Origin of the sequence: Sphingobacterium alkalisoli, assembly GCF_005049105.1 — a bacterium.
In the GTDB taxonomy this organism is placed as follows: Bacteria; Bacteroidota; Bacteroidia; order Sphingobacteriales; family Sphingobacteriaceae; genus Sphingobacterium; species Sphingobacterium alkalisoli.
Genome location: NZ_SUKA01000009.1, coordinates 115344 through 173014, shown reverse-complemented (window position 1 = coordinate 173014; position 57671 = coordinate 115344). Strand labels below are relative to the sequence as shown.

Genomic DNA, 57671 nt, shown 5'->3' with positions numbered 1-57671 from the left:
CGACGTTTTTTTACTCAGCCGCATTGATCAATTATCAAACCAGGATATAGCTTATAAACTGGGCATATCGCTCTCGATGGTTCGGAAACACATTACAAAGTCTATGAATATCATGCGCGCGCAGTTCAAGGGCTACCCCATCAACCTAATTTTGGCCTGTATGCTATTCTTTTAATGAGTTGCTGTATGTGGTATCGTGTTGATAAATAGCAGGTTGTCATTGGGCTGAAAATTTTCTTAAAAAAACGTTCCCGCTTTTGTTCCGCAGAGGTACTCCACTATATAAAGCGATAACAATGGACGACAAAAATGCCCGTATCCTATCATTAATAGATAAATTTGATAAGGGCCTGGCTACAGACGAAGATGTGCAGGAACTGGAAACCTGGTTCCAGTCATTTGAAGACCATCCAAATATTACCGATAAATTGACGACCGGACAGCAGCAAAAGGCGAAGGCTAGGTTGTTCCAACGCATCGATAAGACTATTGAGACCAGATTGGCAGAAGAATACCATTCGCCCTTGCAATCAAATAAGTCGGTATCGCTATGGACAAAAGCCATGGTAGCAGCAAGCGTATTAATCATTTCAACGTTAGGTGGCTATCTTCTTCTAAATAAAAGTTTCGAGAAGAAGCAGGCGATCGCTACCACCATTACAGATTTTGCCCCAGGCGGCAACAAAGCGATACTGACCTTGGGAAATGGTAAACAAATTATACTAAACGATGTCCAGCACGGGGAACTTGCCAGTCAAGGCAATACAATCGTCCGCAAGGCAACGGACGGCACAGTATCATACGACCAGCAGGGCGACGGGAAGTCTAACATTCGGAATACCCTCAGCACGCCACGGGGCGGCCAATACGGCCTTGTACTCTCCGATGGAACAAAAGTATTCTTGAATGCGGCGTCATCAATCAGCTACCCCGCCTCGTTTACCGAAAATTACCGGGAGGTCGAAGTGACTGGAGAAGCTTATTTTGAGGTTGCCCACGATGTTCGTAAACCATTTCGGGTAAAAATGAGTACACAAATGGTAGAGGTATTGGGTACGCATTTCAACGTGAACACTTATCAGAACACGGGTGCCAGTAGGACAACGCTGTTGGAAGGTTCGGTGGCTATTACCACTGCGGGCCAAGCGAAAATTCTTAAACCAGGGCAACAGGCGGTCGTTACTAAGACCGGCATTGCGGTTAGCGAGGTTGATGTTGCGGAGGTTACGGCATGGAAAGACGGATTTTTTGACTTTACCGATGCGGATATTCAGACCGTGATGCGGGAGTTGTCGCGTTGGTACGACCTAGACGTCGTATTTGAGGGCCCCCAAACCAAAGAAACTTTTACGGGGCGCATTCCCCGTTCCTGGTCTTTTGCTAAGGTTATGAAAATTATGGAGACTTTTAAATCTAGCCACGTAAGGTTAGAAGGAAGGAGGATAATGATAAGACAATAATTCTACGTTTAATCAAAATGGATACCATATACAACGAAAAAGCCAGAAGTGCTTGCAACACAACTGGCCCATGTCTGCATATGGTCAAATGAATTTCGAGATACAAATAACTTTTTCACAGACAAACAAATGTATAAAAAATATACGCAAAAAAAGGGCGGGTGGAACAGCCATGTCCGAAAATTACTACGCATGACGAAGCTAACGTCTTTCTTTTTACTGGTGGGAATGCTACAGGTCAATGCAGCTGCAATTGCACAAAAGATCAGTCTTTCTGAAAAAAATGCCTCCCTTGCCAAGGTCTTCAAAAAGATCAGCCGACAGACTGGCTATGGATTTATGATCGAGGGAGCCATTCTGAAAGCCGCAAAACCAGTCAGCCTTACTGTTGAAAATGGTGAACTGGAAGCCGTGTTGACAACGATCTTTAAAGACCAGCCCTTAAAATTCACCATCGGCGAGCAAGCGGTGATCGTATCAAAAAAAGCAAATTTAACGCCCTTGAATACGATCCGCAATAACGGGAAATCGCCAAATATGATCCTGCAACAGCTCGGTCGTATCTCCGGAAAGATTGTGGACGACCGAGGCGAACCGTTGGCCGGTGCAAGTGTAAAAATCATGCAAACCAATAATCAGCGACAGAGCAGCGTAGATGGGAGCTATAACTTCAGTATTGCACCCGGTAGCTACACCATCGAAGTTAGCTATATCTCTTTCCAGACCAAACGCATTACTGAAGTGCTGGTGAAAGAAGGGGAACTAACCCAACTCACGATAGCTCTGAGTGCTGCCATAAATGAGGTCAGCGGGGTTGTCGTAACCGGTAGTTTCAAAAAGGAAAGTGTAGCCGGATTATACGCACGACAGAAAAATGCGGCAACGGTGACCGATGGGATTTCGGCAGAACAAATTGCCGCAACACCGGACAGAAATATAGGCGAGAGCTTAAAACGAATAACCGGATTAAGTACCACCGATGATAAAAACGTCGTGGTGCGTGGTGCTGCAGAACGATATAACATGGCGCAGCTGGATGGTATATTGCTGCCCAGCACTACGGTAATGAGCCGGAATTTTGACTTTTCCATCGTACCTACTAATCTGGTAGAGAGTGTAGTAGTGAGCAAATCTGCTACCCCCGATATGAACGCTGGTTTTGCAGGGGGCCTCGTTCAGGTTAATACCATTTCTATTCCCCAAAGTAATTTCCTAAGCTTCAGTCTGGGTAGCTCCTATAATTCCAGGTCTACCGGTAAAGACTTTTATGGTTACCAGCGTGGAAAATATGATTATTTGGGTTTTGACGACGGTAGCAGGAATCACTTTCCCGAAGGACTTAACGATATGTCTAATTTTAGGCCTGGTAATGCGCCCAACAGCACACCTGTTGCAGAGGTAATCGAACAGAATCGCAGAATCGGCGGGACAGAGCGTCTGGGAAGTAGGGTATTTAAGGCGGCACCTTCTCAAAATTACCAGTTCAGCATTGGCAGAATTTACGACCTGTCGCAGCAAAGAGGGAATAAATTCGGGTTTGTCGGTTCGGTAAGCTACCGCAATACACAAAGCATTGACGATATCACCAATATTCGCCGGGGAAACTGGAGCGTTGTCGAAAATCCGGAGGATCCGAACGATCTCAACACCGGTGGAATATATAGTTTCAATACCACGCTTGGCACCATGCTGAACGCAGGGTACAGAGATGGCAAGCATCAGATTACATCTAACAATTTCTACTCACGCGTCTTTAGCGAGCAAATGGAACGGATCACCGGTTGGACGTTTTCGGAACCGAAAGATGAAAGCACATATCGACACCCAGTTATCCGCGAAGATGACCGCCCGGTATTTACTAATTTATTGCAAAATAAGCTTAGCGGCGAACATGTGCTGGGTAGGGTAAAATTGGACTGGAATGTGGCCAGAGTTACGAGCCATTCGGAGGAACTTGATGCGGTTACGGCGCTCTTGATGCCTGAGGAGTTGGCCAATGAAGTACGGTACAACTATATCCCTGGACAGGCTACTACTTCTGGCGGAGGAGGTGTCGCTCAACGCGATAAGTACGTCTACAGCGAGCGAAACCTCACAGCAGGATTAAATGCGACTTTTGATTTTAATATTTATAACCAAAAGCAGTCCCTTAAAGCCGGACTCTACCATTTAGACCGACATGCAAGCTATGAGTGGACGATACTGCCTATCGTGAGTTTTGCGACATTAGCCGACCCTTACAAAGACAGGCCGCTACAAGAATGGGGAAATGATATGGGTATGGAAAATCCCAGCAAAGATCCCTTTTACATGCCCAGTAGTTACCACCAGGACAAGTACGAAGGTAAAGATGTGAACAGGGCAGGCTACCTGATGATGGACAATAAAATTGCAGGCAAACTGCGGATGGTTTGGGGAGCCCGATATGAATACCTCAGGTATGACAGTCTGCAGAATAGCATGAATATGCAATGGACACCCGAAGTTACCCTTCGTGATAGTGTAAGATGGCGTTTGCTTCCTTCTGCACATTTAACTTATACACCTATAGATGACTTCAATATTCGTGTTTCCTATGCCAAAACGGTAGTGAGGCCGTCGCTGATGGACAACTCCCGCTTCTCGCGTTACAATGCCTATTTGGGAAGAATGCAGGTCAATCTGGGACTGGAGTCGACGGCTATTGACAACTTTGATGTCAAGCTGGAATGGTTCCCCAACCCGGGAGACATCCTCTCTATTGGTGCATTCTATAAATATTTTGACAAGCCTGCAGAGTTTTATGGTACCAACTCGATTTCAGGAACAGATAGGTTATATGTCTTCACCAATAACTCCGACTGGGGAAAGATCAGGGGAATGGAAATGGAATTTAGAAAGTCCCTTGGCTTTATAGCGCCCGAGGTCGGCGTCTTACGAAATACTACATTAAGCGGTAATATCACCCTGCTCAAATCAGAAGTGCGGTCCAGGGAATTGCGGTATGAGCAGGACGATGCCGGCAATCAAGTATCGTACTATATCTATCTGAGAAATAAGCGTCCGCTTTATGGACAGGTGCCTCTTACATTGAACGGCGGACTAAACTATACAGGCAAACACTTAGGGTTTAATGTAACATTTAACCATATGGGTTATAAAACTTTTATCACTGGTGTGAGTCCGAATCTGGTAGAGTATGAAAGGCCAAGGAGCCAGCTGGACGCACAGGTAACTTACAGGTTCTTTCATGACAAAGCTCAGTTTAAGCTTAATATGAGCAATCTTACGGACGCCCCTTACCGCTTTTTTGTAAATAGTGGAAAAACTTATGAATTGAAGACAGACGAGTTTAAGGTTGACCAGGAATGGCATGACATGTATAAATACAAATTTGGGTTTACAGACAAGTTTGAAGAAGGCTATAGTACCAAAGAGAACGGCTATCCAGAGCAGATAGGCGATGACCAGAGTTTTACGCGTTACATAGGCCGTAGTTTTAGCCTTTCTCTTTCTTATAATTTTTAATACATTGCAGATGAAAAATAGATATAAAATACTACTTATTTCGATAGCCGTACTTGCGGTTTTTGCCACTTCCTGTGAAAAGGAGGGCGAATTGGTCGTGAAACCTGTAAAGGAGTTTATTCCCATCGAGTTCAAAGGTTTTGTGATGCGTGATACGCTGGAACAATATTTCAACGGTATAAAAATGCGTGATCTCTACGGAAGGATTATGTATAATGGACGAATCGCATTTGAAGATGATGCCCCGATTGCAATGGACCTGCGGAAAAAAAGTTCGGGTGAAGTGCTTTACAGCACGACGATAGAACAGGATGACCCCGCAGATGAAAGCTTTACTTTCTTCTATGATGGTACAAAGGTGACCAATACCTTTGCGTATCCGGATGCGATACCCGGTGTGGATCAAATAGCATTTTATTTTGACTTTCCGGACGATATGCCAGTAGATATTGTTTATGGAGACGGTTCGGACATCAATTCGGTTACCTATCTCGCAAGAGATGTAAAACCAAAGCAGCGAACAGAATACTTCCAGATAGCACCATTGGATGGAGAAATGTATGTGCTTCTTTTGAAGGCTGGTACAAAAGAATATCTGCTAAATAATGATGTTAATTACAGTTATATGTCAAGCATTCAATTACCATCTAAATTGTGGGGAAGCCAGGGCGGCGGAGTGAAAAGCATGTACGTAGCTTTGCAAGCGGCAAATGGCATCGATCATTTGGTGCTGGCCGAATCAGACCTTGTACAGTCGTTTGGGAAATAGTGATGTACTTATCGTAACACACTTAAATGTTTAATTGTGATTGCAGCATAAATGTGAAAACTTTATGCTGCAATTCTCGAATAGTATTGTTTGAAGGCTACTTTTCCATGTGACACTTAAAAAAGCTATGGTATTAAATTCCGTGCTTGCTAATGCTAATTATTAATCTCCAATAAGCGATCGCGTACGAGTAAGTACTGACCAACTTCAGTGAATATTTGTAATTGTACTTTGTGGGCTATAAAGCGATGTATTTCCTTGTCTTGCAAAGTTTGCAAGACTTTTGATAACTATTTTATCTGCTGTTACCATCTTTTGTGCTGATTTAATATATTTGCGAAAACTTGATTAATTATGGCTTTAAGTTTACCTTAAAGTGATCGTAGCTTCGTGATGTCGTAATGAGTAGTAAAAGAGTTGGAAATCGAAGTCTATGCTAAAAAAAACGACTAATAATGGCACAGGAACAAGATTATGCGATGAGCAGAAGAATGTGGTTCAAACAGATCACAAAAGAAAAAAAGGATGTAGCAGCCATATACATTTACGCTATTCTTAGCGGTCTTGTCCAATTAAGTATTCCCCTAGGTATACAAGCGATCGTCAGTTTCGTGATGGGTGCTACGATGGTGACGTCTTTGTATTTGTTGATTGGTTTTGTGGTTTTAGGTACCTTCTTGACCGGACTCTTTCGCATCAAAGTGATGCAGATTATTGAAAAAATACAACAGAAAATTTTCGTGGAATATACGTTCGCATTCGCCAAAAAATTACCCAAAATTGATCTGCCTGCAGCCAAAAAATATTACCTGCCCGAGTTAGTAAACCGCTTTTTTGATATATTGAATCTCGAAAAAGGTATTTCTAAAATCCTGCTTGAAATACCTACGGCACTGATACAGATATTTTTCGGGATCTTGCTCTTGTCCTTTTATCACCCTTGGTTTTTGGTTTTCGGCGCGGTGGTCGTTATCATTGTTGTCGCTATTTTTTATTTCACGATGGATTCGGGCATCCGCTCGATCGTGGAGGAAAGTAATAGAAAATATGAGGTCGCTTCTTGGATCGAAGATATTGCCGGTGCCATTAAAACATTTAAGATTACTTCCAAAACTGATCTACATCTCGCTGGTACGGATAAACGTGTGGTGCAATATTTGGAAAACCGAACTACGCATTTTAAGGTCCTATTGTTTCAATATAAGGCGATCATTGGTTTTAACGTCATTATTACATTGGTCATGCTAGCTATCGGTACGTATTTAATGGTGAATCAAAAACTGAACATTGGTGCATTCGTGGCGACGGAGATCGTGGTACTAACGATAATGGCCGCAGTGGGTAAGCTGATCCGAAGCTTGGAACATTACTATAATATGATCGCTTCTATCGTTAAGCTCAATAAAGTTACCGGGCTTCTCGAGGAGGATAATGGAGAGATTGCACTTGAGAATCACACAGGCGGAATGGAGGTAGTTTTTAAAGATGTGAGTTTGACGTTTGGCGATCGTGCGCCAATTTTTAAACAGCTTGATTTTCACGTCGAGGCGAATACGCTGACGGCGGTTTCGGGAAAGCTGGGGGCCGGTAAAACCTTATTGTTAAATATGCTGGCAGGATTTTATCCGCCTACAGCGGGATCCATATTGATTGATAAAATTCCGATGAAAAACATCGACAAGATTGCGATGCGTAACCGGATAGGGCTTTATATGGATGATATGACCATCATTAAGGGTACGCTGCACGAGAATATCGTGCTGGGTAGAGCGGATATCAGCACCGAAGATATATTGGCACTGGCCGAGGAAATTGGTATAGTCCAACTGTCCGATCAATTTAGCAATGGCTTCTTTACCTTACTGAGTGAGACGGATACGGAAATATCATTTAGCTCTAGAAAGATCATTCTATTGCTGCGTGCGCTCTTGGGCAATAATAGACTACTGTTGTTGGAAGATCCTTTTGATGGAATGGATGAGGTGTTTAGATCAAAGTTGATGCAATACCTTAATAAAATAAAACAGTATACGACCATCATCGTTGTATCCCAAGAGAAAGAAGTTATTGAACTTGCAGATAAGCATCTCTATCTTAATAACCGTACGATCGAAACTAAGTGAAGACTTCGAAAAACATGAAACTGGAATCATTTGATAAAATATACCATGTTCACCGGAAATCCAACGTAAAAAGGTGGTTTGTCGTGGTAATAGTACTCTGCTTGGCAGCGCTTTTTCTGCCTTGGACCCAGAATATAAAGGTTAAAGGCTCTGTGACGACGCTTTATCAGGACCAGCGGCCGCAGCAGCTTAACTCGCTTATACCTGGAAAGATCATCAAATGGCATGTGAAGAACGGGGACTTCGTCAATAAGGGTGATACGATATTGGAACTGTCTGAGGTGAAAGAAGATTATTTGGATCCGCTTTTGATTGAACGAACGGAGCAGCAGGTACGTGCTAAACAGGGGGTGCGCGATTATTACGAAGCAAAGGTAGGTACGACACATAGCCAGCTTAAGGCGTTAGATGCTGCGCGAGAATTAAAGCTCTCGCAGCTCAAGGTAAAAATAAGCCAGTTGAACAGTAAGCTAGCTGCGGAGGAGGCTGAACTTCTGGCTGCAACCAATGAGCTAGCGTTAAATGAAGATCAGTTTAACCGTCAGAAAAAAATGTATGATGAGGGACTGGTATCGCTTACCCAATTTCAGCAGCGAAGTGTTACTTACCAAAACGCTTTAGCCAAAAAGACCGCAATAGACAATAAATTGGCGCAAACACGACAGGAAATTGTTGCGGTAGAAATAGAACAAAACTCGACCATCCAAGATTATGCGGAAAAGCTCAGTAAGACCGAGGGAGATAGGCTGCAAAGTATGGGACTGATCGAAGGTAGCATGGGTGATATTGCCAAGCTGGAGAACCAAGTTGCAAATTACCGGGCCAGGCAGGGACTGTATGCTGTACTGGCTTCGCAGAGTGGACAGGTGGTACAGCTTAGTAAGGCAGGTATTGGCGAAATATTGAAAGACACGGAGAGCATCGGAACCATTGTGCCTAATCAGGTGGATTACGCCGTGGAAATCTATGTCAGACCGGTAGACCTGCCTTTGCTTAAGGAAGGGCAGCGTGTGATGTGTGTATTTGATGGTTTTCCGGCTATCGTGTTTTCAGGATGGCCAAATACCAGCTATGGTACATTTGCGGCAAAGGTCATTGCGGTAGAGAGCAACATCGGTGCGAATGGTCTCTTTAGAGCTTTGCTCGCAGAGGATAAAAGCGAGAAGCCATGGCCCCCGCAGATTAAGGTGGGCGCAGGTGTACAGGGAATTGCAATTCTTAACGATGTGCCGATCTGGTATGAATTATGGCGAAATATCAATGGATTTCCTCCGGATTATTATGTCGTGGATAATCAAAAAGCAGCACCAACGGATGGAAAGAAATAAATATGTACTTATTGTGCTGATGTGGTGCTGTTCTCATCTTTGCTACGGGCAGGATACCTTACGCCTATCGCACGATGAATTTCTAGCTATTGTTAAAAGCTATCATCCGATGGCCTTCAAGTACCGTTTGCAGAATCGGATGGCAGACGAAAATATTCGACGTGAACGGGGTAATTTTGATCCGGTGCTGGATGGGAAAAGCGGCGCTAAAACAATAGACGGTATAGATTACTATCAGCAACAAGGTGTTGGCTTAAATATCCCAACTTGGTATGGGGTAGCGGTAAGTGGAAGTTATAGCTACCTGGATGGTGAAAAGTTGAATAATAGCGATACGCGGGGTGGCTTATATCAAGTGGGGTTGACTGTACCGTTGGCGAAAAATCTGCTTTACGATAAACGGAGGGCTCTGTTGGAACAGGCACATATTGCCAGACGTATGACCGAAGCGGAGCAGACTTTACTGACGAATGAACTCCTATTGGAAGCGGAAAACAGCTACTGGGAATGGGTAAAACAGTATGAGAGCTATCGAATCCAAAGGCAAGCTGTGCATATTAATAGACGACGTATGGATTTGGTAGTTAAAACGTTGTCTTATGGTGAGCAGGCCGCGATAGACACGACCGAAGCGCGTGCGCAACTGCAGCGTTTTGAGCTTCAGGAGCGAGATGCTTACTTCCAATATTTGAACGCTACCCAAGAGCTCTCCTTATTCATGTGGAAGGAAAACCGAGAGCCTTACGACGTGACCCAATGGATAATACCTTCCGAGGATCTGGATGATAATGTGCCTCACCATAGCTATCCTGAATTGCTTGACAGATTAGATGCCCAATCGCTTAGCCGTCACGCGGCATTACGCTACTACGATGAAAAAGGAAATATACTGGATAGTGACCGAAGACTGAAACTGCAGAGTCTATTGCCGAAGGTGGATTTCACCTATAATTTCTTTAAGAAGGAGGGCTACGCCCACAACTTCTTTCCGTTTTTTGATAACAATTACCAATACGGCGTAAAACTGGAAATACCCATTTTCCTAAGACAGGCAAGGGCCGATTATAACATGGCAAAATTGAAGATCGGCCAAAATGAAATGGATTTCAATTTCAAAAGGCAGGAATTGGCAACTAAAATGAACAGATACAGAAATGAAGTGATAAATTATGCCGGACAGATCGATATGGCTAAGCAAAATGCCAACAGCTACGAAAAGCTTTTGATCGCGGAAGAAACGAAATATGCGAGTGGTGAAAGTTCTCTTTTCCTGATTAACAGTAGGGAAAATAAGCTGATAGAAGCACAGGAAAAAATTATTGAATTGTACCTTAAATTTCTAAAAAGCTATAATAGCCTAAAGTGGATGAATGAGAGTTTCAGCAACTAAGATAGTTGCCACAAGGACATTAACACGAGTAGGCATTGCTTGCAGCTGAACGTATGTCGATACGTGGTAAGCGTACAAAGACATAAAAAAATAAAACGGATGAAACCTGGCGGGTGCACATGTGTTGAACTGGACTTCTGGTGGAGTAAAAAAGCGGATGCATATCCGCATTTCTTGTGCGGTAACATGGGTGTTAGCCACATTCGGAACGCACTACGCGAGCAATGTGCTTTTTGGAATAACATAGGACTTTTCTTACATTTAACCTATGAATACGACATTCCTAAAGATATTTTGCCTCCTGCTTTTTGCTGCATGCACGATGGTATTAAGCCCCGCTTTTGCACAGTATATACCCAAAGCTAGCCAGCAGAATATCTCCTATCAGGAGATGCGCGAACACCTGAATAAGTTGTACGAAGAGAAAGCGGACCTTGCGGTACAACAGCAGTTGAAGGACGAGGCCGATGTGTTAGCCAACCATCCGAATGAAGCCCTGGTTAGTTTGGCCATTCTTACCTATGGACAGCTCCTTGGTGATCAACAAAAAGCCGATAGCATCCGAAATGCCACTGAAGAGAAGTATCCGCTTGGTCTTTACGCTGCTAGTAAGGTGTACGATGCCTTGTTTCAGGAAGCAGCGAATGCCACCGACTTAGAAGAGAAATACAACGCATTCAACCAGAAATACAATGTGTCGAGCTACGATGAGATGTTTCAGCCTAAATTTCAGGAAGGGCAGCTCATGGTCATCAATGCCTATCTGGAAGAAGGAAATCAAGACAGAGCAATCGAATTGGTACCAATGCTAAAGGACGGGCCTTTCTTTGTCTATGGTGTATATTTGTTGGATAAGCATGTCGAGGGGGAAGACAAGCACCAAGCGCTGCTCCCCCTGGCTAAAGATGCCTATGCAGACGCCAATACGATCTTGAGATCCGCCGCTGACAACGATCCGATGCTGGGTTTCTACGAAAGGGAACTCCGGACCATATCTTCTATATATGCAAGTATGCTTTACCATACCGGCGATTACCAACAGGCCAGCGAACTCGCCCTAAAGCTCCTCTCGGATACCAACTATGATAACGATACAACGCCGACAGATGCAAACACGTTAGCGGGTGCGTATGTCGCATTAGATCGTAAAATGGACGCCTTAGCGGTGTATGAAACCTTTATCCGTAAACACGGTATAGAAGGAAGTATGGGGCAGGCCATCAAGGAGCTATACCTCGAACTGTACCCTACAGAAGATTTTGAGAGGCATCTGCACGCACTCGACGAAGAGGCGACTGCACAACGTATGGCGAAATACGAGCAGGAAATGTTGAAAAAGCAGGCCCCTGCATTTACCTTAATGGATCGCAACGGTAAAGCAGTTTCTCTGGCTGATTATAGAGGGAAAGTCGTTATCCTGGATTTCTGGGCTACCTGGTGTGGTCCTTGTCTTGCTTCTTTTCCGGGGATGCAGGCTGCGGTAAATAAGTATGCGGATGATTCGGATGTCGTCTTTCTGTTTATCGACACCCGCCAGAATGAGGATAATTACAAGGAATTAGTAGAGGATTTTATGACAAAGAGCAAGTATAGCTTCTACGTGCTTTTCGATGAGATGAAAGATCCTGCTAACGCTGTCGTGAACGCTTATGGTATCAACGGTATCCCGACCAAAGTCGTTATCGATAAAGAAGGGTTTATCCGTTTTCAGAACGCAGGTGGCGAGCCAAATGTCGAAAAACTCGTGAAAGAGCTGGATACGAAAATCGAGCTGGCAAAACGCCATAGCGGTTCGTGATAGCGTGGTACTTATGAATCTAATGGCGTATTCGCTGTATTATCCAAATATACTTGCACGCGGTAAAATTAAGGGACCTAAACCTACCACCAAGAACTTACCGTATCATCGGAAGAAGATGAATTTTCATCTCCTTTTTGATCATGCTTGTTCTTTTTTTCTGTTTTTTTGAAAGCGGTCATTATATTGTTTTTCGGAGGATCGGACTCTACTAAAATCTCTACCTCAGGGATATATCCCTTGTTCAATAATCGTTGAGCCAGGTTTATTTTTTCAGATAGCAGTGATTCTGCCCTAGCACTTGTCTGCCCGGAGATCATCAAATTGCCATTGAAAATGGCATGAGGAGATATGACCACTGTGCTGGCTTTCAAATTTCCTTCTACAATCGCAGATGCAGCTAACACAACTTCACCGGTACATATAACTTCTCCGTCTACGCGTCCTGTTATAATCGCGTTGGTGGATACGATAGTACCGGTGATAAAGCTATTCTTTTCTACAATGGCTTCCCCTTGGATAAAAAAATTACCCTTTCTGATATCGGATAGCACCATAGTTGACAGGCTTATAGTGTCTTCTTCGTGAATGATAATCTCATTCCTCCCAGCGGGTTGTGGCTGTGTTCTTGACGTGTCGGTATCTCTTTTTTTTAGAAAACGGATCAAATCTAATAATTTTTTACTTCTTCATCATCAAAATTGGTAACGATAGTGGTCGCATTACCAATGTCTATTCCCAGAGCAGATTTCTTTTTTCCGTGTGCGATACGCAGCGAGTTTAATGCATACCCTTTGCTGGCCATGGTTTCGGGGTTTTCAACTACTTCTAGCTGTGCAATGCCTTCAAATTCTTCCCGGAAGCATTCCACCAGATCTTGGTAATACATGGCTCCTCCGCATAGATAGATGTGGTTGGTTTTCATGAGGTTCTTATCTGTGATAATGTTTCGTAAGACGGGTGATACAATGTCTTCATAGTATGTTCGGATTGCATTCCGACGGATTTCTCGTAAGTCAATATTCTGCCGATTGAGATAAACGTATCCGCGTTGGAACGCGTCGTCAAACTGATGTGCATTCCGGAATTCAAGGTAATATTTGCTTTTTAGCTCATTGATCATGATGTTAACGGCATAGCGGATACCGTGTGCACTCACCATACTTTGTTCGATGATGCCAGAATCGGTACTGAGAATGGACTCGAATGTGCCAAAACCACAGCTTAATACAAAAAAACTACCTGTTGCCTGGAGTTCTCCTCTCCTGATGCCTATGGTGCAGCCCACGATTTCTGGTATTACTTCAACCTGTTGCACTTCAAGGACATTTTTCTTTTTGCCGCCTGTGCCGTAGGTGGAACTATCGAAATCCAATATGTGTGTCCGTTTGAAAAAATTGATCGCTTTCTCCTTGTGGATATGGTAGGTAGCATAAGGGAAGCCAGTGGTAATGCAAATAGGCTGCTCCAGGTTTTCCTGGGATACAATCAGAGCCGCTTTGGCGAGCAACTGATAGTCTGTGTCGTCCGGTGATGAATTAATGAGTTTATGGGGTGACTGCCCTTCGTTTAGGGCTAGGTCTCCACAAATATACCATTTGTCATTGTGCAGAATCTTAAGCCCGTGGAGCAAATCTTTTGAAGTATTGATGAGAACTGTATTGTTGTTCTCTACTAAACTGGAGAAAGATTGTATTAAATACATATGTTAATAATTTTAAATGATACTATTTTTTCTGTTTGCCCATGATGATACTTCCATCATAGGTGGCTCCCCGTTCTATCGTTAGGCTTGTGGTGTTTACTGTGCCGGTTACCTTGCCCGAATTCCTTATTTCAACGGATTCTGTGGCGACAACATCTCCATTAATCTCTCCAAAAATAGTGATCGTCTTTGCAGTGATATTGCCATTTACGGTGCCCGATTCGCCGATTACCAAATTTCCAACTTCTAGAATGTCGCCCTCCAGTACGCCCTCTATCCGGATAAAGGGCGTACCGGAAATATTTCCTGTTATCAAGCAGTTTCTGTCAATTAATGTGGGGATGATCGTAGCATTCATTTTCTTCCCCTTGCTGCTTGCTTTTTTGTTTATGTTTGATACGGTCACAGCAGCCTAATCTAAATTCATGAAATCGACCGGGTTAATAGGTCTGCCGTTTTTTCGTACTTCGTAATGGAGATGGGTTCCTGTAGAGCGTCCGGTGGAGCCCATTTCGCCAATAACTTGATTAGCTGTTATCTTATCACCTTTTTTGACCAAAGCCTTGGATAAATGTCCATAGAGTGTTTCGAAGTTGTTTTGATGCCGGATGATTACATAGATGCCATATCCACTGTTCCTCCCGGAAAAAACGACTTTACCGTTAGCTGTACTGCGAATTTTATCACCTTTTTCGCCCCGAAAGTCCATTCCTGAATGAAATTCTATCGTTTTTCCGTGGAAAGGGTTGCGGCGATATCCGAAATTGGAGGTCAGTTTAGGTTTGGCCGGAGAACCGGTAGGCGTATACACCAAGCCTTCAAAAAGCTGTTCCATATACTCATCATACATACTGTAATACTCTATCGGAGCTAACTTAAGGTTTTTATATTCCGGACCACCGGCATCCTCTAGTGCAAAACTCTTTACGCCTCTTTTTTCGAGGTATTCGCTGATTTTTGAAAGCTTGGATTCTATACGCTCCACATAATTCCGTGCATTCAGTGTGTCGTTTGCCGCCGGTATCTGCTGCTGCAGTGTACTGATTTCCGATAGGAGCTTCTCCCGCTCTTGGTCCTTCTGCCCCACGGATGTATAAAGCATGCTACAGGCTGTGATCAAAACAGCGGTAACGACGGCTATAATGAGGATATAATAGCGCATATTATACAAATGCAATGAAGGGATACTAATCGAACGGCTACTCCCTTTCTCAGGGTCTACAATGATGATAGTACACTTGGTTAAGTTTTTTGGTAATGGCATTCTGGTAGATTATTATCAAAGTGGTAAATATACAGATGTACCTCCTTAGTATAACTAAATTAGTTAAAAACTACCCTTTTGGGTAGGTAATATTCTCTCAGGAAAACCACATGTTTTTTGATGACATAGAAGATCCCGCTAACGCTGTCGTAACGGCTTATGGTATCAATGGTATCCCGACCAAAGTCGTATCGATAAAGAAGGGTTTATCCGTTTTCAGAACGCAGGTGGCGAGCCAAATGTCGAAAAACTCGTGAAAGAGCTGGATACGAAAATCGAGCTGGCAAAACGCCATAGCGGTTCGGGATAGCGCCTGTTTTTTGGCATTGTTTGTCTTTGTTTGTTAGATTTTCCTTATATTAGTATGGATGTCATTTAATTAAATTACCCGTTATGAAGTTTGCTAATTCGTCTTTTTTCACGCTGATCACCCTCTGTATCCTTACATTTTCTACGATTACTGCGTCGGCACAACAGGCAAGTCGATCGAAAGTTATTGACCTCGCTGCAGATTCTGCCTTTGATCAGATCGCTTCTTCGCTCCATAAGAATGGTTATTTTCTTGCCAACCTCGACCGCGCATCGGGATTTATACAGGTGCAGATCGTAACGAAGTATACAAAAAAGATGTTATCTGCCAAAAGTGGTGCGCGACGGACACTCAATTTCTTGGTGAAGCCGAATGGAAAGGCAAAGGCCCAAATTAACTTAAATATTTTTCTTGAAGAAAGATTCTTTGGAGGTGATATACATAACCGATCCTATTATTACGCAGAGAAAGAACTTTTGGAAGACCCTACGGAATATCAACGAGTCTGGGAAGAATTGGCGAAGAGTATGGATGACCCAACCAGCGAAGAGACCTAGAAGTGAAATATGCGTTTTTAGAAGACACACTGTTCAATAATTTTGAATTCATTTATAAAAATACGACGACTTCTCATTGGACTTTTTGTTCGGTCTTTATCGAATTTTCGCAGAGTACTCCCCTAATGTAATCCGATCCTTTGTGTGCTGTGAATATAAGTGAAAATTGTAGTTTTGAAACTGCAAATTAGCTACAGCAAAACCAAACTCGGGCGAGCATTAGATTAGTAGTGCCCATGCTTAATAAAAAGATTAGTGCATTAAAATAATTAGTGTAGACGACTAAATATATATAGTTGTGTGTAATGCGGGGAAGAAGCTTATTTGTAATGACCACGTACGGACTGTATCTCAAGAATCACTATTTTATTGTTTTCGTATAATTCGTAGATTATACGATGTTCTTGATTAATGCGACGAGACCAGGATCCTGACAATTCAAATTTCAATTGTTCAGGTTTGCCTATACCTTCAAAAGGATTTTCCACTATTGCAGTAATAAGCTGTTGTATTTTCTTTTGAACAACTTTATTGCCAGATTTTTTCCAGTACTTAAGATCTTCAACGGCTTGTGGAGTATAAATTACTTCCATAGATCTTCAATGGCAATTTTTACTCCTTTGCCATTTTTTACATCTTCCCGTCCCTGAAGGATTTTGTCAACAAATTCAGGGAGATAGGTGTTTTCGACCTCCTTTGTTTCAAATGGGATCTTTAATGCTTTGGCGAAAGCTTTTATGGCCGCCAGTTGTTCTTTGCTTGCAGGGTGTATTAGTATAGCTTCCATAGGGACAAAAATACAAAATCTATTTCAATTATGAGAGATTGCATTTTAGTTTAACATCTTCTGCGCTGATTAACAGTTTTTTGTAACGGAGGCCCTATCGTGAGCGTACCGGTGATCTGTTCCACTATATTATCATACCCCTCTCTCCGTGATGTATGAACGAAAAAAAGCGCGCTAGGATAAAAAGTCTCTACTCAAAGGTAGAACTCCATTCTTGTTCGCTGACTTTATCAAATTATAAGGATTTAGCACGCAATTTGAGACGAATGTAGCTTTTTTTGAGATGATTTGTATCTATTTGGTTTTTGACACCGACTATATTTGTGGTATATAAACCTTTAGATTCTTATGAAGTATTTCGCAATTGTATCCGCTCTGCTTTCTGCCATTTTTGTTTTGCAGTCGTTCTCTCAGGCGAATGGTTTGCTCCCCAAGGCATTCGAGGGAGGTGGCCGAAACACGATAAGTCTTAAAAAAGTACAGGAGTCAATCCCGATTGAAGGGATTGTGACCAACCAAAACGGAGGCCCGGTTGGCGGAGTCTCTGTGCAGGAAAAAGGCACAAATAACAGCACGGTATCTGCCGCGGACGGAAGTTATACCATAAATGTAGCCAAACCTGAAGCCATACTTGTATTTTCGTATATCGGATATGTAACCCAGGAGCTTTCGGTGTCGAGCAATCAAACGTTGAACGTAGTATTGCTGGTGGATGAAAGTGACATCGAGGAGGTCGTCGTGATCGGTTATCAGTCTATACGTAAAAAAGACCTGACGGGAGCCGCGACACTGGTGGAAACCAAAAATACAGAAGCTAAAGTAGCAAGATCCTTACCCGAAGCACTTCAGGGCCAATCTTCCGGGCTGGTTGTGCGAAATTCAGGAGGTCCTGGCCAAGGTGCAGTCGTCAACATTCGTGGTATGAGTACGTTATTTGGTAACGCAAGCCCCTTATACGTGATAGATGGAATGCTGTCAGATCCAAACATCACGGTCAACCCGAATGACATAGAGAGTATACAGGTGCTGAAAGATGCTTCGGCAGCGGCAATATATGGTGCGCGCTCAGCTAGTGGCGTTATTATCATAACAACCAAAAAAGGTAAAACGGGTCCTATGAAGCTAAACGCTTCAGCCCGATACAGCATCGTCAACCTGCCAAAGATGTACGACATGATGAACGGACAGGAGTATGTGGACATGAATAGGCAGGCTTATGAAAATGCAGGATATACACAGCAGGCAGCAGTTGCCAACTACGACGGCACCGATGTTGACTGGGCAGACGAGTTATTCCGTACAGGCGCAATACAGGATTACAATGTCTCCGTATCGGGAGGCGGTGAGTCGTCTAAGTATTTTATGTCAGGATCATACTTTAAAGATGTAGGTACGGTGATCGAGCGTAAATTTGATCGCGCAGCGTTACGCGTCAATACGGAGACCTCTCGAGGCCGCTTCCGCGTCGGAGAGAACCTGATGATTTCAAGTAGCTACGGACGGTCGCCCTTCTCGGGTGGTGCGTTCGGCGGAAATCCATTTTACGACGCATTTAACATGTTGCCTATTATACCGATCAAAGGTACAGGGTTTGTAAGTGATGCCAACCCCGGAGGCTGGGGGATAGGATCAGAGAATGCCCGGACCTATTCGCGTAACCAGGTAGCACAGGCGTCGATTACCAATTCCGACTACAATTACGTAAAGATGATGGGTAACCTCTATGGTGAGGCCGATATTACAGACTGGCTTACCTATCGCCTCAATGCAGGACTGGAAACTAGCTTTGACCGGAGAACTTCCCTGCGAGGTAAAGGAATATGGTACTGGAATCAAGCCGACCAGCCGACGCGGATCGAAGAAAATCGTTCTCAGTTCTTAAGTTACCTGTTCGAGCATACGTTAAATTTTAACAAAACCTTCGACAAGCATCAGGTAAATGGTGTGTTTGGTTATACCCAGCAGACCATCGGATCATCGGGGATTGGTGCCCAAAGAACTGATCTGCTCGCTGCAGGAGATCGCTATTTTACCACGATCAATTCCGCTACGGGAGAGATGGTTGCGTCCGGAAGTAGGGGCCGAAACTTTATCGATTCCTGGCTCGGCCGTCTCAATTATACTTACGACGATCGGTATTTAGCCACCTTCACCTTTCGTTCGGATAAGGACTCACGCTTTTCGAAGAATTTCCAGACCGGATTTTTTCCTTCGGGAGCATTGGCTTGGCGTGTGAGTAACGAAGATTTCTTCGACGTGAGCTGGCTACCGGAATTGAAATTGAGAGGCTCGTACGGCGTGTTGGGCGCGGCTAACTTGGGTAATTATGCGTACATCGGCCTCATAAATCAAGCGCCACGGGCTATTTTCGGTCAGGGTGATCAAAACGCGTATGTAGGGGGGGCACAGGTAGCCCTCGTGGATCAGAATTTGCGCTGGGAAGAGAAAAAGACTTTAAACCTGGGATTTGATGCCGCCCTATTTGACCGGAAACTTAATGTAACATTCGATGTATTCCGTTCAGTGACATCAGATGTACTGCTCTATTTGCCCATCCCCGGTTATCTAGGAAGTATAAGCCAAGACATACTTACCAATAGAGCCTCCATCGAGAATAGGGGGATAGAATTAGAGCTAAAATACCGACCGCAGCAGGGGCAGGAACGCGCGTTTAGCTGGGATATCACCGGGAATATCAGTTTTATCCGTAATAAGGTGTTGGAGCTGGGTGATCTGGGTATTGATCCCGTGACAGGCCTACCGCGAGATTATATCCAATCGGGTAACACACGGACACAGGTTGGACGCTCCATCGGCGAATATTATGTGATTCGGACAGACGGTATCTTCCAGAACCGGGACGAAATTGATGCACATCGGGCACAGGCAGATATTGCCCAACCCGGCGATATTCGCTATATTAATCTGTCGGACAGAGGAACGGGGAACGATATTACCCCAGATGACCGAACCTTTGCGGGAACGCCATGGCCGGTATTTACTTCAGGTCTTATGTGGAATGCATACTACAAGAACTTCACGATGAACCTACAATTCTATGGCGTTGTCGGCACCACCTTGTATAATGACATGCGGCGGGACTTCGACGGCATGGGTTATTCCAACTACCGAAGCGGTATTACACCGTGGACGGCCGAAAATCCAACAGACTTCCCCAGACTGGGCGTGTCGTATAACAGCACGACGCCAGGAGACCCGGCTATAGACCGGGGGATTGTGTCTAATGTGCGGGGCGATTCGGATCGCTGGTTGGAAAACGGCTCGTACCTGCGGCTAAGTAACGTGCAGATCGGCTATAATGTGCCGCAACATCTTTTGCAAAGGCTGCACATACCTTCGCTGCACGTGCATGTAAGCGGACAAAACCTCTTTACCGTAACCAATTATTCAGGATTGGATCCGGATGTAGTAGGGGCAAACGCAAACTTGGAGCCCGGTGTGGATGTGGGTGCATGGCCGCCGAACAGAATCATATCATTTGGCTTATCCTTTGGCTTATAACTTATTGAATGGAAAAATCATTTAAGATGGAAAAATATACTCTAATTATATTGACTGCTTTCGTTTTTCTTACGACTGCGTGCGAGCGGAATTTCGATGAAGCGAATCCTGATATGCTCACGACGGATTCTTTTTGGGAAGATGAATCCGATGCCATTAAAGGCGTGAATGCGATATACAGCGCATTGAACCGAAGTAGTAATTACTATAATCGCGGTATGCACTTTTTGTACCTGCTACGCTCCGATGAGGGCTTTGGCTCGGGGGGCGATATCGGTCTTAATAATAATGTTGCCTTCGCTTTTACGGATAATAATACCAGCAGAGGTACTTGGAATGCCATTTACCACGCAAACTACCGTGCAAATCAGGTGATCACCTATGTGCCACTGATCGACATGGACGAAACGTTAAAAAAGCGGATTATTGCCGAAGCAAAGGTATTACGTGCCCTGAACTACTTTAATCTGGTCGTGTTTTGGGGGCGACCACCCCTGGTGTTAACGCTCTTATCGCCAGCTGATGGTTACCCGGCGAATGCGACACCCGCACAAGCATTTGCACAGATTGAGAAGGACCTAACGGAGGCTATGACTGACTTACCGCCGTCTTATGATGCTGCGGATGTAGGTAGAATCACCAAAGGAGCGGCGCATGGCCTGTTGGGAAAGGTCTATATGCAGCAGGGTAAATTCGCAGCGGCAAAGGAGGCGATGGACTGGTTAGTGACGGGCGAAGGCGCCAGCAACTACGGCTTGATGGACAACTACGCAGATAATTTTAGGAAAGATACAGAGAACAATAGAGAATCCGTTTTTGAGATTCAGTTTAAAGAAAATGCCGCAGAGAACGGAGACGACGATACCAATCCGGGTATCAGTCTCAATACCGGAGCTTCCGTGCCTAAATTTCTGGCGCCACCTAGTCCGGGGCCAGGTTTTGGAGATGGTGCAGCAAGACGCTGGATCGTGGATGCTTTTAATACCGAACGGACCGTCGATAATAAAAAGGATCCCCGTGCCGCTGTTAGTTTTATCTATGACAATGCCGATGAAAGAGGTCCGGCTTTTACCATGGTGTATGGGGAGACATGGCTAAGCCGATACGGTTCAGACGATAAGCGGGTGTGGTTTAGAAAGTTGCTGAATGACGATTGGAAGAATAATGAGATATTCAGCTCGCCGAATAATTACCGCTTGATCCGGTATGCGGATATTCTGTTGATGTATGCGGAATGCCTGAATGAAACCGGACAAACGAATGCGGCATACGCCTATGTGGATGAAGTGCGTCAGCGTGTAAACCTATCGCCCCTCAGCGATGTAAAGCCAGGGATGGATCAGCTCGCTTTCCAAGAGCAGCTGAAGCACGAACGTACGTTGGAGTTAGCAGGTGAAGGTTGGCGGTACTTTGATATGGTGCGCTGGGGTGAGTTTTCCAATAACTTGGAGACCCTGCGGGAAAGGGATGCGGATTTTGTCAACTTCGTTCCGGGTAAACATGAGTGGTACCCTATTCCGCAAGCGGACATAGACAACGGTCCAAACCTGACGCAGAATCCCGGTTATTAGCCTTATATCGAAGCAGCGATAACCCTTGACAAACAAAAGATACAGCTATGAATATCCATGTTGCACCAGTATACATATATTTAACCTGGATATTTCATATGGCTTTAACGACTAAATAGTGTACATATGAACAAGTTATTATACCTCTGCCCGCTATTCTTGCTATGGATAGTGGTCGGATGCGAAAGAGAAGAAGATCTTCCCGTCAATACGAATCCGCCAACGTTACATCTCGACGCCGATACGGTCGCGCTGTCTGAAAGTGTTTACACATTAACTGTGGAGGGCAGGAGTACGTACGGTGGTCCACAGCTCAGCAAGGTGGAGTTTTACAAAGGGGAAGAAAAAATTGGGGAAAAGACCATTGCGCCTTATAACTTTGGCTATACCGTGACTGAACTTATACCCGAAGAAGAACTTTCTTTCCACGCCGTTCTATTCGATAGAGCGGGTAACCGTGTCCAAAGCAATACCGTAAAAGCGAAGGTGCGGGTGGGCGCCAAACGGATTGAAGCGGAAAATACGATCATAAGAGGAGTTGCCAAAAAGGCGGATGACCCAGCTACGCGGGAAACCTCCTCTGGCCAAGCAAAGGTGGGCGCTATAGACAATGCAGATAGCGGTATTGATGCCACTATACAGATATTGGCCGCCGGCGATTACTTGATCCGCGTGGCTGCAGGTACGGGTTTCGATGGTACAACCCACAAGATCTATATCGATGATAAGTTTGCAGAAGCGAAAGTATATAGCATTCCGAATAGGGGATGGAATACATGGCAAACCTTCGACTTGGTATTTAATTTATCGGAGGGGACACGTAAAATAAGTATCCGGCACAACACGGGGTACGGTGAGCTGGACTACTTGGAATATTCAAAACTGTAAAAATATAGAACAAATTGTAAAGAGATGAAATCTGTAATTTATATCGCCTTTTTGATCATTGCTTTAGCCTGCGACAAACGCGGAGCTGGACTCTATCTAGCTACGCCAACAGCACCCGAGGCTATAGGGCCGGCAAAGTTTCAAAATCCCTTATTGAACGCTGCTCCGGATCCTTGGGTCGCACAACGTGGGGATTTTTATTATTTCCTACAAACCCATGGCAACCGGATTGAAATTCGAAAAACGGAAAAAATGAGCCAACTCGCATCAGCGAGCAGCACCGTGGTGTTCAATGCTCCTGCTACGGGCATCAACAGCAGGGATGTATGGGCGCCTGAAATGTTCTTTCTGCAAGGAAAATGGTATATTTACTATACGGCCAGCGACGGACAGGATGTTAATCACCGAATGTTTGTACTGGAAAATGCCAATGAAGATCCAACAACGAATAATTGGGTAGACAAGGGACAGTTGATGACGCAACCGGCCGATCTGTGGTCTATAGATGGCAGTATCTTTGAGTATAGCAACGAGTTGTTCTTTATCTGGTCGGGCAGACCGGGAGCTCAAAATAACAACTTAACACAAAATATCTATATATCGAAAATGTCAAATCCGTATACGCTTACCGGACAGACCGTCATGATATCGACACCACAGCATGGCTGGGAGCGAAATGGCTTCGGCGTAAACGAAGGACCAGAGATCTTAAAAAATCCAGATGGAGATGTATTTATGATTTATTCGGCCAGTTATTGCGGTACGGACGACTATGCACTGGGTATGTTACGACTGGCCGATAATGCGGATCCCTTGAAAGCCGTTTCGTGGTCTAAAAACCCCAATCCGGTATTTACAAAAGCACCTAGCGCATACGGCGCAGGTCATAACGGTTTTTTCAAGTCAAAGGACGGAAAAGAAGATTGGATCATATACCATGCAAATATGGAATCTCATCCGAATAATAACGGTTGTGGCAATGTACGCAGCACACGGATGCAAAGGTTTACCTGGAATGCAGATGGGACACCCAATTTTGGAACGCCCGTAGCTGCGGGTGCATTTCTTGAAGTGCCATCGGGGGAGTAGTCAACCTAAAAAGCAATATCTAAACTTACTCCTGTAATATATCATACAGCACTTGTCGGATCGATTAGACAAGTGCTGTAAATTCCATTGTGCCATTTGTCTATATTTAGTATATTTACCTCATGAGTAAGACTTTATGGATTATTATAAGCCTCGCCTTCATATGGCTCCAAAGCGGATCACGTCTCCCCGATAAGAAAGGACAAGAAGAACTTTTTGAGACCCTTCAGGTCTTGACATCGAGTGGCAAGACATACTTTGGCCAAAATAAATTGGACAGTGCCGCATTTTACCTAGATAGCGCCAACCGCCTTATTAATAGTTATCATATCCGTGATACGGCCCTTGTTCAGGAGACAAAAAACACCTACGGTATTGTGCTTGCCTATTTGCAACGCAACAGCGAGTCGATTAAAGTTTTTGAAGAGCTGAACGCATTTTATCTTCAGGTGGACAATGATCCCCATATCAAAACGAAAAGAGCTAAGGTTTTTAACAACATTGCTATTAATTATAATTTTCTTTCTGATTATGAGCAAGCTATCAGATACTTTGACAGCTGTCTCGTCATTTTTAATGACCGGTCGTTATTACAAGACAAACAAACGCAAACCCTTTACCTGAACAAAGCGCTTAATCAACTGGATCTGGGAGACTACCAATCTGCTTTGGAGAATATTGAACTATCTCGTCATATCCGTGAACAGACCTCCTCTCCTTCCCAGGATCAATATGCACTAATGAGGGAAAACCTGGTATACGGCGAGGTTTTGATTGAAATTAATCAACAAAAGGCAGATATCTTAGCGGCGATAAAACGTCTGCATGCAGGTCTTGCCATTCTACGATCTATAAATCCTGAAGATTATTACCAAGGATCTTTCCTAGGTCTCCTTTCTAAAGCACATTACCTGCTGGGGGCGTATGATGAGGCTGCGGATTATGCCGTGCAAACCCAAAAGTTTTTCATTTCCTCCTACGGAGATGCCTATACCGGGCTAATCTTTAGGTACAACGAGTACGCGAAAATACTCATGGCACAAGGGAAAAGTGATTCAGCACGTCATTATCTATCCAAAGCCCTAGAAATACCGGTACAAGCTGACGCCAATAAGACGATGTATAAAGTGCAGGCTTTGTTGCAATTGGCTGAAATAGAGCGGTTAGATTCCATACCAACATTCGTATCACGCGCTACGAATTTACTTTTCCCAAATTTTAGAGACACAACAGACATCCTTCATAATCCTCCTTCCAATCTTATTCCTACGCACCCGTATATGGGAGCATTTTTTACTAAAAAAGGTGCGTTACTTCATAAACTCTATCAACAAAATGGAACTATTGATTACCTAGTACAAGCGCTGGATTGCTACATGATTGCGATTCGAGAGGGAGGTAGATCTCGCAAGGGGCTGATGACATTGAGGTCTAAAGCGACGTTTTCCAATCTACTTCATGATAGTTTTTCCCAAGCCATGGCACTCGCCCATACGCTTTATGAAAAGACAGGCGCTGACACAGATCTTGAAAAAATCTTATGGATTTCCGACCAGTCAAAATCAGCACTCCTAAAGGAGCATTTAGTAACGGCCTTAACCACTTCTATTGGCGTCCCTCAGCAAGTGCGTGTAGAAGAGCTGGAATTAAAAAGCAAAATTATTCAGCTTGAGCAACGAGTTTATTCACTAAGCGCTGCAAACCAATTATGGCCCGATCGAGAAGGTGGTAGTGTAATGGCGGAATTACTGGCGGCAAAATTAGATTTTGACAGGTGGTTACGTGGCTTGGATGACAAATACCCAAATTATCGACAGGTCATGTACGGGGTGTCCTACTCTGAACAACAAGATAAGCGGATCAATATCAATGAAAAGAGACTCAGAAGCAAGACCTTGATCGACTACTTTGATGGCGAACGGGCTTTTTACATTCAGTATATGACGAAAGGAAAAAAAGGCGCTATATCTGTGGAAAAATCTGAAAAACTGATGAGTGCTATATCAAATGTGAGAAAAGCGTTGAGTGATCCGAGAGGCCACGAAAGTTATGAAAGTTCCGCGAAGCTAATGTACGACCATCTGCTGCTTCCCGTAATCCGGGAAACATCCCCCGACCATATATTGATTATCCCCGACGGGATACTGACGCATATTCCTTTCGAGGCTTTGCTAGACTCAATCGATCACACTGCCCAAACTTTTAAAGATTATCCTTACCTTATTCATAAGTATCGCTTCAGCTATCACGGCGCTCTTTCACTGCTCGACCGGCCACAACATAGAAAAATAAAAAATGGAGAGCTTTCCGTGTTTGCAATGGCTCCGACCTATGATGACCAACCTTCCCTGGCAAAGTTACCTAACTCTGCAAAAGAAGTTGTTTCGATCCAAAATATTTTCCCAGGCCAGTACCTTCAGGGTTCCAAAGCTACAGAGAGCAGCTTGAAGCAACTAACCGGAAAATCGACTGTTATTCATTTGGCCGCACACTCCGAAATTAATAACCAAAATCCCCTGCGATCACATCTTATTTTATCGCCTGATTCGTCGAATGATGGTTTGCTTCATACATACGAATTATTGTCGATGAATTTGAATGCCGATCTGATATGCTTATCTGCATGTAATTCCGGATTTGGTGAACTTCAACGAGGAGAAGGTGTCATGAGCCTCGCGAGAGGCTTCATGTATGCGAATGTACCGAATGTGCTTATGAGTCTTTGGGCTGTTCCCGACAAGGCCACCGGAGACATTATGCAATCGTTTTACGCAGAATTGAAAAATGGCAGACCTTATGAGAATGCCTTACATCAGGCTAAGATCACCTATTTGCGCGATGCAGATGAACACTTGTCCAACCCCTTCTACTGGGCTTCATTTGTATATATGGGAGACATACCCGATCATAACCCAACAAATTTCTTTTGGTGGTGGGCAATAGGCGGATTGGTACTCGTGGTCGCAGTATGGTTGATAAAAAGAAGCTGCCTTTGACGGTAATTGTCTTTGTTATTACCATTTGCTTCTGCTAGTAAGGTAAGCATAGAAAAGATAGGCTTATATCCTGATACGATTAGTGGCAACAGTTCCATGTTCTTATTTTTTTAATATAAATATGTATATTGGCAATCTGATTGGCGTGCAAATAAACTGATGAAAAAACGGGCTGAATATGGCGAAAATGATCTAATGGAGTCATTTAGAGGTGGAGACGAAACAACGCTTGCCTTTTTTTTTGATTTACATTACAAATCGCTTTGTTATTTTGCCGTGCCCCTATGCCAGGATACGCAGCAGGCCGAAGATATTGTAGCGGACTGTTTTTTCAAACTTTGGCAGAACCGAACCGAATTCCAAACGGCACAAAATGTAAAAGCATTTCTGTATATCAGCTGTCGGAATGCGAGTCTAAACCATCTTCGAAGCTTAAAAAGACGAAATGCTGCGCAGGAATTGTATTTTTCGCAGCTAGAATCCGGAGAAGAGACCATTCTGTATCAAATCATAGAGACCGAAGTGCTCCACATTCTTAGTCGCGAGATTGAAGAATTACCGACGAAGTGTCGCGAAGTCTTCAAGATGATCTACATTGAGAATAAAAAAACAGATGAAATTGCAGACCTGTTGGGTATTTCCGTAAAGACCGTACGCGGACACAAAGCCCGGGCAATAGAATTGCTGAAGAGCCAGTTGCTAAAACAAGGGGTCTCCGCCGTTACCTTATTAGCGTTTTTGTTTTTGATTGATCGGCCCTAAGCAACGCAAATCTAAGCTTTCCAAAAAAAATAAAAATAATTTCGAGCGTTCAGGAATGTTATGGTGTTTCTATATTAAAGAAACATTAATTTAATATTATTTAATGCACCAACGTGGAAAATCCAAATGAAAAAATAAACTTATTTTCGAGCATTTTGTCCGCAACCGGGTTTCTATATTACAGAGAAGTTAAATTAATCTGTTTCTAATACAAAGAATACGACAATGCTTGATACCGAATTCCATATTTCAACATTAATTGCAGCGCAAATACAAGGTACGATTACCGATGCGCAACGCGCGGAGTTAGCAGTATGGTTGGATCAAGATCCTAAACATCGTTTGCACCTAGAAGAAACATACCGGGAACAGGTCCTCAACGAGAAATTGAAACGATATGAGCGCGCGGATCGCGAAGCGATATGGGCTAAAACAATAACCAAGATCCAAGCCAATAATGTGGAACAGGGTACAGCTACCGTACGCATGTTGTATCCGTACAAAAGGAAGTTGGCAATAGTTGCTGCGGTGGCAGCAGTCGTATGCGCTGCGGTATTATTTTTCTATAATGATGCAATTCGGCCGTCTCAGAATGTGCACAAGGGCTATCAGAATGACGTGGCTCCGGGTGCGCAAGGGGCGACGTTAACGCTTACCAACGGAAAACAGATAAAGTTATCAGATGCAACAACCGGTCAGCTGGCGGAGGAGGCGGGTGTGCGAATTACGAAGTCTGCGGACGGAGAGTTGATCTATGAAATCAGCGGATCAGATAAGAAACTAAATAGTGTGAACACGTTGTCGACGGCTAAAGGCCAGACCTATCGGCTGCGTTTGCCAGATGGTTCAGCGGTGTGGCTAAATGCCGGGTCTACCTTAACCTATTCGGCTAATTTAAATAGATCTTATGACGGAAAGCGTTACGTAATGCTTGTTGGTGAGGCCTATTTTGAAATTGCCGAGAACAAAGCACGCCCCTTCGTTGTGCAAAGTGGAACACAAGAAATCGAAGTCTTAGGTACTCAATTTAATGTAAACGCCTACGCGGACGAGCCGGCAATAACCACTACATTGATGGAAGGTGCTATCAAGGTAACCGATGGCCGACGACAGCGGATATTAAAGCCCGGCCAACAGGTTGCTAATGCTAACGGAAATCTGCAGCTGGCGACGATTGAGGTGGATAATGTCATCGATTGGAAAGATGGCGATTTTTACTTAAACCACGTAAATTTCAAGACCGCTATGCGAAAAATAGCCCGGTGGTACGATGTCGAGGTCGTGTATGACGCATCGATACCAGATGATATGGAGGCCGGAGGTTGGATATCACGTGATAAGCCGCTCTCGCAGGTGCTGAAGTCTATTGAATCTTCGGGGATGGTAAGATTTAGAATAGAAGGCAAAAAAATTCACGTGATTAAATAAAGTGAAATATGAATGAATCAACAGCAGTGTTAACCTAAAACAATATGAAATGAAAAAACGGTCACGACCCACTTAGTCCCAAAAACAAACCAGAAGGGCTTGTAACACTTCTGGTCGCAGCTTGGAATGAACTATTTATGAAAGCAACCTCATCCGTCGAAAGCTAAGGATTGCTGTAACAACCAAACTAAACAAACTTAGCTAAAATTGCGTGAAACCGCAAGGATAGTGGTCTTTTGTCGACCGCTAAGGGCGTTTTAAAAATGACAAATATGTACAAAATTATTACCCAAAAAGTAGAGACCTACAAACGCCTCTATACAAAAATTATGTGGATGATGCGATTAACCACCGTAATACTACTAGCCGGATTGATGCAGGTTACGGCATCAACGTTTGGACAGCAAATAACGCTGAACCGAAAAAATGCACAAATGGAGGCCGTTTTAAAAGAAATTAGGAAGCAGAGCGGATATGATTTTTTTTATGACGGCAAAATACTCCCCAACACAAAGACAATTAACGTGTCGCTAAAAAATGCAGATATTAACGATGCCTTAGCAACGGTATTGAAGGGGCTGCCCTATACCTACCAGATCGAAGGGAAGATTGTATCTATAAGGAAGCTTGAGCAAGCGCCTACAACCGAAAAAACCCCTTTACATATCGAACACATAGACATACGTGGTCGGGTCACAGACTACTCGGGTAAGCCGTTAGCAGGTGCCACCGTTAAAGTGAAGGGAACTGATATCAAGCTGATGACAAATGAAAACGGGGAATTTTTTCTGAAGGACATCAATGAAAAGGCAACAATACAAATAACCTACCTCGGTTATGTACAACGAGACGTAAAAGCGAAAGGCGATCTGGGAAACATTATCCTGGAACTTTTCACTAGCGATATCGAAGATGTGGAGGTCAGCTATTCTACAGGATACCAAAATTTGTCGCGGGAGCGCAGCGCGGGTTCATTTGCAAAACCCAATGTAGACATTATGAAGAACAGGTCTTCCAGCGTCAACGTGCTGCAACGTCTAGACGGTTTGGTTCCGGGACTAACGGTGAACAATGCCCCTTCGGGTAGTGAAAATCCATTGCTTATCCGTGGTCTGACCTCAATCAATTCCACACGTGGGCCATTGGTAGTTGTAGATGGCGTCGAGTTACAAGGTGTTTCGGTAGAAAGCCTGAATATGCAAGATATTGAAGATATAACTGTATTAAAAGATGCGAGCTCTTCTTCTATTTGGGGAGCAAAGGCGGCCAACGGGGTTATCGTGATTACGACCAAGAAAGGTCGTCCAGGACAGAAATTGCGTATTGACTACGATGGCTATCATAATATCCAGGGACGTCCCGACTTGAATTATCTTCGACGGATGGACAGTAGAGAGTTTATTGCCACAGCACGCGAGCTTTTTCCGCAATATGCCGATAATTACCCTTGGAGTAGTGTGGAATCCCTTTCGGCAGTACCGCCTCATTTACAGATTCAATATGCCGTGCCGCGCGGATTGTTATCACAGCAGCGGGCCGACCTGATGCTTGATAGTCTTGCTGGGATCGATAACCGTAGTCAGATTTCAGATTTTATTTATCGGAATGCAATGACGAGTAATCACACCATATCCTTGGCGAGCGGTGGTCCTATTCATTCATTCTATGGGTCGGTAAACTATATCGGCTTGCAGAGTACAACACCTGGTGAAAAGGATAACCGTTTTAAGGTTAATCTGCGTCAGGATTTTAATATAAACAGACATCTACAACTTTTCTTGGTGACAGATCTAGGAAGTACACGGACTGCTGCCAATAATATAGTCAATCTGACCAGCTCTGGCGATACGGGCTACACACCTATAACATTATCTACTGTTCCTTACCAGTTGTTGCAAGATGCCCAGGGTAATCCATTGACGGTAAATTACATGGGTGGATATAGTGATGCCTACCGTATGGACTACCAGGCAAGAAGCCGGGTTAATCTGGATTTTGTTCCTTTGGACGAAATAAACAGAGGACGTGCTAATGGTACAGGATTGTCTACAAGAATCGTAGGGGGTGGTAAAATCAATCTTTATAAAGGCCTGCGTTTTGAAGGAACCTATGGGTATAACGTCTCGTCCTCAAACAACAGGATGGTGCTGGATCAAGAGAGTTATGTCGTAAGGAATGAATTGATGACCTTTACACAGGCGCCCACAGTAAACAGTACCCCAGTTTATAACCTACCGACAAACGGTGGTCGGTTGACCGAAAATAATGCCTTAACAAAAAACTGGACCATTCGGAACCAATTGATCTATGATCTGGACTGGCAGCAAAAGCATCAGCTTACCATTTTGGCCGGACAGGAGGCGACGAGTACGACACCATTAGCAACGCAGGTTATTTACAGAGGTTGGGATGATCAGTTGCAGGTATCACGCCCTGTAGATTACGCGACATTGGGGCTCGGTATTACGGGCGTCGTCCGTGGTGGTGTAGCCACGCTAGATGAAAATTTTGTCAGTGGTGGCGAGGGGGTCATTGCGAGGACTACCTCATACTACTCCAACCTGAACTATTCTTTTTCACGTAAATATACCTTAAACGCCAGTTGGAGGATAGATGAGAGTAACTTGTTTGGTTTGGACAAATCAGCACAGAATAGACCGGTTTACAGCATTGGTGGTAAATGGGCTTTAGGACTGGAAGAGTTTGTGGTCAAGCCAAACTGGTTGAGTGAACTCGACCTACGCTTCACATATGGGGTAACGGGTAATGCACCAACGCCAGGTACGGCTTCTTCTTATGATATTCTACAGGCCGAGTCGGAACCAAACTATGTCACTGGAGCAGGAGTGATCATCAGTTCGCCGGCCAATAGGAGGCTCACTTGGGAAGGAACGGCAGTATATAATGGAGGGATAGACTTTGGACTTCTGCAAGGTAGGCTATCGGGATCGATCGATGGATATATCAAGAATACGCAGGATCTGATCGGTGTTTTGAGCACCTCACCGCTGACTGGCTTCTCTGGAGTAACCGGAAATTTTGGTGATCTGGAAAATAAGGGGGTAGATGTCAACTTACACTCCATGAACGTGATTAGGGAAAATTTCTTTTGGAGTAGTGGCTTTACATTGGGGTACAACCAGAATAAGATCACGCAGTTAGCGCGTACAACACCCATCGCGACAGGGGATGGGATGATACAGGAGGATTATGTAATTGATTATCCGGCATTTACTCTTTTTGGCTATGATTATGCTGGTTTGAATGCGATTGGGGATCCGCAAATTACGTTAGCAGACGGCACCGTCACATCCGAGATCGATGGCAATACACCGGAGGATGTGTTGTATATGGGTACATCCCAGCCAATTTGGAGTGGTGGTTTTTCCAATAACTTCGTCTACAAAAACTTTCAGTTGGGTATCAATATGAGTTATAATGCAGGGCATAAAATGTTTCGTGATCGTAATTCGTTCTGGTCAGAGCCACCATATACCAATTCGATCCACCCCGAATTTGCCAATCGTTGGAAAGAAGCAGGAGATGAAAGTAAGACAAATATCCCGCGGTACGTGGGAAACAGTGATGATGACTATAATAGAAATACCTCTTACTACACCTACGCAAATTCGAATATCTTTAATGCCTCTTTCCTGAAATTGCGAGATATTACGCTTTCCTACAATCTAGGTGAGCAGGTCGTTCGACGTCTTCGTGCCGAGGCCATCAGTTTTCGCTTTCAGGTATCTAATATTATGCTATGGAAGGCCAACGATCTAGGCATTGATCCCGAGTTCCACGCCGCACGTGGAGGACGGGTCATTCGGACAGGACAAGGACAAGTAACATTTGGAGCCCATATCACATTATAATTTACAGTTTAAAAATAGGTTATGAATACATCCCATAAATATATACTGATTTCGTTCTTTCTGGTGTTGACTGTTTGTCAAACATCCTGTAAACGGGAGTTTCTGGAAATTGAACCCAAGGGCTATTTAATAGCCAAATCCACCAAGGACTACGAGCAAATATTAAATGCAATTTATCTTACGTCCACCTTTACTGCTTCGGGATATTTGGGCGATGAGGTGGCAGCACAAAAAACTTACTTTGCTGGAACTGGTCGGCGTATGCAAAGGCTCTTTCGGTACGAAGATCGGATCTATCAGCCCGATGAGCTACCTGATGAAGTGACGGGCAGTTTTTCGTATATCCAGAGGCAATATCTGTTTAACAAAATTATCCACGAGGTGATGGATTCTGAAGGAGGGTCGGAGGAGCAAAAACGTGCTATTTTAGCAGAGGCCAAAGTAGGACGCGCGATCTGTCACCTCATGTTTTTAAGTGATTTTTCGGTGCCGTATAATGCAGCTACTGCGGCTACAGATTTGGGAGTTCCCATTTTAACGACTGCGGATGTAACCAACCGAAATTTCCCGCGTGCTACAGTACAGCAAGTCTATGATTTTATGATCAAAGACCTGACCGAGGCATTACCGGATTTAGGTACACTCACGCACAGGCGCAAGTTTTCCAAATTGGCCGCCGAGTTCTATTTGACGCGTATTTATCTCTACATGGCTGATTTTGAGTCTGCAAAACGACATGTTGATGCTGCATTTTCTGAAAAAGATAAATCAAATATTGAAGTGTCTCTTTACGATTATAATGATGTGCTGGCGGACGGTGGCGATTGGGGGGCAGATATGGACTTCGGTTTTGGACCATCTAATCAGCCTTTACCAGCCAACAATACACAGATCATCTATAATATAGAAATGAGCTCATTTTTTATATCTTCTGCAAATACATTTGTTTTTAGCCCTAGGACAGTTGAACTGTTTGATCCGTCGGACAAACGGCTTAGACTTTATTCTAACCAAGAATTATTTGGTGATTTTGTATTTCCACGGGGTATGCGACGTTTTCCTGGTTTTTCTTCCGATATCGGACCGTCATTGCCTGATCTTTATCTGATGCGCGCAGAGATCTTGGCGCGTGCCAACGATTTAGATGGCGCTAGATCGGATTTGGAGTACTTAAGAGCAAGAAGGATGTCTGATAATATAACGGTGCCAGCAAATGTTGTCGGGGATCAACAGGAGTTAGTTCGTTTTATTTTAGATGAGCGGGTCCGCGAGTTTGCGTTAGGGGGGATGCGTTGGTTGGATATGCGCAGACTTTCCGTCGATCCGATTTACAGCAATACAGTAATCTATCGTCACGATATGTATGATGAGACAGGAGATCTTGTGGAGTCGTTTACATTGAGACCGGAACGGTTTGCATTGAAGTTTGGCGAGCGCATGCTCGCTGAAAGTATAGGATTGGAAGAAAATAAATAACAAAAGTTAAGTATGAAAAAATCAATTGTTTTAGCCGCAGCGATTTTTATGTCGACGGTACTGCATGCGCAAACAAAGTACAATATTACAGGTCAGGTTTCCACAAGTTTGAATGCAAGCAAAGCGGTTGTATCTTATCCTATGGATGACAACGGAGGGGAGTATCTTGCTGATACGATTTACTTGAATAACGGTAGGTTTGTCTATACCGGAAGCATTGGTCGACCGCAATTGGCCGAATTGAATTTAATCACCTCTCGTGCAGAAGGTAGCGAACGTACATCGTCGAATGGAGACGATAATATGAGAAATGTAGCCCTGTTTTATTTGGACGGCAACGTCGAGATCAGCTTTGATGCCGCAGGCAAGGCGTCGTATAGCGGTGGTGGCAAGGACCAGCAGGCTTGGCGTGCATACGAAAAGATGACATTGGACAGAATGAAGGAAAAGCCGGAAACGGTCGGTGGAATGGAATTCTTTGAGGAATTGGTACAGGATTTTGTCGTAGCCTATCCTGATACCTATACGAGTGTAGACCTGATGGATTTGTTTACCCAGAGTTCAATCAACCCCGACTTGGTCGAGCCGATGTATAACGCATTAAGCATAAGAATGAAGCAATCCGAAAAAGTATTAGGCTGGATAGATAAGCTCGAGCAAGCCAAAGTTGCGGTTTCTGGAACCCTGGAAGCACCTGCGTTCACATTGAATGATGTGAAAGGCAATCCAATATCGCTTGCATCCTACCGGGGGGGATACGTGTTGGTTGACTTTTGGGCCAGTTGGTGTGTGCCTTGTCGGGAGGAAAATCCGAACGTGCTGGCCGCTTATGAAAAATATAAGGATAAGGATTTTACCGTGCTGGCCGTTTCGTTGGACACGAAAAAAGACTTATGGCTAAAAGCCATCGAAGAGGATAAATTACCGTGGACACAGGTGTGTGACTTTAAGGCAAGTAATAGTGAGGTGAGCCAGCTATACCAAATATCATCAATACCAGCCAACGTGCTGGTGGATCCAAAAGGATTCATCGTTGCGAAGGATCTGCGCGGAAAAGCCTTGCAAGATAAACTAGCCGATCTATTGGGTAATTAATTTTTGAACCATTCTGATCGACTAACCCTAATTTACGTCATGCCTATTTTTTACTACGCAGATGAACTAAATAATTTTAATACTGTATTATGCTAAAATTCCTTATGACAGTAATGCTGTCTTCCCTGACTTTTCTCGGATTTACACAGGCCAATCACCCTGTTTCATGGACAGTCAATGCGGAGAAAATCGACCTATTGACCTATAAAGTGAATATTCAGGCAACGATTAAAGACCCTTATCATATATACCCACAACATTCTTCGGGCGGTGGGCTGGGGATGCCTACGGAGATCAAATTTTCGGATACGCCTGGTGTAGCGTATGTAGGTGTGATCGAAGAAAAAGGGGTAGAAGACAACAAGGATAAAAGAGTTGCGTACTATGCAAAAGGAGTTACCTTTTCGCAGGTTGTTCGACTGAAATCTGATGAACCATTTATCCTTTCTTTTCAGGTCAAATCTATGGCCTGTAATGATTTTATGTGTATGCCACCGTCTACTAAACAATTTACGTTGACTATTAATGGTCAGACTACGGCCGATGAAAAAAATACGAGTTCCAATGATAGTTTGCAGGGGATTGCAACGGTTGTACGCTATGAAGATTTTGAAATGACCGATACCGAGGGAAAGGTGGTTTCATCTAAAGACATCATAACTAAAAGTAAATATACGTTTATCGATTTTTGGGCGAGTTGGTGTGCCCCATGTAGAGTTCAGGGGCGAGAAATGATACCTCTTTATAACAAATATCAAGCACAAGGTTTCCAGGTTATCGGTATTTCACTCGATACGAATATAGAAGCGTGGAAAAAGGCTATTCAACAGGATGGATATGCTTGGATCAACCTTAGTGATCTAAAGGGTTTTAACTCTGCTATGGTGAAAAAGTACAATATTACTGCTATTCCGCGGAATTTTATAGTTGATAATAACGGCGAGATCATCGCAAAGGATCTTCATGGTGCGGAATTGGAAACTAGACTAGCCGAGCTATTTGGTCGTTAGACTAGAAAAGCAAGTTGAAATTGAAATATGAACTAATATATATGTTTATGAAAGCAATACTATTATTAATGGTCTTTTCTGGATGTGCTTACGCCCAACAAGTGCAAGTAAAGGATGTTGAATTTGCTACTATTCTAGCGGTTGAAGAGGCAGAAAAGTATTATAATTCGTTAATGGCGGAAGAACCTGAAGATTCCGATAATACAGCTAAGTATAGTGAATACAGGGGGCAATTGGCTGTGGATTGGCTGCTCAAAGGGAATGTAGAGAAATACCAGTTTTACAAAAAGATGCAACCGAAGTTTACAGCACTTCAATTATTCGAATTAAGCAATCACCTCGAAGATTGGGTCGACAATAATACGGAGGTGAGACGTGTTGAACAGATTTCCAGCGAACTGTTGGGCGAGCTGGAAAAAGGGATGTATTACGACCAATTTAGTCGAGTTGGCGTATTGTTGGAAATCAATGCTGTAGCAAATGCTCGATTAGGTAATGTACAGCTTGCCAAGGAGCGGATTGAAGCCTCTAATGAAAAGGTAATCTTCAGAAACTTTCCTTATTTTAGAAATTCATTGGCCAATTATCTCAACCGGTATGCGGTAATCTTAGCTGCCGACGGACAACCTCAACGTGCATTGGATACCCTTTCTAAAGCAATGCGTGATGCCAATTCGACAGCAGTTCTTCGTGGTACCCTACGAGAGGTATACCAGCAGGTAAATGGTAGTAAAAAAGGTCTCGAAGAATATATTGCAACCCTAGAAGAAGAAGCTTATAGGACGACTTATGAAAACGTACAAAAGGAATGGAAAGCGAATGGACAGGCCGTGCCAAATATTCCGTTAACGGATTATGATGGTAAAGAGATCCGTCTTTCGACATATAAAGGGAAGATCGTGGTTATTGACTTTTGGAGTACGGTATGCAAACCTTGTGTGGCCGCGTTTCCTGCCTTTGAGCGTATCGTGAAGGAGTATAGTAAGGATCCGTTTGAACTGTTTGTTATTAATGTGGGAGAAACAGCTGACATCGTTCGGCCGTACATGAAAAAGAAAGGATATACGCTAAATGTGCTTTTTGATAATCACGAAAAGATCTTTAATGCCATAGGGGCAATAGGTACGCCCGAGAAATTTATCATTGGCACCGATGGAAATATTCAACTCAGGGGAGTCGGCTATGCAGGATCTGACGATGCGGAGTATTACAAATTAAAAGCCATGGTTGAAGTTGCAAAGGCACATACAAAGGATTTGTAGGCCAATAGATTGCCAAATAAAAAAGAATAAACACGTACATAATAAAGAGTTTAATACATAATTGAATAAACATGAAAAAATTAATCCTCGTATTGTTACTATCTACGAAAGCATGGGCACAGGAAGCGCCAGCTAAATATAACTTCAATGATTTTATGGTTATTGAGAAGGTTGAAGATCAGGAAAAAAAGTACAATGAGATGCTAAGGGAACTGCCCCCGCAGGAACACATAACGTCAGTCACAAACGATTTTCGCGGAGAATTGGCTTTTGCCTGGTTAGCCACAGGGAATGTCGAACGATACAACTACTACAAATCCACAAAGCCTGATTTTTCGGCACGCCAATTCCTTTACCTTGCCAATGCGCTGGAGAAACTCTTCGATGAAAAGAAGGACTATGCTGCGGTAGCCGAGATTTCAAATGCGCTCCTACAGGAGATTAAGGAAGGTACACTGGAAGATGTGTTAGGCAGAACGCCGGTTTTGAAAGAGTTAAATGCAGCGGCGAATGCCAAATTGGGAAAAGTGGATAAAGCAAAAGAAATGATTGCAACGCTTTCATCAGCGGAAGAAAACCCAATGCGAGAAATTCCGTATTTTAAAGATAGTAAGTCAAACTATCTCAACCGGTATGCCATCGTGCTTTCGGCAGCGGGTGAAAATCAATCGGCATTTGATCTGTTGACCAAAGCCTTTAGAGAAGCGGATTCAAATCCTAATACGGTAACCACCTTTAAAGAGATTTATAAAAAGGCAAAGGGGACGGATAAAGATTTTGAGCTTTACCTTAAATCGTTACAAGATGAAGCGTACCAGCACTATTACAAAGAGGTAGAAAAGCTGTACATCGCATCGCCACAAAAAACATTGAAGGCTACGATCCCTAGTCCAGATGATGCGACCGAAATGATGACGTTGTTCGAAGCAAAAAAAGCTGTTCAGGATATTACGCTGGAAAACTTGAAGGGAGAGCCCGTTCCGTTGGCGGATCACACGGGAAAAATCTTGGTGATTGATTTTTGGACGACCTTATGTACACCTTGTGTCGCGGCATTTAGCGGTTTTGAACGTGTCGTGGCCGATTACACGAAAGATGAACTCCAGTTGTTTGTGATCGATTTGTTTGAGACCAACAGCACGGTCAAGGCCTATGTAGCACAGAAAGGCATCACGCTCGATGTCCTTCGGGATGAGGAAAATCTGGCGTATGAGGTGCAGGGAACACCGACGAAGATTATTTTCGATCCATCAGGTAATATTCGATTTTACAGCTCGGGTTATGCCGGATCGACCGATCGGGAATATTATAAGCTCAAAGCAATGGTGGAAATCACCAAAGCACTTGCAACTGCCGCCAGCACTAATATACGGGGTTAACGTCAGCAGCTTTCCGACGCCTATAATCACGTTCTCGTCCATGATGCGCCGATTAGGGCGAATAATGTAGCGGACCGGTTTTTGACCGTGATGGCCGGTTTTGGGGCATCAATATAGCCAGAAGAAGTCGCACCGCTACTATTATTATGCCTGCGGCCGTACTCGTAAAATTTATACAGGATAGAATTTAAACTTTAGAATAGAATATTAGCTATGAAAAATATAGCTTTAGCATTTTTAATGCTCTTTACCTTGAGCACGGATGCCCAAGAAAGCGAATATAAAAATCCGAAACTGGAGGCCTTACAAAATGAAAAAAATAAGGCTACACTTGATAAGAAGATCACCGATCTAGCGAACGGGACGGCAGAAGATTTGGATGTGCTGATCCAGTATTACGCGAAAGATGAGGCTAAGAAGAAACAAGTCAGCGATAAGTTGCTGCAGAAATATCCAGAGAGTATAAATGCGCGGATGTTACGCATGCAGTTGTTTATGCCTTTGTCAGAACCGGCTGAAATCGAGGCTTTAGTGCAGACAATGATCAAAGACTATCCCAATACGAATTTGGATCTGGAAAGGAATTTAGCCGCTCTTGCCTATGCCGAGATCCCGGATACCACCAAGGCCATGAGCATGCTTAATTCGATGGAGGATAAGGTATACCGATTGTATGGCGTCATGCTGATGGTCGATATCATCGACGCATTCGATAAAGCGACGGCGCTGACGATTGCCACGAACGAAATCGCAAAGGTAGAAACTCTTAAAAACCAATCTGCACTTAGTGAGCCCCTCCAGATAGATCCACAAGCAGTCTATAAGGAATACATCAACATGTACGGAAAACTACTTTTTAAGGCTGAAAAGTATGAGGAAGCTTACACGTATACGACAGAGGCATACCGCAATCTTGAAAACAACGACGCGGAACTAATCGAGAACTATGCTTTCTTGTCAAGTTTAAAGGGACTGTACGAAGAAGCCTTGCCGATGTTGGCTAAAGCTGTTAAGGATGGCAAACATGATCCAAGATACATTGAACAAATAAGAAAAGGGTATGCTAAATTATACCCTAATAAAGATGTGGATGCGTATATCACGGAGCTGAAGCAGGGTTTTATTGATAAGATGAAAGCGCATGTTGCGGAGTTGATGATCGATGAGGCGGCGCCTCCATTTACGGTTACGGATGTAAATGGGAAAAAGGTGTCTCTATCGGATTTTAAGGGCAAAACCATAGTATTAGATTTTTGGGCAACGTGGTGCGGTCCTTGTGTGGAATCGTTTCCCGCCATGCAAATGGCAGTGAATCGCTATAAAAACGATTCGGAGATTAAATTTTTATTCATTCATACCTGGGAGAATGTGGCCGATCCGCTGACCGATGCGAAATCTTTTCTAACCAAACGAGATTACACATTTGACTTGTATATGGATCCTAAAGATCCTGCAACGAGAAGAAGTGCGGCGGCAGATGCGTTCAAGGTAGATGGTATACCGGCCAAATTTGTTATCGATGGAAAGGGCAGAATACGCTTCAAAGCTGCGGGTTTTTCAGGTAGCGCGGAGGAAGTTGCTGAAGAGGTCGTTCAAATGGTGGAAATGGCACGCGAAGGCGGATAATTGATCTATTAATTTACATAGTAAGAACAGAATAGTTAAAATTCATTAGTTTAGGTTTTATTTTTAATGCTTGTTGGCAAGAGCTAATCAAAAGATATATCGGACTTAATAATCTAAGCTACTTTTTGAGAAGGTTACAAAGTAAAATAGTGTACTTTTGTAATAATGCCGCAGATAGAAACACATATCGGAAAATCGTACAGTATCTTGTTGATATGGTTTATTTTATTTTCGTTGCTTCCTTGTACGGTAAAGGAAGTAATGTTTGATTCGGTAGATATTGATTATTCCAAACCACTCAACAAATCAAAGGCAATTACACAGACAAACCTTTGTCAGTACTCTTCTCACGATAGTCAATATGTTTCCGTTGTAATAAAATCAAAATTCAATAAGCAGATTGAACCCATCGATTTTTGCAGACAGGATGTTTTTGTGGTGTGTTCTGCTGCCAAAGGCAACCGTAAATACGCAAAAACTTTCTCGAGGAACAGTCCCCCCAAGTATATTTTATACAAGCGAATGAAGATTGATATAGGATAGTTTATTGCTTACAAACTCTATATCTTTTTTTTAACGCTTAATAAAATATTAATTCAATGAAACATACACATATTGAAAATTCAGCTAATATGGCTGGACTTTTCACCTTATCCCTACGTTGGGTAATCGGCTGGACATACTTCTCCGCATTTTGGAGACGCTTAATTTTAGAGAATAAGCTTATTCCCGAAGAAGCGGGGTACTTAGGTGAAAAATTCAATCACTTTTTACCCAATGCTTTAGGCATCAAGCCCATTATTGAATATTTGGTTTCCAATCCTGATGCACTTCAAATAGCAATGGTGACCTTCACAATAGTTGAAGCTGTTGTAGGGCTATTTATTATTCTTGGATTATTTACAAGACTAATGAGTGTAGGTGTGTTTCTACTCGCTTTGGGGATACTTTTGGGTTCTGGATGGCTTGGTACAACTTGTCTGGACGAATGGCAAATCGGTGTACTTGGTGTTTCAAGTGGTTTTACGCTATTTCTTACCGGAAGTGGGGCTTATTCGCTCGACGGCTACCTGATGAATAAAAAGCCTCATTTTACCAACAAGAAACGGTTTGGATTTTTAGCTTCGGGAATTCTTCCTGTGAAAAACTTACATCCGAAGGTCTTAACCGGATCAATATTCATCATTGGACTCACGCTGTTAACCAATCAGTATTTTCACGGAGGTGTATTTGGCAAACTTCATAATAAATCGGTTAAACCAAAAATCGAAATTTCAAACGTTCATTATACCGATTCTCAACTTGGCTTTCAACTATTCAGAGTAGAAGGAGCGGATGTTTACGGTTCTTTTTTAATCGGAATACAAATTTTAGATGAAGATAATAAGGTCGTGAAATCTATCAATCAAAATGAATTGGCACGGTTTCCAAAGGATAACATAAAAAATCATTATGTCGCTAAAATTAAATCCGGAAAACATAGTTTGCTTTTGCCTCTTGGTGCGAAAGCTGATATTACCATAGATCTAGATGGAATCGTGATAAAGGAAAATTATTCTTTGAAACTAATTGACATTAGCGGAATAGAATGGTGGGCTGAAATATAAAATTGAGAGAAAAGCCCCGGTCGTATCCGGGGCTTTAACTATAAATGATTATGAACAGAAAAGGGACTTCTGGATACTTTTTGCAAAAAAAATGTTTTTTGTGTAACTAAATGATATCTTATATATTTATAACCAAATGTTTTTATATGTATGGAATTAAGGAGAAATGCGTTCGAGGCGATAGCAGATACGACTCTAGGCGTGAGGAATAATAAATTGGGTTATCCAATCAGATTTAAATATAAAAAAAATGTCTTCATTAAAAATATCGGTATGCCTCATTACGGCCCTCTTTTTTTTCTTTAAGCCCGTATGCTATGCTCAACAAAAGGATAGTTTGACCAGCCAGTTGGAGATCAAATGGAAAAATGCGATGACATACACCTTAAAAATGGCGGAATTGATGCCGGAAGATTTTTATGACTTTAAACCCACCGATGAGGTGATGAGCTTTAAAGAACAGTTGCTGCACATTGCACAAAATATCCAATGGCTCTCGTCGTCGTATCTTTTGTCCAACGAAAAGGCAAAGCAGAAAAATAATGATTTGACCCGCATAGCGAAGCCAGTAGTGATTCAACAACTCAAGGAAGCATATGACATGGGTCTGCTTGCGCACCAAAGCCTTTCGCCTACACAGTTGGAGGAAACGGTATCCTTTTTCGCAGGACCTAAAACCAAGCGACAAATACTTATTCTTTTACACGATCACCAAACCCATCATGTCGGACAGATCATCGTCTACCTGCGGTTAAAGGGAATTAAGCCTCCTGCGTATGTTGGTTGGTAGTCGATGTTTTTTTATTACCCTCGTCCTATTTTTTACATTGCAATTGCCCTGTTTTGGCGAGAACAACCATATTGATCCTGTATTGGATCAGTATACGCAATTTCGGCAATATGTCGGGAAAGACTCACTAGCTCTCTTGGCGGGACTAAGTAGGCTGTGGGAAAAAGCAAAACGAGACGATAGCAACGATCTGCGGGCTGTGTATTATGTCTTGTTGGGAGAAGGGCAGACTCGACTTCAAAAAAGAGACAACCCGACAAGTCGGAGGGCTTTTAATAAGGCGATTGAATGGGCGAAACGGAGCAATAGGACCGAAATGTTATTGTGGGTGACTCAGCACGTTGCTTATTCTTATTATCGCTCTAGAACGATAGCGGAAGCGCTACCCTACTTTGTGGAAAGTAAACGCTTTCTGCTGAAGGTACCGGAAGAACGCGTTATAGATAAGGTGGGGACGTTTAAGAGAATGGGTTATATCTCGGGGACAATAGGTCAACACAAAGAAAGCCTTGATTACCTGTTTAAGGCCTTATCGTATGTGGGCAATGATCGCTATGAAAAGGCAGAGATCTTAGATAATATAGGTGTTTTGATGTTAGAGCGACAAGATACCATAGCGGCAAAAAAGTACTTCATAGAAGCTAGGGAAATGGCACGTATGGGCAATGACGCTGTGCGCTACGCAAAGGTACTTGGTAATTTGTCGCGAATCTCGGCTGCCAACGGCAATGCGGTAGAGGCGATAAGGTATTTGAAAGAGGATATTACGATTTCTAAAAAACACGATAATCAGCAGAATACACTCTTTGCCTCACTGGCACTGGCAGAACTATATGTAAAAAAAGATAGCCTCAATCGTGCGGAACTAATCTTGGATGAAATAGCCAATATACTGGATCGTAATGACCAACTGGTAACTTTTGCACAACGCTATGTGAAAATTAAACTGGATATTTCTTTAAAAAATCATGATATCATCTCCGAAATGAAATTTAGACGTTTGCTTGATACACTAGAACGTAAAGCGAATGACTGGGATGGTAACAATGTAATTTCGTCATCTCGTAACTTGATCGAGAAACAAATGCTTTTTGAACAGGATAGGATAAAAATGGAAGAACAGGAAGGACCAGAGTCACGGAAAATGTTCTACTCCGGACTTACTTGGAGTATCGTAATTGTACTGATCGGTTCTACAGTAGCAATTAGTTTGGTAGTGCGTAACCAAAATAATCGAAAAGAGGATCTACCTCAAATACATGCACCAGCCGTTGATATCGGGAAAGGGACTGCTGATCGTCTGTCTGAAATGTTAGATTCCCACCTCATGACGGATGATAAGTGGAAGGAGTTTAAGGAAATTTTCGAAGAGGAATACGCCGAGTTTTGCGCGCGGCTAACTACGGATTTTGAGGAAGTGAATGAAACGCATTTACGATATATTGCATTATTCAAGTTGGGACTTAATAAACGGCAAATTGGTGAAGTCTTGGGTGTGACAGAGAGTGCGGTAAAGAAAACCAGACAACGCCTGCGAAAAAAAATGAGTAATGAGAAATTTGAACAATTGGAAAAATTAATTACGTCTTCATAGTATGTAAAAAAGTCCACTTTGGAGTGGACTAAATTTAAAAATTGTACCCTACCGACAAACCTATTATTCGGCTTCGGCTATCAAGATCCTTGCTGGTCCTGTTAATGGAATGATTGTACCTAAGATCTACCGCAAAACGGTTGATATCCGTTCCGATATTAACAAAGCCATCGCAGATCAGCGTATTGAAATTGCTGTTGGGGGTCGCGTTGTTCTTTTTCAGATTATAGTTTAACTGTGAACCCAATGAGGTTCTTACAGTCAGCTGGTCAGTTTCCACTATTTTATAACCCACATGTACAGGTACATTTAATTGATAGAATGTAGGGTCATATTTCTTTTGTTGAAAGTTGTATGCCGATTTAAAGGTGGAAAATGTTATCTCTCCTTGCACATAAAGTTTGTCAGAGGTACGGGCGAAAATCCCTGCCTGCACACCAAATTGCGCGTCATCATTGCTAACGGATTTATTACCATAACTTGGCATATGGTATAACGCTCCGGCTTTAACACCGTAATCCAAATCCTGTCCGTTAGCCGTTAAACCAAGGCATAAAGCGAGAGCTATAAATCCATACTTCGTTTGTTTTTTCATTTTGTTCATCAGAATAAGTTGTTTAAGATATAATGTTATTAATTTTCTATTGTGACTAAGACAGTTGATTCTGAATATACCCTTAGCCCGACTGGGAAAAAAATAACGGGTAATCTCTATTTTTGTTCCACCGGAAGGGGAAGGAAAAAAAATAAAAATCGGTAAGGGTTAAAGCCAGTTGGATTGTCTTATAATGAAACAAGTCAGAAAAAAAGCATGATATGACAGTGCTAGTAGACAAAGAGAAAAAATTTGAACAGGTCTTCAGGACTTATTTTAAGGAGTTGCATCGGTACGCTTTCAAGATATTGGGAGATTCTGATACGGCTGAGGAAACCGTTCAGCAGGTTTTTTTAAAACTGTGGGAAAGAGATTGGCAGCAGGATATTCATACGTCTGTACGTTCTTATCTGTATCGGGCGGTATATAATGAGAGCATAAATCTCATCAAAAGAAAACAACACAAGATGAAGTACGAGGCGTATCAGCAGCACAGCAGTGGTAATGAAGCCTATGCACAACAAAGCGATAGCGAATTGAGAAAACAGCTATATGTTGCTTTATCCGAGTTACCTGAAAAGAGTAGGGTGGTGTTTGAGATGAGTAGGTTTCAGGAATTGAAGTATCAGGAAATAGCCGACGAGTTAACGTTGTCGCTGAAAACTGTGGAGGGACATATGACCAAGGCGTTGAAACACCTGAGGCTTCATCTTGCAGATTATTTAAATATACTGACATTAATCATGATGACTGGCTTATAAAACCTGTATTTCTAATGAAGAAGGAATTGATCGTAAAATATATTGTGGGAGAGACGGACCAACAAGAGCGTCTTTCGGTTGAGGCGTGGATTGCCGCAAATAGCAATAATAAAAAGGAACTGGAAGAGATGAAAAGAGTATGGCTTATCGGAGGAGATCCTAGACAGATCCCAGACATAGACATCGATAATGCCTGGTCGGATTTTGTTCGGATGCGCGACGAAGGGAGTAACAAGCTCCAGACCTTTAATACTGTGCCTAAAAGAAACAGCCTGAAATGGATAAGCATTGCCGCATCGCTGTTTTTGGTCGGCGTATTCGCTTTTTGGGGCCTTCAATCTACATTAAGGTTGGAAAAGAAATTGAAAACACAGTGGCAGATAAAGCATGTGGGATTGCCCGACGGAAGTATCGTACATCTGAATTCCCACGCGGAAATGCTATATCAAAAAGAGTGGCTTGGAAAAAATCGGAAAGTACAATTGCTTAAAGGAGAGGTCTTCTTTGATGTAAAAAAAGATAAGAATCATCCTTTTGTGATCGAAAGTGGTAAGAGTAAAATCACGGTATTGGGAACAAGTTTTCATGTACGGCGCGAAGGAATCGATACGGAGGTAATTGTAGCGAGTGGCGCGGTGAGGGTGAACCATGGGGGGCAAGAGCTGGTCTTAAAGCCCAAGCAAATGGTTGTTGTTTCAGATACCGCAAAGCTTAAGATTCGTGTAGATACGGTTCCGGATCAGCTCTATCGATATTATGTCCACCAGGAATTCATGTTTGAAAATACACCCTTGACAAGGGTGTATGAAGTGCTGGGGAAGGCGTATGGGAGGCAGTTTGTGATTGTGAGCGAGACGACAAGGGAGCTAAAGTATACAGCTACCTTTGAACAGCAGACGCTGACTGAAATATTGGATGTGGTGTTAAAGACATTCGACTTAAAAATGAATCAGAAAGATAATGTGTACTATATTAAATAAGCATCATGCCTAGGTATTCCAGTTTTATCAGAAATTTCAAAATTATCATATACATTATCCGTAAAGCAAAACTTTTTGGAATAGGTGCGCTCATGGTATGCCTAAGCTGTTCAGCCGTGTATGGCCAAAGTAAGCTTTCAGGAAATATACAATTGCCCAAATTCGAGGGAGCTACCGTAAGAGAAGTTTTTGATGTGTTAAAACAAAAGCAAGCGGTCTTATTTTCTTACAACAGTAATTTACTGGATCTTGATAAGGAGGTCAATATTGATTCTTATCAAGGACTGTTAACACATTATCTGGAAAGATTACTTGGAGAGAAATACAGTTTTAAAGAAACCAACTCCCATATTATTATTACGTATGCTCCACAGCGGATGGATGTAAGTGCCATCGATATGGATACGACAAAAAACAACCGAGCGGTGATTTCGGGTTATGTCAAAGATATCCGCACAAATAAGCCGGTTAGCTTGGTGACGGTGTATGACCGAACGACGTTTCAGGCTTCCGCGCTTACCAGTAAAAAGGGATATTTTGAGCTGGATATCAAGAATCCGAATAATACGGTTGTCATCGCGTTGAGTAAAGAATATTATCGGGATACTATGCTAATGCTATTGCTTCCGTTAGAGATCTCGCATACCGGTAAAGAGCATAAAACAGGTTATTACCATACTTCTGATTCCAGTAAAATGATTTCAAACTCCGTATTTGGTAGGTTTTTTACAAGTTCCGGCCAGCGAATTCAAAATATTAACTTAGGGGGATTCTTTGTTTACAGCCCCTTTCAAATCTCGATGACACCGGGATTGAGTACACATGCTTTTTTTAATTCACAAGTCGTCAACAAATTCTCGTTGAATATCATCGGAGGATATACAGCGGGAGTGGCCGGAACTGAATTGGGAGGAATTTTTAATGTCAACCAATTTAGCATGCATGGTGTTCAATTTGCTGGTGTATCCAATGTGGTAGGTGGCGATGTAAAAGGATTTCAGGCGGCGGGGGTTGGTAATGTCGGGTTGAATAAACTATCGGGTGTACAGGTAGCTGGCGCTTGGAATAGCATAGACACGGTTGTTTGGGGATTGCAAGTAGCGGGTGGGATCAATATGGCTAATAGTGCGACCCATGGGGCTCAGCTGGCTGGAGGGATGAATATCAGCCGAGGCGAAGTCGGGAGCCAACTTGCAGGTGGGATTAATATCGCAAAAAAAGTGCGTGGTGTGCAGCTTTCAGTTATTAATATTGCTGATAGCAGCGATTACCCTATCGGCGTCTTTAACTGGATAAGAAAAGGTTCTCGTCAGCTGTCGTTAGGAATTGATGAGAGCAGCTTCATTGCGGCGAGCTTGAGAAGTGGTGGACGGGTGATGTACAGTGTCTTAGCAGCCGGAATTTATCTAAATGACGAAAACGTTAAATATGGTATTGAAGCTGGGGTCGGTGCGCATCTTGTAAGAGGAAAGCGATTTGCATTATCTACGGAATTGGTTCATAGAACCCATTTTGACAAGGATCTTAAATATAATGAAGCTAATCGAAGCTCATTTCGGATTGTACCGGCTGTCAATTTAGGACGGTATATTCAGGTATATGCAGCTCCCTCGCTAACTTATGCTGAGACTGTACATCCCGAGCCAAGAACCAGGGCACTGGCGTGGAGATTTTGGGGAGCCGACCGAGCAAGGAATACTTTTCATGGCGGAGGAACCGTTGGTGTTCAATTTCTTCTTTCCCGCTGATAAAAGGGAGGTGATAACCGAAAGTAGCCACATTAACGGTTTGTTTTTTGAAAGTTAAACGCTCAATTTGTAGGTGTTACTCTCCAAATATTTGTGTTAAGTTATTGACTTTTCGTAGCTGCGATCAAAAAGCCCCTCTGGAACGAGGGGCTTTTCTTTAACCATTGCGCGAGAGTGCGCAGAACCTATGGACTTTAAATTTAAAAAAAATATTTTTCCTTGCCTAGCTTTACAATGTTTTTTTATAGTTTGTCAAAAATTCTTTTACAAATTGGTCATCATTTAGGGTCGGATAATTTTTATAGACCCGGTCGATTTCTTGAGATTGTCCGGGAGAGAGGGTTTCTTTCGGGTTGAGGCACCATATTCCTTTTAGTAGCCCCTGTCTTCGTAATACTTCATGTATCCCTGGTATGCATCCATGGAAGTTATGTGCGGGGTCAAAGAAAGCGGCATTCGTATCGGTGACGTGTATAGCTTTGGATAGGAGCCTGTCAGCTTGTTCAGGAGAAGGGGTTTTTTTGTATTGTTTGATTTCTTCCAACAGTTCTACTGCTTTATGCGTCCAGACCGCCCAATGTCCGAGCAGCCCCCCCTTGAAATCAATACTGATATTCTTGTTTCCGACGGGAAATACGTAGGCGCTCATCAGGTCGTTGATTATATTGTCGTCATTGCCCGTGTACATGGCGATCTGGTCCGGACGTGATGAATTGGCCAATGCCCGCATAACGTCTAATGTTTGATAGCGGTTGAAAGAAGCACATTTTATGGCAACCACATTTTCGATCTCTACAAATTTTTGCCAGAAACCGTATGTAAACACCCGTCCTCCGACAGAAGGCTGTAGGTAGAAGCCAAAGACTGGGATTTCCTGAGCAACAGCCTTCACACGATCTAGTACTTGCTCTTCTGTCCATCCTTGTAGACCGCCCATGCTTAATAATCCGATATCGTAGCCATATTTGTTTGCTGTTTTTGCCTCATTAATTGCCTGCTCTGTGGGGCCGCATATTCCTGCTACTTTCACGAAAGGCCTTTCAAGATCTGCTTTTTCGACTTCTTCTGCAGCCCATTTGAGAACCGTTTCGAAAAGGTTGATCTTGGGATCTCTGATTTCAAACTGCGTAGAATGTACCGCTACGGCTATACCACCTGCTCCACTAGCCATATAGTAGTTGGTCAGTAATCGTTGATGCGCTTCGTTTACCGTGCGGTCTTCATGCAATGCCAGTGGATGCGCAGGTATGACTGTCCCGTTTAATAGGTGCTCTTTTAGGGTAATGGATAGTGTCTTCATTAAAATTTTCCTCCTCTTTCTTGAAAATGGGTGTCTTTGTTCCATAGCTCTCCCCCTTCAGTGATCCACTTGGCGGTGATATCAATCGCTTCTCTGATCGAGGTTCTCGGATATCCGAAAAGCTTGTGACATTCGCTGGCATTGCTTAGTAGGGCTGTTCCTGTAGGCGCATTGATAAATATCGGTGTCTGATCAAAGTAATGGCCAAAACACTGCGCTATCCATCGTATGGACAGAATTTCAGGGCCGGTGACGTTCAATATTTTGGCGGGAGACTCGCAATGTAATAAGGAACGCAAAGCGATCTCGTTGGCGTCCCCCTGCCAGATGACGTTGACATTTTCGGTGGTCAAGTCTATCTCCTTTCCTTCAAGTACAGCTTTTGCAATCTCGACCAATACACCATAGCGGAAATCAACAGCATAATTAAGACGGTAGATCAATACAGGTGTGTTGTTTTTCTTGGCAAAGTATTGAAAGACACGCTCCCTGCCCAAACACGATTGTGCATATTCACCAATGGGTTCGGGTGTTGTTTCTTCGGATACTCCTCCATTAGAAATAGAGACAAAAGGAAGTACGTTTCCAGAAGAAAAAGCGACAATCTTTGAGGATTTGAAGTGTTCGGACACCTGTCCTGGAAGATAGGTGTTCATAGCCCAGGTGAAATCTTCATTGCCTGTGGTTCCAAATTTGTGCCCAGCCAGGTAGATAATGTTCGGTATCTTCGGAAGTATTTTTAGTTCGTCCGGATTTAGCAGGTCGCAGGCTATTGTTTCTACACCGATGTCTTCTAATTCTTTTTGAAGTCCTCCAGAGGAAAAACGCGATACACCGATCACTTTTTTGTCTAGATTGGCTTCCTTAATGGCTCTTACAGCTAGTTCGGCCATACTTGGCCCCATTTTTCCGCCAATACCAAGCAGCATAATGTCACCTTCAATTTTCTTGATGTCCGCTACCAGTGCGGCTGAGGGTGCCAAGATCTCTTTCTCTAATTTTGCTAAGTCTGTCTGCATATATTTTTGCGTTTTTATTTGATAAATAGGTTGTATAGATTGCTGAACGCAAGTGTGATCAAGACGATCAGTCCCAATGCTGCCCAGATTTTGGTAGTGGGTTTATTGACTTGATCTTTCATGATCACAGGATCATTGGCAATGAGGAACATGATGATTCCTATAAACGGGACCAGAAATATCGTAATGCGCTGTGCAAATACGATGAGTTCGAGAGGTGCTTTGCCGAAAGTGATGGCAACGAAAGCTCCGATCAACATAACCAATATGATAAAGGCTTTGACCACTTTGTTGTTGAGGTTGTTGCCAAACCCGAATGTATCTCCAAGCAAAGAACCTCCTAATACGGCATTGCCAATAAGGGATGAAAATGATGCTCCGAATAGTCCTATAAAAAAGATAAGAGCGGCCTTGGAACCCAGTAAAGGTTCTAGTGCTTTTCCCATTTCGGAGGCTGAGCTGATCTTGATGTTTTGTGTGTGTAGTACCGCAGCGGCACAGACAAGAACGGAAGTACTCATCACGCCGAGCAATACGATACCAATCTTACTTCCCAAGATCTCTTGATCGGGTAACGAGGAGGTTCCTAGTGTTTTTCTGCGGGACTGAACAAGGTAGCTTTGATAGAATGCACCTACCACGGAAAAACAGGATGCCGTAAATGCAATGATCAATCCTGTTGAGCCTTTCGGGATGGACGGTGCCAAACCCTTTGCCAGATCTTCAAAGGAAGGCTGTATCATGATTGCTGTGGATAGAAATGCGATTAGCATGATGATAATCATGGTCAGCATAAACTTTTCAAGCGCTTTGTAGAATGAGCGGAAGAACAGAAGGAGTATCGCAACCCCCGTGAAGACGATGATCCAGATTTTGGAGTCCGATCCGGTGCGTTCGGAGATGGACAGTGCAGCGCCAGTTGCGTTGCCTGCTTGGAACGAAGCTGTTACTAAAAAGATGCCTATCCCAATTATGGCTGAGGTGACTTTGCCAAATTTCTTTTCGATCAGGCGAAGCAGAGACTCGTCATTTTGTGCGCCGATCCGCGTCGCCATATTGGTGAATACCATCATGAAGAATGCGGCAATTACAATAACCCATATCAGATCGAAGCCGTAATCGGCTCCCATCTTAGACGTAATGGTGATTTTGCTTGGTCCAAAGACCAAAGCGGCGGTGATAACTCCGGGGCCTAAGATAGACAGCCAGTTTTTGAAGAGGGAATTGGATCTACTTTGCATTTTGTCTACGGTTTGATTGAATAGTTTGTGGAGATATCTTTGAGCCAGTATTTCCAAAAGATGTTCGGATGTAATTGGCAATCAACTCGATCTCCTCATCCGTTAAAAAATTAAAGGCAGGCATTTTTCCTTCATAAGGGCTTTTTTCTTTTTTATCTGCTGTGCCATACAATAGTAGGGATGCAAGGTCATTGTCATCTCCCAATACGATTGGTGATTGTCTTAACGAAGGGAACAAATGTGCGATGCCTGCGCCATCAGTTTTGTGACAGGATGAACAATAGGCTTCATACAGTGTTTTTCCGGAAAGTGCTATTTCCTTTCTGACGGTTTTGGGTCTGATAACAGGCCCTTGTACGTGGTTGCTTTTTGTTATACGGTATATAGCGTCATCTTTTTTTTTCGGGAATCCTTTTTGCGGATTCCAGTCTCTATTGCTTGAAGAAAAATAGATATCACCATTAGGGAGGACGAGGACGGAGCGAAGTCTTCCTAGGTAATCTGTGAATAATACGTTTTCATCTACAATGGTAGTGCCGTCGTCCGAGAGTTTGAGGATCCGCATCGATTGCGTCTTTAATGTAACCAATAAGAGACTGTTCTTCCATGTGGGGATAGCCGTGGAATTGTAGTAGGCCATGCCTGAAGGTGCTATGACAGGTGTCCAAGAGTGGATGGGTTCTGTGCGTGCCGATATTTTGGCTATAGCCATCTCTTTGTCCGTGTCGTGCATACCCTCTATCTGAGGCCAGCCATAATTGTGAAGAGGGTGGATCAGGTTTACTTCGTCTTCGATGGCGTCACCATGTTCGGATGTATATATGCTTCCAGAAGCGGACTGGGTTAGGCCTTGTATGTTTCGAAATCCCCACGCATAGACGTAGCTGTTTGCTATGGGATTGTCATTCGGTATCGATCCGTCTGGGTTTAGGCGTAGGATTTTTCCATTTAATGAGGTAGTGTCCTGTGCGTAATTGTCGTGTGCAGCATCGCCGGTAGCCCAGAGTATTTTGTTATCCTTGCTGATGATGATACGCGAGCCGTTGTGTCCCGTGTTGCCGGGGATTTGCAATAACGTTTTTGGATTACTTAATTTGTCTTCTTTGAAATCATAGCGAACCAGGTTGGAGTAGATGTTTTTGTCTGTTTTACTGGTATACGAGAGATAAAGATAGTGCTGACCTTTGTTGGGTTGATACAGGGCCATACCCAAAAGACCCAGTGTACGCAGTTGGTACACATCTTCTAGATGTGCAATGCTTGTGACTTCGTTTGTACGAAGGTCAAGCTTCTTTATTTTTCCGGCGATCTCGGAAAATATGATCACATTGTTTAACGGATCGTATTGCAGATCCCACGGGACATCAAGGTTGTCGGCTACCTTGCTCAGGGTAAGTATGGAGTTGCCAACCTCAATGCTACTGATGATCTCCTCGCTATTACTGGACGTACAGCCTGTAAGTATAATACAAAAAATATGAAGGATATAGATCTGTTTTGTACTTGTCATAAGATAAGGTATTGTCCTTGTGTAACCTTGAATAATTACGAATCAAAGCTATCGCTTTGAAATTTAATATACAAAAAAATATTAAAATTGTATACAATTTTAATATTTAGATCTGATTGTAGTTTTATAAAGGGTTGTTCTATAGATTATTACGCATAATAGCTCTTTACTCTTATGAAAAAAAGTATAAAAAATATTTTTTTTGTTTTCAAAAAATACATAATATTGTATACAATAATTTTGCATGAGCAGGTTTGACAACCTTATTATGATACTTGTAGGTCAGTGCTTGTTTATGCTTTTTCTTTTAAAATAATCTCTTTTGTAAATGATTACTAAAACCTGAATTAATCGATGAATCTAAAACTACACAAATTCAAGAGGGTTTTTAATACCAAGCATTTATTGCTGGCTGTGTCTATGTTTCCTCTGGCAGGAGAGTCGACTGTATTAAAGATCTCGACAGGGGCTTTCCGAGAAAGCTTTTCGTCAAAAATCTCCATAGTGATGTTGGAGGTAAATAGCGATGCTAAACAGCAGAAATGGAAAGGAGTGGTTTCGGGAGCTGGAGGGGAAGCAGTTTCGGGAGTCGAGATTCGAAACGTAAGAACAAATGCGGTGACTACCTCGGACGTGAATGGTGTTTTCGAATTGGAAGCTCTTTCAACCGATCAGATCCAGTTCAAAATTATTGGATATGAAACAAAAACGGTCTTGGCAGCAGATATCGAACAGGTTATGTTGACAGTGCTAGAGAGCCGACTTGATGAAGTCGTCGTTGTGGGGTATGGTACGCAGAAAAAGGGTAGCGTGACAGGTTCCGTGTCAACGGTTAAATTTGACGAGAATACCGTTAGCCGACCTAATCTTAATCTTGCTTCAGCTTTGGTAGGAGCAAGTGCAGGTTTGAATATTTCACAGACGTCTGCACAGCCAGGGGCTGAGAGCTTTGGTTTCTTAGTAAGGGGAATGGGAACAATGAATGATGCCTCTCCCTTGGTGGTTATTGATGGTGTTCCAGGGGCTTTAAATGATGTGAATCCGAATGATGTAGAAAGTGTTTCGGTTCTTAAAGATGCTGCTTCGTCCGCTATTTATGGTTCTCGAGCAGCGAACGGCGTTATCTTGGTAACCACTAAAAAGGGGAGCGGTGATAAATTCAGTGTGACATATAATGGGTACTTGGGTTCTCAAGGGGTAGCGAAGGATATCGATTTTATAACAGATATGGCTACGCACATGGAGTTGGTTAATGAGTCTGAAGGCAGAGAAAAGTACGGCGCAGATCTGATAGAAGAGTGGAGAAGGGAATCTGCTGCCGGAAATCCGTTGTATCCGAATACGGATTGGTATGATGAAATGCTTAATAGCTCGTTATTGTCGGAACATAATTTGGCGATCCGAGGAGGTGGGCAAAAAAGTCATTTTGCCATGTCAATGGGGTATTTAAATAATAAAGGGATAGTTGACAATTCAGGTTACGAGCGTTATAATTTTAGAATAAATGCTGATGCTAAGGTTAAAAATTTCTTGACATTGGGGGCGAATATTTTTGGCTCTTGGTCTGATCGGGAAGTTTTGGACGTGTCTAGTTTTTTCTCTTCTATAAGAAATACCACGCCTGGCGTGATTCCTGTTTACACGGATGGACGTTATGGCGGTGAGATGTTTTCAGGATTGCCTGTAGGGTCTAATCCTCGTGCATATGTGGATAATATTACGGGTAATGGTGAACGGCAAAAATTGAGTGCAAAGTTTTTTGGTATTGTTAATTTGTTAAAAAATTTAGAATGGGAAAGCAGTTTCGGATTTAACTATTCGAACTTGAAAAGTTGGGAATATGTTACACCGTATTCTTTATGGAACCTTCAAACAGACTTTCAGTATCAGCAACGCCCAAGTGTGAATAGCTTATTTAACAATAATCGAAGAGATTACTCAACCGTGTTAAATACACTTCTGCGTTTTAAAGAAACGTTTGGTGGATCTCACTATGTTGCCGCTTTGTTGGGTTTTGATCAGCAATATAACAGGATGGATAATTTTAACGCGAAGAAGAATGATATTTTTGGTAATGATGCAATCTATGTTTTGGACGCGGGCGCTAACATGGAGTCGATAGGGGGAACTGGAACTGACGATGCATTACAGTCATATTTTGGGCGATTAAATTACGATTACCAAAATAAATATCTTTTTGAAGCTAATGCACGATACGACGGGTCGTCTCGGTTTTCCAAAGATAACAGATGGGGCTTTTTTCCGTCGTTTTCTGCTGGATGGCGCGTAACAGAGGAGCGTTTTGCTGAACCTTTAAAAGCCATATTTGACGACGTAAAAATTAGAGGTTCTTGGGGTAAATTGGGCAATAACAGGATAGGTGATTATACTTATCAAGTTGTTTATGGTTCCTATCTTTATCCGTTTAGTGGTCAATTGCAACAAAGTGTAGCTCCGAAGGAAATTGCTAATAGCAAAATTAAATGGGAAACTACCACAATAAGCAACGTTGGGTTGGATCTGGCGATGTTGAAAAACAGATTGACATTGAGTGTTGAGTACTTTGATAAAACCACAAGCGATATTTTAACAAAAATACCTATTCCATTGACTATGGGGAATTTCAGTCCGCCTTGGCAGAACATAGCAGAAATGAAAAATAAAGGTTTTGAATTTCAACTAGGTTACCAAGGTAAGGTTGGGGAATTGGCTTATCAAGTAAATGGGAATTTGTCTACAGTGAGCAACAATGTGACTAAGTTTAATGGGGACCGATCCATAAGCGGCGCAAATATTACGTTAGAGGGTAGCCCTTATGCGAGCTTCTATACATTGGAATTTGATCGTATCGTGCAAAATCCGGAAGAAATAGAAGGCCTGGTTGCCGATGGTTATACATTTGGAACTTTTGTAGGAGGTAAGCCATCTCCTGGTGATATCCTCTATAAGGATACGAATGGTGACAAAGTGTTTGATGCAGAAGATCGGGTGATTAAGGATTATTCTTCACTGCCTAAAATCACATATGGTTTAAATTTTAATGTTGCTTATAAAAATTTTGACGTAAATGTAGTTGGTCAAGGTGTAGGTGGCGTAAAACAATATTGGGGTAATGACGGGTTTAATACCTTTAATATTAATGAAGGATTTTTACAGCGCACAACAATTTTAGAACGCTGGACAGAGGAAAATAAATCGACGGTGTATCCTAGATTGCATACGTCCGGTTCGGCTTTGAATACCGCCGTTAGTGATTACTGGTTGTATAATACATCTTACTTTAGGATCAAATCTTTGCAGTTGGGTTATGCATTACCTCAAAATGTTTCAACTAAATTTAAGGTAGACAGGTTGCGGTTGTATGCGAATTTGGAAAACTATTTTACGTTTACAAATTTTGAAGGGTACAATCCGGAAAATGCAAGTGTTTCGTATCCTATGATGAAACAATGGGTAGTGGGTTTGAATGTAACATTTTAAAAAGAAAAGCCATGATTAATAAGATAAAAAGGGTCATATTATATACGTTTTCGATATATTTATTAGGGTCTT

The 57671-nt window shown here is 42.9% G+C and carries 44 protein-coding genes (2 of these 44 cut by a window edge); 33 read left to right on the top strand and 11 right to left on the bottom strand.

The window, feature by feature from the left end; genetic code table 11:
- The 8 genes from FAZ19_RS21655 to FAZ19_RS21620 form a co-directional block, all read left to right on the top strand.
- Positions 1–175: the end of an RNA polymerase sigma factor gene (locus FAZ19_RS21655; RefSeq protein ID WP_136822858.1), read on the top strand. The gene continues 416 nt to the left of window position 1, outside the view; the window shows 175 of its 591 coding nt (coding positions 417–591); its start codon lies beyond the left edge, outside the window; it ends in the stop codon at positions 173–175.
- A gap of 121 nt (positions 176–296) precedes the next feature.
- A complete protein-coding gene (locus FAZ19_RS21650) occupies positions 297–1460 on the top strand; it encodes a FecR family protein (RefSeq protein ID WP_136822857.1) in 1164 nt (387 codons plus the stop codon).
- Positions 1461–1589: 129 nt separating this feature from the next.
- Entirely contained in the window at positions 1590–4967 is a 3378-nt protein-coding gene (locus FAZ19_RS21645; protein WP_136822856.1) for a TonB-dependent receptor domain-containing protein, read from the top strand.
- 10 nt (positions 4968–4977) lie between these two features.
- Positions 4978–5736: a hypothetical protein gene (locus tag FAZ19_RS21640; protein ID WP_136822855.1), complete on the top strand. Its 759-nt coding sequence runs from the start codon at positions 4978–4980 to the stop codon at positions 5734–5736.
- 455 nt (positions 5737–6191) lie between these two features.
- Positions 6192–7859: a peptidase domain-containing ABC transporter gene (locus FAZ19_RS21635; protein WP_211245552.1), complete on the top strand. Its 1668-nt coding sequence runs from the start codon at positions 6192–6194 to the stop codon at positions 7857–7859.
- 14 nt (positions 7860–7873) lie between these two features.
- Positions 7874–9187 (top strand): HlyD family secretion protein, encoded by a 1314-nt coding sequence (locus FAZ19_RS21630; protein WP_136822854.1) that lies wholly within the window; start codon positions 7874–7876, stop codon positions 9185–9187.
- Positions 9174–10577 carry a TolC family protein gene (locus FAZ19_RS21625; protein WP_169305742.1) on the top strand — a complete coding sequence of 468 codons (1404 nt, stop codon included), beginning with the start codon at positions 9174–9176 and terminating at the stop codon, positions 10575–10577. The genes FAZ19_RS21630 and FAZ19_RS21625 overlap by 14 nt, the downstream gene beginning before the upstream one ends.
- A 268-nt stretch (positions 10578–10845) precedes the next feature.
- On the top strand, positions 10846–12375 hold the full coding sequence (locus FAZ19_RS21620; protein WP_136822852.1) for a TlpA family protein disulfide reductase: 1530 nt from the start codon (positions 10846–10848) through the stop codon (positions 12373–12375).
- An 83-nt stretch (positions 12376–12458) separates the two neighbouring features.
- On the opposite strand, the gene FAZ19_RS21615 is transcribed toward FAZ19_RS21620, so the two are convergent.
- From FAZ19_RS21615 to FAZ19_RS21600, 4 genes are read right to left on the bottom strand one after another with little or no spacing between them, the layout of a single operon-like run.
- Positions 12459–13043 (bottom strand): bactofilin family protein, encoded by a 585-nt coding sequence (locus FAZ19_RS21615; protein WP_136822851.1) that lies wholly within the window; start codon positions 13041–13043, stop codon positions 12459–12461.
- A gap of 2 nt (positions 13044–13045) precedes the next feature.
- Positions 13046–14080: a ParM/StbA family protein gene (locus tag FAZ19_RS21610; protein WP_136822850.1), complete on the bottom strand. Its 1035-nt coding sequence runs from the start codon at positions 14078–14080 to the stop codon at positions 13046–13048.
- A gap of 22 nt (positions 14081–14102) precedes the next feature.
- Positions 14103–14438, bottom strand: a complete 336-nt coding sequence (locus tag FAZ19_RS21605; protein WP_136822849.1) for a bactofilin family protein — start codon at positions 14436–14438, stop codon at positions 14103–14105.
- A gap of 54 nt (positions 14439–14492) precedes the next feature.
- Positions 14493–15344 (bottom strand): M23 family metallopeptidase, encoded by an 852-nt coding sequence (locus FAZ19_RS21600; RefSeq protein ID WP_136822848.1) that lies wholly within the window; start codon positions 15342–15344, stop codon positions 14493–14495.
- Between the two features lie 110 nt (positions 15345–15454).
- On the opposite strand from FAZ19_RS21600, the gene FAZ19_RS24005 reads away from it, so the two are divergent.
- Both FAZ19_RS24005 and FAZ19_RS21595 read left to right on the top strand, forming a co-directional pair.
- On the top strand, positions 15455–15601 hold the full coding sequence (locus tag FAZ19_RS24005; protein WP_169305740.1) for a hypothetical protein: 147 nt from the start codon (positions 15455–15457) through the stop codon (positions 15599–15601).
- Between the two features lie 136 nt (positions 15602–15737).
- The gene (locus FAZ19_RS21595) at positions 15738–16211 is read left to right on the top strand and encodes a hypothetical protein (protein WP_136822847.1); all 474 of its coding nucleotides are present in this window, start codon (positions 15738–15740) and stop codon (positions 16209–16211) included.
- A gap of 320 nt (positions 16212–16531) precedes the next feature.
- Here FAZ19_RS21595 and FAZ19_RS21590 read toward each other — a convergent pair whose 3' ends face one another.
- Positions 16532–16804: a Txe/YoeB family addiction module toxin gene (locus FAZ19_RS21590; protein WP_136822846.1), complete on the bottom strand. Its 273-nt coding sequence runs from the start codon at positions 16802–16804 to the stop codon at positions 16532–16534.
- The gene (locus tag FAZ19_RS21585) at positions 16795–16998 is read right to left on the bottom strand and encodes a DUF2683 family protein (protein WP_136822845.1); all 204 of its coding nucleotides are present in this window, start codon (positions 16996–16998) and stop codon (positions 16795–16797) included. The genes FAZ19_RS21590 and FAZ19_RS21585 overlap by 10 nt, the downstream gene beginning before the upstream one ends.
- 348 nt (positions 16999–17346) lie before the next feature.
- On the opposite strand from FAZ19_RS21585, the gene FAZ19_RS21580 reads away from it, so the two are divergent.
- From FAZ19_RS21580 to FAZ19_RS21495, 18 genes are all read left to right on the top strand, one after another.
- On the top strand, positions 17347–20520 hold the full coding sequence (locus FAZ19_RS21580; protein WP_136822844.1) for a SusC/RagA family TonB-linked outer membrane protein: 3174 nt from the start codon (positions 17347–17349) through the stop codon (positions 20518–20520).
- 26 nt (positions 20521–20546) lie between these two features.
- Positions 20547–22091, top strand: a complete 1545-nt coding sequence (locus FAZ19_RS21575; protein WP_136822843.1) for a RagB/SusD family nutrient uptake outer membrane protein — start codon at positions 20547–20549, stop codon at positions 22089–22091.
- A 126-nt stretch (positions 22092–22217) separates the two neighbouring features.
- Positions 22218–22979, top strand: a complete 762-nt coding sequence (locus FAZ19_RS21570; protein WP_136822842.1) for a carbohydrate-binding protein — start codon at positions 22218–22220, stop codon at positions 22977–22979.
- A gap of 24 nt (positions 22980–23003) precedes the next feature.
- Positions 23004–24068 carry a glycoside hydrolase family 43 protein gene (locus tag FAZ19_RS21565; RefSeq protein WP_136822841.1) on the top strand — a complete coding sequence of 355 codons (1065 nt, stop codon included), beginning with the start codon at positions 23004–23006 and terminating at the stop codon, positions 24066–24068.
- Between the two features lie 122 nt (positions 24069–24190).
- Entirely contained in the window at positions 24191–27064 is a 2874-nt protein-coding gene (locus FAZ19_RS21560; protein WP_136822840.1) for a CHAT domain-containing protein, read from the top strand.
- A 159-nt stretch (positions 27065–27223) separates the two neighbouring features.
- The gene (locus FAZ19_RS21555; RefSeq protein WP_229707664.1) at positions 27224–27826 is read left to right on the top strand and encodes an RNA polymerase sigma factor; all 603 of its coding nucleotides are present in this window, start codon (positions 27224–27226) and stop codon (positions 27824–27826) included.
- A 225-nt stretch (positions 27827–28051) separates the two neighbouring features.
- Entirely contained in the window at positions 28052–29254 is a 1203-nt protein-coding gene (locus tag FAZ19_RS21550; protein ID WP_136822839.1) for a FecR family protein, read from the top strand.
- Between the two features lie 272 nt (positions 29255–29526).
- A complete protein-coding gene (locus tag FAZ19_RS21545) occupies positions 29527–33126 on the top strand; it encodes a SusC/RagA family TonB-linked outer membrane protein (protein WP_169305739.1) in 3600 nt (1199 codons plus the stop codon).
- Positions 33127–33147: 21 nt separating this feature from the next.
- On the top strand, positions 33148–34602 hold the full coding sequence (locus tag FAZ19_RS21540; RefSeq protein WP_136822837.1) for a RagB/SusD family nutrient uptake outer membrane protein: 1455 nt from the start codon (positions 33148–33150) through the stop codon (positions 34600–34602).
- A gap of 12 nt (positions 34603–34614) precedes the next feature.
- Positions 34615–35697 carry a TlpA disulfide reductase family protein gene (locus FAZ19_RS21535; protein ID WP_136822836.1) on the top strand — a complete coding sequence of 361 codons (1083 nt, stop codon included), beginning with the start codon at positions 34615–34617 and terminating at the stop codon, positions 35695–35697.
- A gap of 89 nt (positions 35698–35786) precedes the next feature.
- Positions 35787–36707 carry a TlpA family protein disulfide reductase gene (locus FAZ19_RS21530; RefSeq protein WP_136822835.1) on the top strand — a complete coding sequence of 307 codons (921 nt, stop codon included), beginning with the start codon at positions 35787–35789 and terminating at the stop codon, positions 36705–36707.
- Between the two features lie 47 nt (positions 36708–36754).
- Positions 36755–37969, top strand: a complete 1215-nt coding sequence (locus tag FAZ19_RS21525) for a TlpA disulfide reductase family protein (protein WP_169305738.1) — start codon at positions 36755–36757, stop codon at positions 37967–37969.
- A 71-nt stretch (positions 37970–38040) separates the two neighbouring features.
- A complete protein-coding gene (locus FAZ19_RS21520; RefSeq protein ID WP_136822833.1) occupies positions 38041–39348 on the top strand; it encodes a TlpA family protein disulfide reductase in 1308 nt (435 codons plus the stop codon).
- Between the two features lie 213 nt (positions 39349–39561).
- Positions 39562–40974: a TlpA disulfide reductase family protein gene (locus FAZ19_RS21515; protein ID WP_136822832.1), complete on the top strand. Its 1413-nt coding sequence runs from the start codon at positions 39562–39564 to the stop codon at positions 40972–40974.
- Positions 40975–41139: 165 nt separating this feature from the next.
- Positions 41140–41517 (top strand): hypothetical protein, encoded by a 378-nt coding sequence (locus tag FAZ19_RS21510; RefSeq protein ID WP_136822831.1) that lies wholly within the window; start codon positions 41140–41142, stop codon positions 41515–41517.
- 56 nt (positions 41518–41573) lie between these two features.
- A complete protein-coding gene (locus tag FAZ19_RS21505; RefSeq protein ID WP_136822830.1) occupies positions 41574–42581 on the top strand; it encodes a TQO small subunit DoxD in 1008 nt (335 codons plus the stop codon).
- Positions 42582–42831: 250 nt separating this feature from the next.
- Positions 42832–43371: a DinB family protein gene (locus tag FAZ19_RS21500; protein ID WP_136822829.1), complete on the top strand. Its 540-nt coding sequence runs from the start codon at positions 42832–42834 to the stop codon at positions 43369–43371.
- A complete protein-coding gene (locus FAZ19_RS21495) occupies positions 43358–44965 on the top strand; it encodes a hypothetical protein (RefSeq protein ID WP_136822828.1) in 1608 nt (535 codons plus the stop codon). The genes FAZ19_RS21500 and FAZ19_RS21495 overlap by 14 nt, the downstream gene beginning before the upstream one ends.
- Positions 44966–44999: 34 nt before the next feature.
- Here the strand turns inward: FAZ19_RS21495 and FAZ19_RS21490 are convergent, their stop codons facing one another.
- Positions 45000–45569: an outer membrane beta-barrel protein gene (locus tag FAZ19_RS21490; protein WP_136822827.1), complete on the bottom strand. Its 570-nt coding sequence runs from the start codon at positions 45567–45569 to the stop codon at positions 45000–45002.
- A 212-nt stretch (positions 45570–45781) separates the two neighbouring features.
- Here FAZ19_RS21490 and FAZ19_RS21485 point away from each other — a divergent pair, with 212 nt between their 5' ends.
- The 3 genes from FAZ19_RS21485 to FAZ19_RS21475 are packed head-to-tail and all read left to right on the top strand — an operon-like array spanning position 45782 to position 49049.
- The gene (locus FAZ19_RS21485) at positions 45782–46321 is read left to right on the top strand and encodes an RNA polymerase sigma-70 factor (protein ID WP_136822826.1); all 540 of its coding nucleotides are present in this window, start codon (positions 45782–45784) and stop codon (positions 46319–46321) included.
- 14 nt (positions 46322–46335) lie between these two features.
- On the top strand, positions 46336–47301 hold the full coding sequence (locus FAZ19_RS21480) for a FecR family protein (RefSeq protein WP_136822825.1): 966 nt from the start codon (positions 46336–46338) through the stop codon (positions 47299–47301).
- A 5-nt stretch (positions 47302–47306) separates the two neighbouring features.
- Positions 47307–49049, top strand: a complete 1743-nt coding sequence (locus FAZ19_RS21475; RefSeq protein ID WP_136822824.1) for a carboxypeptidase-like regulatory domain-containing protein — start codon at positions 47307–47309, stop codon at positions 49047–49049.
- Between the two features lie 229 nt (positions 49050–49278).
- Here FAZ19_RS21475 and FAZ19_RS21470 read toward each other — a convergent pair whose 3' ends face one another.
- The 4 genes from FAZ19_RS21470 to FAZ19_RS21455 are packed head-to-tail and all read right to left on the bottom strand — an operon-like array spanning position 49279 to position 54119.
- Entirely contained in the window at positions 49279–50349 is a 1071-nt protein-coding gene (locus tag FAZ19_RS21470; protein ID WP_136822823.1) for a dihydrodipicolinate synthase family protein, read from the bottom strand.
- Entirely contained in the window at positions 50349–51368 is a 1020-nt protein-coding gene (locus tag FAZ19_RS21465) for an NAD-dependent epimerase/dehydratase family protein (RefSeq protein ID WP_136822822.1), read from the bottom strand. Before FAZ19_RS21465 ends, FAZ19_RS21470 begins: the two co-directional genes overlap by 1 nt.
- 14 nt (positions 51369–51382) lie before the next feature.
- Positions 51383–52690: an Nramp family divalent metal transporter gene (locus FAZ19_RS21460; protein WP_229707665.1), complete on the bottom strand. Its 1308-nt coding sequence runs from the start codon at positions 52688–52690 to the stop codon at positions 51383–51385.
- Positions 52599–54119: a PQQ-dependent sugar dehydrogenase gene (locus FAZ19_RS21455; protein ID WP_136822821.1), complete on the bottom strand. Its 1521-nt coding sequence runs from the start codon at positions 54117–54119 to the stop codon at positions 52599–52601. The genes FAZ19_RS21460 and FAZ19_RS21455 overlap by 92 nt, the downstream gene beginning before the upstream one ends.
- 354 nt (positions 54120–54473) lie before the next feature.
- Here FAZ19_RS21455 and FAZ19_RS21450 point away from each other — a divergent pair, with 354 nt between their 5' ends.
- Complete coding sequence (locus FAZ19_RS21450; RefSeq protein ID WP_136822820.1) at positions 54474–57599, top strand: SusC/RagA family TonB-linked outer membrane protein; 3126 nt, start codon at positions 54474–54476, stop codon at positions 57597–57599.
- 11 nt (positions 57600–57610) lie between these two features.
- Positions 57611–57671: the beginning of a RagB/SusD family nutrient uptake outer membrane protein gene (locus tag FAZ19_RS21445; RefSeq protein ID WP_169305737.1), read on the top strand. It continues 1556 nt past the right edge of the window; 61 of the gene's 1617 nt are visible here — the first part of the coding sequence; its start codon is at positions 57611–57613; the stop codon falls past the right edge of the window.

What these genes read in the sequence shown, in the direction of transcription:
- FAZ19_RS21650 (WP_136822857.1), top strand. Translation starts at nt 297, where the DNA reads ATGGACGACAAAAATGCCCGTATCCTATCATTAATAGATAAATTTGAT.
- FAZ19_RS21645 (WP_136822856.1), top strand. Translation starts at nt 1,590, where the DNA reads ATGTATAAAAAATATACGCAAAAAAAGGGCGGGTGGAACAGCCATGTC.
- FAZ19_RS21640 (WP_136822855.1), top strand. Translation starts at nt 4,978, where the DNA reads ATGAAAAATAGATATAAAATACTACTTATTTCGATAGCCGTACTTGCG.
- FAZ19_RS21635 (WP_211245552.1), top strand. Translation starts at nt 6,192, where the DNA reads ATGGCACAGGAACAAGATTATGCGATGAGCAGAAGAATGTGGTTCAAA.
- FAZ19_RS21630 (WP_136822854.1), top strand. Translation starts at nt 7,874, where the DNA reads ATGAAACTGGAATCATTTGATAAAATATACCATGTTCACCGGAAATCC.
- FAZ19_RS21625 (WP_169305742.1), top strand. Translation starts at nt 9,174, where the DNA reads ATGGAAAGAAATAAATATGTACTTATTGTGCTGATGTGGTGCTGTTCT.
- FAZ19_RS21620 (WP_136822852.1), top strand. Translation starts at nt 10,846, where the DNA reads ATGAATACGACATTCCTAAAGATATTTTGCCTCCTGCTTTTTGCTGCA.
- FAZ19_RS21610 (WP_136822850.1), bottom strand. Translation starts at nt 14,080, where the DNA reads ATGTATTTAATACAATCTTTCTCCAGTTTAGTAGAGAACAACAATACA.
- FAZ19_RS21605 (WP_136822849.1), bottom strand. Translation starts at nt 14,438, where the DNA reads ATGAATGCTACGATCATCCCCACATTAATTGACAGAAACTGCTTGATA.
- FAZ19_RS21600 (WP_136822848.1), bottom strand. Translation starts at nt 15,344, where the DNA reads ATGCCATTACCAAAAAACTTAACCAAGTGTACTATCATCATTGTAGAC.
- FAZ19_RS24005 (WP_169305740.1), top strand. Translation starts at nt 15,455, where the DNA reads ATGTTTTTTGATGACATAGAAGATCCCGCTAACGCTGTCGTAACGGCT.
- FAZ19_RS21595 (WP_136822847.1), top strand. Translation starts at nt 15,738, where the DNA reads ATGAAGTTTGCTAATTCGTCTTTTTTCACGCTGATCACCCTCTGTATC.
- FAZ19_RS21590 (WP_136822846.1), bottom strand. Translation starts at nt 16,804, where the DNA reads ATGGAAGTAATTTATACTCCACAAGCCGTTGAAGATCTTAAGTACTGG.
- FAZ19_RS21585 (WP_136822845.1), bottom strand. Translation starts at nt 16,998, where the DNA reads ATGGAAGCTATACTAATACACCCTGCAAGCAAAGAACAACTGGCGGCC.
- FAZ19_RS21580 (WP_136822844.1), top strand. Translation starts at nt 17,347, where the DNA reads ATGAAGTATTTCGCAATTGTATCCGCTCTGCTTTCTGCCATTTTTGTT.
- FAZ19_RS21575 (WP_136822843.1), top strand. Translation starts at nt 20,547, where the DNA reads ATGGAAAAATATACTCTAATTATATTGACTGCTTTCGTTTTTCTTACG.
- FAZ19_RS21570 (WP_136822842.1), top strand. Translation starts at nt 22,218, where the DNA reads ATGAACAAGTTATTATACCTCTGCCCGCTATTCTTGCTATGGATAGTG.
- FAZ19_RS21565 (WP_136822841.1), top strand. Translation starts at nt 23,004, where the DNA reads ATGAAATCTGTAATTTATATCGCCTTTTTGATCATTGCTTTAGCCTGC.
- FAZ19_RS21560 (WP_136822840.1), top strand. Translation starts at nt 24,191, where the DNA reads ATGAGTAAGACTTTATGGATTATTATAAGCCTCGCCTTCATATGGCTC.
- FAZ19_RS21555 (WP_229707664.1), top strand. Translation starts at nt 27,224, where the DNA reads ATGAAAAAACGGGCTGAATATGGCGAAAATGATCTAATGGAGTCATTT.
- FAZ19_RS21550 (WP_136822839.1), top strand. Translation starts at nt 28,052, where the DNA reads ATGCTTGATACCGAATTCCATATTTCAACATTAATTGCAGCGCAAATA.
- FAZ19_RS21545 (WP_169305739.1), top strand. Translation starts at nt 29,527, where the DNA reads ATGTACAAAATTATTACCCAAAAAGTAGAGACCTACAAACGCCTCTAT.
- FAZ19_RS21540 (WP_136822837.1), top strand. Translation starts at nt 33,148, where the DNA reads ATGAATACATCCCATAAATATATACTGATTTCGTTCTTTCTGGTGTTG.
- FAZ19_RS21535 (WP_136822836.1), top strand. Translation starts at nt 34,615, where the DNA reads ATGAAAAAATCAATTGTTTTAGCCGCAGCGATTTTTATGTCGACGGTA.
- FAZ19_RS21530 (WP_136822835.1), top strand. Translation starts at nt 35,787, where the DNA reads ATGCTAAAATTCCTTATGACAGTAATGCTGTCTTCCCTGACTTTTCTC.
- FAZ19_RS21525 (WP_169305738.1), top strand. Translation starts at nt 36,755, where the DNA reads ATGAAAGCAATACTATTATTAATGGTCTTTTCTGGATGTGCTTACGCC.
- FAZ19_RS21520 (WP_136822833.1), top strand. Translation starts at nt 38,041, where the DNA reads ATGAAAAAATTAATCCTCGTATTGTTACTATCTACGAAAGCATGGGCA.
- FAZ19_RS21515 (WP_136822832.1), top strand. Translation starts at nt 39,562, where the DNA reads ATGAAAAATATAGCTTTAGCATTTTTAATGCTCTTTACCTTGAGCACG.
- FAZ19_RS21510 (WP_136822831.1), top strand. Translation starts at nt 41,140, where the DNA reads ATGCCGCAGATAGAAACACATATCGGAAAATCGTACAGTATCTTGTTG.
- FAZ19_RS21505 (WP_136822830.1), top strand. Translation starts at nt 41,574, where the DNA reads ATGAAACATACACATATTGAAAATTCAGCTAATATGGCTGGACTTTTC.
- FAZ19_RS21500 (WP_136822829.1), top strand. Translation starts at nt 42,832, where the DNA reads ATGTCTTCATTAAAAATATCGGTATGCCTCATTACGGCCCTCTTTTTT.
- FAZ19_RS21495 (WP_136822828.1), top strand. Translation starts at nt 43,358, where the DNA reads ATGTTGGTTGGTAGTCGATGTTTTTTTATTACCCTCGTCCTATTTTTT.
- FAZ19_RS21490 (WP_136822827.1), bottom strand. Translation starts at nt 45,569, where the DNA reads ATGAACAAAATGAAAAAACAAACGAAGTATGGATTTATAGCTCTCGCT.
- FAZ19_RS21485 (WP_136822826.1), top strand. Translation starts at nt 45,782, where the DNA reads ATGACAGTGCTAGTAGACAAAGAGAAAAAATTTGAACAGGTCTTCAGG.
- FAZ19_RS21480 (WP_136822825.1), top strand. Translation starts at nt 46,336, where the DNA reads ATGAAGAAGGAATTGATCGTAAAATATATTGTGGGAGAGACGGACCAA.
- FAZ19_RS21475 (WP_136822824.1), top strand. Translation starts at nt 47,307, where the DNA reads ATGCCTAGGTATTCCAGTTTTATCAGAAATTTCAAAATTATCATATAC.
- FAZ19_RS21470 (WP_136822823.1), bottom strand. Translation starts at nt 50,349, where the DNA reads ATGAAGACACTATCCATTACCCTAAAAGAGCACCTATTAAACGGGACA.
- FAZ19_RS21465 (WP_136822822.1), bottom strand. Translation starts at nt 51,368, where the DNA reads ATGCAGACAGACTTAGCAAAATTAGAGAAAGAGATCTTGGCACCCTCA.
- FAZ19_RS21455 (WP_136822821.1), bottom strand. Translation starts at nt 54,119, where the DNA reads ATGACAAGTACAAAACAGATCTATATCCTTCATATTTTTTGTATTATA.
- FAZ19_RS21450 (WP_136822820.1), top strand. Translation starts at nt 54,474, where the DNA reads ATGAATCTAAAACTACACAAATTCAAGAGGGTTTTTAATACCAAGCAT.